The organism is Rhodococcus rhodnii NBRC 100604, from assembly GCF_001894925.1.
GTDB lineage: Bacteria > Actinomycetota > Actinomycetes > Mycobacteriales > Mycobacteriaceae > Rhodococcus_F > Rhodococcus_F rhodnii.
The window spans coordinates 1-55,328 of record NZ_BCXD01000026.1 but is presented as its reverse complement, the minus strand read 5'-3'; the positions used below and the strand labels follow the sequence as shown (position 1 = coordinate 55,328).

Below are 55,328 nucleotides of genomic sequence, written 5' to 3'. Positions count from 1 at the left end.
CCACTGATCCTGCGCAGACGAGCATGACGTCCGGGTTCGGGGAGCGGTGGGGCACGCAGCATCAGGGCAACGACTACGCGGGTCCGGAAGGGACCGCGATCCATGCGTTCACCGACGGCCGTGTGGTCGACGCCGGTCCGGCCTCCGGGTTCGGGAACTGGATCGTGATCGATCACGAGATCGACGGGCAGATCTACTCGACGGTGTACGGGCACATGTGGGACGACGGAGTGTCCGTCGCGACCGGTGATCAGGTCTCCGCCGGCCAGCGGATCGGCGCGATCGGCAACAACGGCGAGTCCACCGGCGCGCACCTGCATTTCGAAATCTGGCAGGGCCCGCGTCTGGGCGGCGGAACCGCACTCGACCCGACGTCGTGGGTCGAGGACGCCGCCGCGCCGGGCGAAGCGCTCTCCCCGCCGCCGGTCTCCGGCGGTGAGCTCGCCCCGGTGGGCGGTCTGAACGAACGTCAGCTCGCGCTCGCCGAGCACACCGTCGCCGTCGGTGAGGCGATGGGAGTGCCCGAGCAGGGGATCGTCGTCGCGCTGGCGACCACCGGCCAGGAATCGACGTATCGGCTGCTCGCGAACTCGAACGTGCCGGACTCGCTGAACTACCCGCACGACGGTGTCGGCTCGGACCACGACTCGGTCAACCAGTTTCAGCAGCGTGTCGGAATGTGGGGGACCGCCGAGGAACTGATGAACGCGACCACCTCGAACGTGAAGTTCTACAACGCCCTGCTCGCCGTCCCGGGGTGGGAGGCGATGGCGGTGACGGTCGCGGCGCAGACCGTGCAGCGCTCGGCCTACCCCGATGCGTACGCCGACGACGAACCGCTCGCGCGCACCCTCGCCGCCCGGTTCGCCGGGGCGAGCGCCGAGCTCGATCCGGTCGAGCTCGACGCGATCCGCTCCGGAACGGCGGTGGCGGTCTCGGTCGCCGCCGGCGGTCAGCTCGCCGGGTGCACGAGCGCGCCGTCGAACCCCGAGGCTCCCGGCTACGTCGAGGGCGGCCCGTTCGGGATGAACGTGATCGCGGCGGCCGCGCGCTGGATCGGTACGCCGTACGCGTGGGGCGGAGGTGATGCGAACGGCCCGACCCGCGGTATCAGCGACGGCGGCGGATTCGCCGATGCCAACGGCGACAGCGGCAAAACCGGGTTCGACTGCTCCGGTCTGACGCTGCACGCGATCTATCAGGCGTCCGGTGGGCAGATCGAACTGCCGCACTTCACCGGTTCTCGCGCCAATCCCGGCCAGCTCTACGACCCGCGGGGCACCGACATCGCGTTCGAGCAGAAGCAGCCCGGTGACCTGATCTTCTTCGGTTCGGACGGCGACACGCACCACGTGGGCATCTACTACGGCGTCGAAGGCGGCCAGGAGATGTTGCTCAACGCCCCGCAGTCCGGCGACGTCGTCTCGATCCAGCCGCTGTCGAACTGGTCCGGGGACCAGATGTACGTCCGGCGGTTCGGATGACCGGCCGCGGGCGCGGGCGCGCCGATTGTGGGCGCACCCCACCACCGACCATTTACTATGAACTAGTTAATAGTTGTTCCGTGTGTGGTGCATGCGGGCCGAGAAGGGGAGCGAGTTCATGACCGATCGCACACGCGGCGCGCTGATCGCGATCGTGGCCACGGCCGCGCTCGTGCTGGCGGGCTGCGGGTCGAACGACCACGACCACGACCATCCGATGGATCAGGGCGGACCGGCCGCGGCGTCGACCACCCCGCCGCCACCGCCGCTACCTGCGCCGTTCACCGATGTGGACCAGGACGACGCCGAAGCGGTGCTCGTCGCGGCCGCCGAGTCGCTGTTCTCCTACCGGCCCGCCGAGCAGAGCTCGCAGGTCGACGCGGCCGCGGCGACCCGCCCGCTGCTCGACGACCGGTTCTTCGCCGCCAACGAGGCCGGCTTCGGTGTGCTGGCACCGATCACCGGCGCGATGTGGGAGCGCTGGCGCAGCCAGGGCGCGGCCGTCACCGCCACCGCGCAGGTCACCAGCGACGCTCATCCCGCCGATCAGCCCGCCCGGATCTCGCGTGTGCTCGCGGTGACCGTGACCGCTCACGCCCCCGACGGCACCGAGCTCGACCGAATGCAGTGGCCGGTCTACATGAGCGCGACCAAGCTCGGCGTCTGGCGTGTGAGCGCGGTGGCAGTGCGATGACCGCCGCCGTCTCGATCGACGAGTTCGACGACCTGCCCCGACGTGCACGCATCGTCGGCGCGCAGATCCCGCCCGCACAGCGCTGCGCACCGATCTGGGACGGGCCGGTGCGCCGCGGCGAGCACACCCCGCACAACCCGATGGTGTGGCTGCTCGGTGCCAGTGGGGGAGTGGGCGTCTCCTCGCTGACCCGCTCGATCGCCTACGCCGGCGACTGCGGCCGCGCCTGGCCCTCGCGTATCGGGCCACGCGAGGACTCGCCGCTGATCGTGATCGTCGCGCGCACCACGATGCACAGCCTTCGCCACGCCCACGACCTGCTGCTCCAGCACGGGGCAGGAGCGACGCCGGAAGGCACCACCGTGCTCGGCGTCGCCGCCGTCGCCGACTCCGACCGGCCGCTCTCGACCCCGATCCGCTCCCAGCTGCACGTGTTGTCCTCGCTCGCCGGGGCCCTGTGGCATGTGCCGTGGATCGAGCCGTGGCGCGTTCTCGAACCCCACGCCCTGCCCGAATGGGGACCGAACTCGGTGCCCGCGGCCGCCAAGAAGCGGTGGCGCGGCGGCGAGGACGTCGCCCATACACCCCCGCCCCCGGTGATCGAGCTCTACCACCGGATTCAGACCGCCGCCCACGAGCGGATCACCGCAATGACCCACGGAAAGGACACCACCCGATGATCACCGACACCATGCTGAGCGTTCATCAGCTACTGCTCGCCCAGGAAGGCAGCTTCAGCGACATCACGGTCGTCACCCCGCCCGGCGATATGGAAGGCAAGACCAAGCTGATCCTCGGCCTGGGCCTGTGGCTGGCCACCGCTGCGCTGATCGGCCTTGCCATGTACTGCGGATTCACCTTCGCCAAGTCCTTCGCCGACGGGCAGGCGTCACGCGGAGAGAAGTTCGCGTTCATCGGCTGCGGTATCGGAGCGGTCCTGGTGGCCGGCGCGAGTTCCTTCGTCACGTTCTTCATGTGATCCGGCGATGACCGTGTACCTCGCGCAGCCCGACCTCCCGGCCCGTCCGGGCGGGATCGTGTGGCCCGAACCCGAGGTGTTCGCCGGAATCACGGAGCTCCTCGGATACGGCCTGTACTTCGTCACCGCCGCGATGATCGCAGCCGCGTTCGTCGCGGGCGTCGAGACCGCTGCGGCGCGCGAGCGCGGCGAAGACAACCCCGGTGTCCGCCGGTACCTACTGGTCGGCTGCTGCACGATCGGCGCTTTCTCGGCCGGCTCACTGGGCACCTGGCTGCTGATCTGACCCCGGCCTTCCCCCTTCACTCGAAAGGCACTTCCGATGCACACCGACCGCACCCGCCCCCGCCGCCGCCTCGTCGTCGCCGCCGCTGTGGCGGCCGCCACTGCGCTGCTGCTCGGCGGCTGCGGCTCCGACGACAGCGCCCCCGCCCCGTCGAATCCGGCTGCGGCAGCCGACACCACATCCGCCCCGGGCAAGGTCACCTGGAGCGACTACCGCGGCGTCACCGTCCCGAAATCCACTGTCGACGGCCCGTTCTCGATGACCGCCGCGATGGTCCCCACCGGGTACGCCCGCACCCCGCAGGGCGCGGTGCTGGCCGCGATGCAGGGACAGACACGCCTCGCGCTCACACCCGACGAGAGCTGGTCCGACGTCGCGCAGACCGTACTGACCTTCGGCCCCGGCCGCGACGCCTACGCCGTCGCCCGCACCCTGACCTCGATCACCGAACCCGCCGATCCCGCCTCGACCGCACAGTTCGCGGGATTCCGCGTCGAGCACTTCGACGGCGACACCGCCCGCATCCAGCTCGCCACCGCACTGCCCGACGCCACGCTCGTCGCCCAGCCGACGGAGCTGACCTGGTACCGCGACGACTGGCGCATCACCCTGCCGGATCCCGCGACGAACCTCGAGGACCCGGACACCGGCGCGGTGGCCACCGATCCCGTTCCGCTCGACTCGCTCGACGGATACACCCGATTCGCCGCCCAGGAGCAGTGACCATGACCGAGACCTCGCCCCCCGACACCGACCGCCGTAGCGAATCGAGCCCGGGCCGGTTGCGCAGCGCAGGCCACTGGTGGATGAACAGTCCACTGACCCTGTGGGTTTCGATCACCGTCCTGGTGCTCATCGTGATCGCCGCCGCCCTCGTCGTCGTTTCCACGAGCGGCGACGACCGCCCCGGGGCGCGGCCGGCTGCCCCCACACCCGCCCCGGCCACCGAGCACCCCGGCGGGGAAGGTTTCGGTCCGCCGACCGCCGACGCCCTCGGCCGACCGGTGACCACCCCGCACAACCCGGACGGGCAGGCGCTGCCCCAGCAGCCCGTCGCGCGCGGCCCCTACACCGCCGGCGAGCAGCTTCCCGCCCCCGAAGGACTCGAGTGGCAGCGCACCTCCGGTGCGGTGCTGCCGTTCTCCACCAGCGACGGCCCCGGCCGCATCACCGGTGAGCTGCCCTACGACTTCGCCCGCACTCCGCAGGGCGCGGCGTTGGCCGGATACCAGCTGCCCATGCGTGGCCTCGTCGACGACCGCACCTACCGCAACATCACCGAGAACCTCGCCGTGCGCACCCCGGAGGTCGATGCCGCGCTCGCCGACCTCGAACCGTTCGACGCCCGCGAGATCGCCGTCGCCGCACCGCGCCCGGCCGCCTTCCGGATCACCGGCTGGATCGAGGGCGAGTTCGCGGCGATCCAGTACGCACTGCCCGCAGGCCGACACGGCCCCTACCGCGTGACCAACAGCGAGGTGGTCTGGCAGGACGGGCAGTGGAAGATCCGCGACGCCGCGGCGATGGCGGTGGGGGAGAAGAACATCACGACTCTGGCCGGGTGGACGTTGTGGTGAAACGTCTGCTGCTGCTCGTGCTCGCGCTGGCCGCCGTCATGGTCGCCGCCCCGCCGACCGCGCTCGCGCAGGAAGACCCTGCCGCCGAAGAGCAGAGCCCCTGGTACCTCGGGCACTGCAACCTCGCCGACGACCTGCTCGGCGATATTCCCTGGATCGGTGAGCATGCTCGCGGCACTTGTGAAATGGGCACGCAGCTCGCCATTCCCGGCGCGGCCCCGGCCGCGGCGGCAGGTGCAGCGGTCGAGTTCGTCGGCGGCTATTGGGATTCCCAGCTCGGCGAGGCCACCGAGGCACTCGTCGACGGCTGGAAAGACAGCATCACCTTCATGATGTCGTGGTGGATGACCAGCGGTGTCGCCGGACCGCTCCAGGACAACGGCGGTGTCGCCGGACCGCTCCAGGACAACGGCGTCGAACCGTTGACCTACCAGATCCACCAGTACCTGCGGGTGATCCAGATCGGGGTGTTCCTCGCCTCGGTGATGGTCTCCCTGGTCGTGCTGGCCTGGTCGAAACCGCGCATGGTTGCGGCCAATGCTGGTGAAACCGCGAAGATCCTGACCCGATCGGTGTTCGCGACCTGGGCCCTGACCCCGATCATCATGCTCGCCGACGCGGTGTGCCGCGGCCTCGGCTCGTGGTTGATCGAACGCGTCGTCGGCGACAACATCGACGGCGCGCTCGACCGGATGCTCGGCGCCGCCCAGTACGGCACCCTCGGCGCCGGTCTGGTCCTCGTGCTCGCTCTGTTCGGGATCGCCGGCACCCTCGTGCAGGCGGTGTTCATCATCGTGCAGGTATCGCTCGCCAGGCTGGTCCTCGGTTTCGCGCCGATCGCCGCGGCCGCATCCGGGCTCGGGCAGGCCGGCAAGCAGGTGTGGGCCAAGTCGATCTCGTGGCTCGTGGTCCTGGTGCTGTTCCCGCTGGTGACCTCTGTCGTCTACGCCATCGCGTTCACCGCGTTCTCCGCCGACGATCCCACCGGGCAAGGCGTGATCACCGGGATGATCTTGCTGACTCTCTCGTTCGTGACACTCCCGGTCCTCGCGCGGCTGATCGTGCCGACGATGACCGGCATGGCCGGCGGCTCGGCCGCCCCAGCCCTGACCGGTGCCGCACTTGCGACCGGTGCCGTCGCCGGCGCCGCGATGAAGTCGATGGGCGGGGCATCCGGCGGCGCCAAAGCGTCATCGAGCGGGGCCGCGGCCGGTGGCCGCAGCGAAGCACCGACCGGCGCGACGCCGATGCCTGGCGGCTCGATGGGTCCCGGCCAGAACGGCAGCGCCGGACGCAGCGGCGGCGCTGCCGGTGGGGGCGCGTCGGGCGCGGCGAGCACCGCCGCGATGGCGCATCCCGCCGCCGGAGTCGCTGTCGCCGCGGGCAAAGCCGTCGGTGGCGCTGTGCGCGCCGCCGGCGAACAGACCTCGAACATCGCCGACGGCGGGCAGCCCCCGTCCGGCTCCGTGAGTGGAGGGAAGTCGTCGTGACCACTCAGCCCCACCGCATCGACCAGAAGGGAAGCCCCGATGAGTGAGCCCGTCGAGCGCCCCACCTACGGCAACATCCACACCCCGAACACGAACTACCTGGGCGGAGTCGGGAAAAAGACCTTCTACCTGCTCGTCGTCGCTATCGCCTCGGGTCTGCTGATGCTGATGCTCGGGATCTGGATTCTCGGGATCGTGATCCTGACGGTCGTCGCGATCGGGTGGGCACTGATGAGGATGCGGTTCAACAATCGCTCCGGTTTCGAGCTGCTGTCGATCGGGTGGCGCTCGGGAACCGAGCACCGCACCGGCGCGAACATTCTGCGCGCCGGTGCCCTGTCGAACCAGGCCGGGGGCCGTACCCGGCTGCCAGGGATCGCCGCAGCCACCGAAATGTGGTGGGGCATCGACACGCTCGGCCGCCGCTTCGCGATGATCTACATGCCCTCGACCGCGCAATACACCGTCGTGCTGCGGTGCACCGCTCCCGGATTCGCCGGGGCCGAACAGGACCGCATCAACCTCGACGTCGCCAGCTGGGGCGAATTCATCAACGTCAACGGACAGGCCGGGGACGTCGCGGGCATCGCCACCGTCACCGAGACACTGCCCGAAACCGGGGCCCGCGCCGCGGCGAACATCGCCGAGATGTGCGCCCCCGGGGGCAGTCCCCTCGCCCAGCAAGCGGTCCGGGAAACCCAGACCGCCGCGGACAGCGACGGCATGCAGATCTACACGCGGATGGCCATCACCTGGAAGGCGAAAACCTCCCAGCAGAAGAAGAACCCGATGATCATGATCGGCGATCTCGCCGAACGCATCCCCACGATCTGCGAGAACCTCTCCCACCTTCGGGTCGTCGCTGTCCCGATGAGCGATCACCTCCTGGCGGCGACCGTTCGCCGCAGCTACGACCCGCGTCCGTCCGTCGAGGCGGCGGTCGAGCGGATTCTGCGCACCGACGAACCTGTCGTCGCCTGGTCCGACGCCGGCCCGCTGACCACCGAGGGCACCAAAGCCAGCTACTTCCACGACGGCGCGGTCTCACGGACCTGGGAGATGAGCGTGGCCCCCCGCGGCGCCCTGCACGAGGGCATCCTCGCGGTTCTGCTCGCACCGAACCCGCGAGTGCCCCGCAAGCGAGTCACGTTGATCCATCGCCCACTCTCGCCCGCGGACGCCGCCACCGCCGTCGAGCAGGGATTCGTCAACGCGGTCAACGAATCCGGAACCCAGAAGGGGGTGAGCACCGCCCGCGGCGAACTCGCGCTGCGCGCAGCCCGGCAGACCCGCGACGAGGAAGCCGCCGGGTCCGGAGTCACCGACTTCGCGCTGCTGGTGACCGTCACCGCCGACACCGAGGCCGAGCTCGACCGCATCGCCGAAGACGTCGTCGAAATCGGTGTGCAGGCCCGGCTCGGCCTGCGCCCGTGCTGGCGATTCCAGCCCGCCGCATTCCTCGCCTCCCTCGGCGTCGGGGTGCTGCTCCCCGACCACGCCACTACCCCCAAGAGCCTTCAGGCATAGGAGCACCGATGCCCTCGACGATGATCGCGCGACTACGCCGCCGCGCCGCCGACCTCACGCACAGCTACGAACCGCGACACCAGCGCTCACGGCGAGCACTGGCCGATCCGATGGCCGCCGCCCGCGCCCGCCGCCGCGAGGAAGAGAAGGCTGCCCGCGAACGCGAAGAAGCCGACCGCAAGCAGCGCGCCCTCGACCGCGACCCGTCCCGCGGTGAGCCGACCTGGCGGCGCGCCCGCAAACTCACCACACGCGGCTTCGCCGGCTACGGCGGCGGCGCGATGCACGCCGTCGACATCCCACCGATGTTCCGCGCCACCACCGTGCAGGCCGCCGGAATCAACCCGTGGGTGATCGGCGACGCCTACCCCAAGCGCGGGGCACCGCTCGGAGTCGACATGTCCGGCCGCACGTTCAACTACGACCCGATCTCCGCGACCTACCTCACCCGCCAGCAGAACACCCCCTCGACGTTCATCCTCGGCCTGCCCTCGCTCGGAAAGTCCACCGTCGCCCGCAAACTCGTGTCCTCGTCGATGGCCCGCGGGCACATCCCGTTCGTGTTCGCCGACACCAAACCCGACTTCGCCAAGGAGATCGAGATCCTCGGCGGGCAGGTCATCAAACTCGGCCACGGCGAGGGCTACCTCAACCCGCTCGCCGTCGGCGCACTCGGCTCGATCATCCCGCTCCTGAGCGAGCACCCCGACGTCCAGAGCAAGGTGATCAAACAGGTCCATCAACGCCGCAAGCGTCTCGTGCGGGCACTGTGCGAGATGGAACGCGAGGAAAAACTCACCATCGTCGAGAAGAACATCCTCGACGGGGCGTTGATCGCGCTCGCCGACGATCCGAGATTCGATCACCGCACCCCACCGCTGCTCTCCGATCTCGTCGAGATCATCGAATCCCGCAGCCCGGTCGTGATGCGCCGCGCCCGCACCAAGACCGAGGACGCCTACGACGATCGGGTCGACGGGCTGTTGCAGACACTCTCGGCGCTCCTCGACGGCGACCTGGGAGAAGTGTTCTCGCAGCAGACCACCACCCCCATCGACCTCGTCGACAACCCTCCCTCGGGGATCTGCGTCGACATCTCCGGGGTCAACACCTCCGACACCAAACTCGAAGCCGCCGTGATGCTCGCGTGCTGGGAAGACGGCTTCGGCGCCATCGAGGCCGCGCACATCCTCGCCGACTGCGGACTGCGCCCGCAGCGGCTGTTCCTCGCCGTCCTCGACGAGCTCTGGCGAGTCCTGGGCTCCGGTCCCGGCATGGTCGCGCGCATCAACGAGCTCACCCGCCTGACCCGCACCCTGGGCACCGCTCTGGTGATGATCACCCACACCGTCAAGGACCTCGAATCGCTCGAGCACGACTTCGACATCGCCAAGGCGAAAGGATTCATCGAACGCGCCGGCGCCCTGATCGTCGGGGCACTCCCGCGCTCGGAGATGGACAAGCTCGACGCGATCGTGCCGTTCACCAGCGCCGACCGCCAATGGGTGGCCTCGCTGGCCACCCCGGCGGTCTTCGATCCGATCACCGAACAGGAACTGCCCCCACCCGGCCGCGGGCACTTCCTGCTGCGGCTGGGCACCGAACGCGTTCCCGGATACCGCTTCCGCACCACGCTCACCCCCACCGAGCTGCACTACGACTGGCACGACACGAACGCCCGCTTCACCGCCGGAACCGCCCCCCGTTCCCTCACCGCCGAGGTCGCCGCATGAGCCGTCTCCGATACCCCGCCGCCGTCCGAGCCGCCGCCGTGGCCGCGGTCCGCGAGCTCGAAACCGCCACCACCTCGCAGTGGGCCGCGATCGAGACCGTCGCCGCCGACACCGGCGTCCACCCCTCGACGATCCGCACCTGGCTGCGCACCGACACCGGGCCGATCCCCGCCCGCCCGCGTCACCCCGACGCCGAGCTCGCCGAACTGCGCGCCGAGGTCCGCGCCCTCTCGAGCGCCCTGCAAACCCTCATCGGCGACCAGCGCACCGCCCCCAGCGCCCAGCTCTGACCCACCCCACCGATCGAAGGAGAACCCATGCCCGCCAAGACCACCACGACCGCTTCGTCCGCCGAGTGGGACACGGTCGAAAACCTCGTCAAGAACAACGTCGACGAGCTCACCGCCGCGACCGACCATCTCGCACTGCGCACGTGGGCCGCCGACAACGGCCTGGCCACCAAGACGCTGTTCCCGAAGTTCAAGACCGTGCTGCTCAAGCGGTGCGGTATCGACTACACCGCGCTGCGCGAGCAGGCACGCGCGACCGAACGCGACGAGATCGCCGCAGCGGCCGCCGACGCCCCGACGGTGCTCCTTTCCTGCGCGGGCGACGACGAAGCACGCAGCTACGCCGTGTGCGGTCCCGACGGCGCGCCCGCCTGGTACGGCGAGTTCTTCGCCGACGACAAGACCTGGACCGAAGGCGACCAGAGCTCCGCCGACCTCTCGGCCGCCAAAAAGGCCCTCTTCCTGGCCGGCAAGACCCGCGAAGAACTCAAGCTGGGTGCGATCAACGTCGAGCTGCACGTGGTCAATCACGACGTCACCATCGACTCGCTCGCGTTCGACGCCATCCGCGCCCGCGCCATCGTGACCGTGCACATCGACGACGACGGCAACGACGCTCTCGAATGGTGCCGCGAGAACGGCTACCGGAACTGGCGCGAACAGAACCTGAGCGAGCTGCTCGCCCCCGGTGAGAACGCCGAAGACGACGCCGAGGAGGTGGCGTGATGGTGCGTGAGCTGCGCGACCCCTCCGGTCGCGATCCCGGCATGGAATTCGCGCTGTTCGTCGCCGCGATCGTCGTCGTGGTCGGCACCGGACTGTGGCTCGCGCTGCTGATCGGTGCCGACCCCGCCGCCCCGGGAAACCCGTTCGCCGCGATCGCCGCCCTGATCACCGGAGAGATCACCTGGACGACCCTCTCGACGATGGTCGCGGTCGGCTACGGCGTGCTGCTTCTCGCCGTTGCGGGCGCCATCCTGACCCGCAAGATCCGTTCCGCCCGCTCCCGCAGCCGCATCGACGACCGCGCCGAGCACATGGGCACCCTCCGCGACGTCACCTCACTCACCGAGAAGTCGGTGCGCGCGGCCGCCTCCCGCCTGCAGGTGGACATGCCCGACCGGCGGGTGCCCGGCGTCCCGCTCGGCCGGCACCTGCCCAGCAAGAAGATGCTGTACTCGTCCTACGAAGACCTCCACGTGTGGATCTGCGGGCCCCGCGTAGGCAAGTCCACCGCGATCGTCATTCCCGCCGTCGTCAGCGCTCCCGGCGCGGTCCTGACCACCTCGAACAAACGGGACGTCGTCGACGCCACCCGCGGGGTCCGCGACAACTACGGCACGGCCTGGGTGTTCGACCCCCAGCAGGTCGCCACCGAACCCGCCAGCTGGTGGTGGAACCCGCTGTCGTGGCTGCGCCGCGAGATCGACGGCGAACAGATCGCCGACGAGGTCCGCGCCGCCGACCTCGCCGAACACTTCGCCTCCGGCAGTGCCGCGGCCGACGCCAAGACCGACTCGTTCTTCGACCCGTCCGCGAAGAACCTGCTCACCGGCCTGTTCCTCGCCGCCACCCTCGCCGACCGGCCGATCACCGACGTCTACACCTGGGCGACCGACGAAACCAGCCAGGAACCGGTCCGGATCCTCGAACACGCCGGGCCGCGCTACCGGCTGCAAGCCGAAGGACTCGCCGGCCAGTACAACGCCCCCGACAAGCAGCGCGGCGGCGTGTTCGGCACCGCCCGCAAGATGATCCACTGCCTGACCATCCAGTCGATCCGGCCGTGGGTCACCGGCAAGAGCACCGGGCACCGCGCCCGCCCGCACTTCGACCCGGCCGCGTTCGTCCGCAGCACCGACACCCTCTACCCCCTCTCGAGGGAAGGAGCCGGATCGGCCGGCCCGCTCGTGACCGCCCTGACCGTCGCCGTGTGCGAAGCGGCAGAACAGTACGCCACCGTCTCCCCGGGCGGACGGATGCCGATTCCGCTGCTCGCCCCGCTCGACGAAGCCGCCAACGTCGTGCGCTGGTCGAACCTGCCCAAGCTCTACTCCCACTACGGCTCGCGCGGCGTCGTCATCCAGACGATCCTGCAGTCCTACGAACAAGGCGTGAGCGTGTGGGGCCGCGACGGCATGGCCATGCTCACCTCCGCTGCCAACGTCCTCGCCTACGGCGGCGGCGTCAAAGTCGGCGGCGACGGCTTCCTGCGCTCGATGTCCGAAGCCATCGGCGACCACTACGAGATGACCGGATCCGTGTCCACCAGCGGCAACGGCACCGGCAACCGCTCCATCTCCCGGCAACGCTCCCGCGTACGCACCTTCACCGAGAAGGACCTCGAAGCACTCCCACGCGGCCGCGCGATCATCCGCTCCTCCGGCAACCCCGCCGTCCTGATCGCCACCGTCCCGTTCTGGGAAGGCCCCTACGCCGACGCGATCGCCGACTCCACCCGCACGTACGCGCCCAGCACCGGCAACGGCACACCCGCCGAAGCGAACGACCCGGTACCGGTGAGCGCCGGCCCCCCGACCGGGACCCTCGTCCTCGACGGCGCCGTCGTCGACCGAAAGGAACTGTCATGACCGACATCGACTGGGACGACATCGAGGCCCTCGACAACCTCGACGAGAGCGAGGACGCCCCAGCAGAACCCGAACTCGTCTACGGCTCGGCGGGCGAGTTCTTCACCATCAAGCTCGCCGGCCTCTACCGTCGCGAAGTCTCCGGCACCGTCACCGGCCGCCGCTGGTGTCCGCAGTGGTGGACACACTCCGAAGCCCTCTCCCGCATCGAATCACTCTGGCGCGCGTGGGAACACCTGCGCCTCGACGGCGCCACCGGCATGAGCGTGTGGTGGCGCGACCACGCCGACCACCACATGAACGCGCTGCTGAGCCCCGACGGCACCTTCGCGCACTGCTCGGTGAAAAACGGCCACCACGACGAGAGCTCCGCCATCGCCCCGCTCCCACAGCACGACCCGCCGCCGGAGCTGTTCCCCGACGCTCGCACCGCCTGACCCCACCACCTGCCCCCGACCGAGAGGTGCCCGCCATGTCCGACAACGAGATCCCCGAAATCAACCGCGAGTTCGGCACCATCATGCGCGTGGGAGTCCAAGCCGCGACCCGGCTGGCCGAACGCGCTGCCCGCTCGCGTGAAGTGCAACGCCGTCACGCCCAGGACGCCAGCGAGGCGAACCGACGCAGCCTCGAAGCAGCGTTCACCGCCGAACGCGCTCACGCCGAAACCACCTTGTCCCGCATCCACCACGACCAGTGGTGGGACCGCACCGGGCCGGGCGCGATCGCCGACCACTACCACCTCGCCCGCTCCTGGGAGAACGAGTCCTCCGCCGCTCACGCCGCCGCCCGCGAGATGGAACAACGACTTCGCCAGCGGTACGGCATCGACGCCACCGAACGCGATCACCGCGAGATCAACGCCCTCCTGCGCTCCGCACAGGACGACATCGCCCAGGCCGCCCAGGAAGACCAACAAGCCGCCCGCAACAACCTCACCGCCTCCCAGCTCATGGAACATGCCGAGCGCGCAGACCGCGGCGAGGCGCCGGCCGAAGCCGAACAGCACCGTGAACGTGCCGACTCCGAATGGGACAGCGCCGAACGACGCGAAGCATTCGCCCGCGAGATGCGCGCCGCCGGCATCGACGACCAGACCACCGCAGCGCGGCTGCAAGCCGACCTCGACCAGGCAACCCACCCCGCGGCCGCCGTCGCCGGCGGCGGACCACGCCGAGCACCGAAAGCCCGCAAGGGATCGAGCAGCCCCAGCCAGACCCCCGAACGCGCCATCAGCAGCCGCTGACTTCCGCACGCCACCACGACGGGGCCGCCGACCACCACGGTTCGGCGGCCCCGACGCATTTCCCGGTCGTTGACGACGCGGCGGCCGGTGGTGCCGGCGGCGGTGCCGCTGTACGCCCGCGGCCGTGCCCGGGTGATCGCGCTGGATTTCGATGCCAAGCACCACGGCAGCGATGCGGTGTGCGCCGATGTGGGCCGGGTGTTGGGGTGGCTGGCCGAGTGCGGCGGCCGCGCTGTGGTGGATTCGTCGACCAGCGGCGGGCGGCATGTCCTGGTGCCGCTGGCCCCGGGCCAGTCCGCCGGCGTCGACGAGCTCCGCCCGTTGCTCACTTTGCTGGCCGCGCGGTTGCCGACGTTGGACATCGTCCCGATGACCAACCCGGCGACGGGGTGCATCACGGTTCCGGGGTCGGCGTGCAAGGAGGGCAGCCACCGGATCCTGCACGGCGACCTGGACACCGCCGTCGACGCCCTCATCGTCGGGTCGCACCCGGCGCTGTTGACCCGGCTGGGTGCGTTGCTCGGCGGCACCGCCGCAGCCGCCCTCACCGGCGGCGACACGGCGTCGACGGTGGCCACCCGGTCGCGCGGCCACGCGGCGGCGGTGGCCACGGAAATCGAGGCGATCACCGCGGCCGACCGCATCGTCGGTGTCGGCGCCGCGGCGCGGCTGCATCCACGGTGGTGCCGGTCCACTCCCCTGCCCGCCCCGGTCGCGGCTTTCGCCGCCACCGGGCGGCTGGACACGGCCCGGTGGCCGTCCCGGTCGGAGGCCCGCCAGTCCGTCGTCACGCACTTCGTCCTCGCCGGCGGCACCGCCGCCGACATCACCGCCCGCGTCCTCGGCGCCGACGAGGCGTACGCGGGCCTGCGCGCCGCTTACCAGCACTACCGCACCCCGGCCGCCGCGATCGCCCGCGACACCGCCCGCGCCCTCACCTGGGCCGCGTCGTCACTTCCCGACCCAGTCCGGGATACCGGGCACGAGTACAAGCTCACAGGGGGGCGCGGGGATGCCCCGGAAATTGTTCGCTCGTGGCTGGTGTCGGCTCAGCGGTGGGTGCAGTCGCGCTACGCAGGTCGTCGTGACAGGTGGACCACCCACGCGGTGATCCAGGCCCTCGCGTGGGGTGCGGCGGTCGCGGGTGAGGTGGTCGAAGGTGTGCCGGTGGTGGCGCTCGGTGGCCGGTCCCTGTCCACGGCGGCGGGCCTGCTGCCGGAGACGACGGTGCGGGACACCCTGACCCGGTTGCGGGACGCTCCCGGGTCACCGGTGCTGCTGATCGAGCGCGGAGCGGGCCAGAACGCCGACCGGTACGCCCTCGTACCGGCGAAGGGGGTCGATGCGTCAGCGGGCGACTCAGGCCCAGAAACGGGCACTCAGCTATTTGCTGGGGTGGGCACGGTGCACCCGGTGTGGAGTGTCCTCGGGTATCGGCACCGCATGATGTACGACGCGGTCGCGGCCGCCGACACCCCCATGAGCGTCGAGACACTGCTCCAACTGGTGCGGATCGGCCGCAGCAGCGGCTACGAAACCCTGCTCGACCTGCGCATCACCGGTCTGCTCACCGTCGCCGACGGCCTGGTGCAGCTCGGCACCGCGGACCTGGACACCCTCGCCCACCGGCACGGCCTCGGCGCGGCCGTCCGCGCCCGCATCGTCCGCCACCGCGCCGAACGGGTCATCTGGCGCGACTGGCTCGCCGCCCACGAAGCCGCCCGTACCGCTCCCCCACCACCAGGCCCGATCCTCGTCGACGACGGCACCGGACCACCCGACGAAGGACTCTGGGACGCAATCATGGCCGACGAAGGACTCTGGGACAGACGGCAGTTCGATCCATACGCACGCGTGCGGAGGTTTCATACGCCCCACGCGCCCGTAGCGGGTTCACCGCGGCATCACTGAGACGGCCGAATCGCCGTAAGTACAGTAAGCTGTATTGCCGTATACAGCAGACCGTAAACACAGGTACCCGGTAGTGCGGCAAACCAGCAACATGGCTTTACAGGCTTCCGGCTAACTGTATACTTTTATACAGTTAGCCAGGTTGATGTACGCCTGCAAAACCGTGCACCTGTCAAACCAGCATTCCGTATACAGCTTTACGGCGACCCGTCAACACAGCAGGGAAGGCTCCGAGTGATTATCAGTTTGGTGAACACCAAGGGCGGAACGGCCAAGACCACCAGCGCGATCTACCTCGCCGCGGCCTACCGCCGCCGAGGTAGCGACGTAGTAATGCTCGACCTCGATAAACAGGGCTCGGCGACAGACTGGGCCGACCGCGCAGCCGAAAGCGGGGACCCCCTCCCGTTCAAGGTCGAGGTTGCCAACATGAAGAGGCTGGCGAAGTACACGGCACGGGCGGGAACAATCGTCATCATCGACACGCCACCTGGTGACGGCCAGGTCATCGACGCGGCGATCGCCGCATCGGACTTCGTCATCCTGCCTACCCAGGCAACTGGCCTCGACACAGCCCGAGTGTGGGAGACCCTGCCGTCCATACAGGGTCGGCTACCGTTCGGTGTCCTGATCACCGCGGCTCGGTTGGGCACCAAGCTTCTCTACGAGGCGAAAGAAGTGTTCGACGCGAACGACGTTCCGCGTTTCGACACCGTGATACCGATGAAGGAGCGGGTGCGCTCGACGTTCGGCACGACACCACACCATGACGAGGGCTACTCGGACGTGGTACGCGAGATCGAGGAGTCCCTGGCATGAGTCTCAGCAAATCCAGTGCGCTGGGTCCCCGTTCACGTCCGGCCACCACAGTTCCGGCAGCTCAGTCCGTGGAATCAAGTTTCGCGCACCCGGACGACGATCGAACAAAGATGACAACCTGGATCGCGAGCACCGTCCACAGGCGGTTCAAGGCAACGGCCGCCGCCGAGGGAGTGAAGATGCGCGACGTTGTGGAAGAGCTCGTCGAAGAGTGGATCGAGCGCCATCAGCCCGACACCAGGGACGGTGCCCGATGACCGACCGGCACCCCGGAGGTGAGCACGCACCGCCCCCCGCCACGCGGTAGCCGACTCGGTGTTCCACCGGATCGACCATCTCGTCGACAACCAGCCGGTCATCGTCCCGGCCGCCGTACCGCCGACCGGACCGGCGTGGCGGGAACTTTTCTGCTTCGTCTTCCCGACCGTGCTGTATCCGGTGAACACGGACACCGACACGACGTACCTGATCGCGGTGCACGGGGAGAACCTCTGGACACTGGTCGGGCTCGACTACCTGGCCTGCCGGATGTGCGAGGACCCCGTCTGTGACGACATCCGTTCCTGGGCTGCGATCGAACTCGCAGCGATCCCGGCGGCCGGGAGCTTGTTCACCGTGACCGAGGTGGTGCCGGGCGTTGCGTGGTTACCCGACCCGTTGCCGTATCTGATCCACATCGGTGACGCCGCCGACGTCGGCGGCGCCGCGTCCCGACCGATCGAAGTGCAATTCGGCGACCACGAGCACTGACAGAGACCGCGCCACAAACGACCGTTTCTGGCACACCCCGCCGGGCCGAATCGGGGCAGTGGGCGACCAGCGGCGATCCTGTGCCAGAAACGTGTGCGAAACCGGCACTGCCACAACCAGCGCTGTCGGTGAGTTGTGGCACCCTTCGGGGCTGTGGGACACACATACGGCTACGCCAGGGTCTCGACCACCGAACAGACCCCCGCCCTGCAGAGCGACGCCCTGACAGCGTTCGGGTGCGAACGCATCTTCACCGACACCGCCAGCGGCGCGACCACCAGCCGCCCGGCTCTGTCGGATCTGCTCGACACCTTGCTGCCCGGGGACACGCTGTGCGTGTGGCGGCTGGACCGACTCGGCCGCAACCTGCCCCACCTGATCGAGCTCGTCACCGACCTCAAGAGCAGGGGAGTGGCGTTCGCATCGGTGACCGAGCAGATCGAGACCAGCACCGCCGGCGGCGAGCTGGTCTTCCACATCTTCGGCGCGCTCGCCGCCTTCGAACGCCGACTACTGCGCGAACGCACCGCGGCCGGCCTCGCCGCCGCCCGCGAACGCGGCAACATCGGCGGCCGACCCCCTGTGATGAGCCCGGCCAAGAAACGCGCCGCCACCCGCATGCGCAACCAAGGCGCCACCGTCGGCGACATCGCCGAAATCCTCGGCGTCAGCAGACGAACGCTCTACCGCCACTTCGAGAAGAGCGCAACCCGAAACAGCTGAGACGCGAATATGGTCACCGCTGTGACGCTGCCCGCCCAAGCCCCACGCAGACTCGACACTGCCCCGGGTGCCGGCGGACACCGTCCGGCCCAGCTTGATCGACTGACCCGAACCCCGATCGACTCTAGAACGACCTGGTCCGACAATCGGGGGTCTGCCACCTCGCCGATGCCCCATTCGTAGGTGATGCGGGCATCGGCAATCTATACTACCGTGAGGTTTGTAACGATCGGTAGTAAGCAACATCAACACTCAGGAGACCGCATGAACGGCAGAAGACACCGGGCGCTGGCCACCATCGCAGCTGCCACCATTGCTCTATCGGCAGCTACCGGCGCGGTTGCGTCGGCTTCCCCCGCCGAGGTAGATGGTCCCTCGACACCCGATTCGTCGCTTCAGATTGTTGACCGGCCTCTGACCGACGAGGAGCTGCGGGTCGCCGAGAAACAAGCGGAGCATATATTCACCGACTTGATCGTCCAGGACAACTACGAGTGGGTCGTCAACGAACAGCTCGCCCATGCCGAGGGGGTCGACGTCGACGCGTTGGCTGCCGTGACACAGGTGCTGAATCAGCCATCTCCCGAGCATTCGGTCAGCTCACCTGGGTACCGACAGTGCGTTCTCAACGCTGTCGGACTCGGTGGGCTCACAGGCGGTGCAGCGGGAGGAGGCAGTCAACTGGCGTACCTGATCGCAACCAAGAATTTCAAAGAAGTTGCCTGGGTACTAGCGAGGCTGGTCGGTGTCAATGCACTCAAGGGCGGCGTGGCGGGAGCAACCGCCGCGCTCGTCGGCGCCGGGGCCTGGTGCGCTACACCGTTCGCAAAGTGATACTGGCACGGGTGTTCCGCCCACCTCATGCCGCACGCGACGCGGCGGAGTTCGCGAACACGTACCTGCGTGAGCAATCGGTGAGCGAATTCCTCCAGCAACCCCAGTTCGCTCACATACTGGCCGCGATACCCGAGGACTCGTGGGACGTCACAGCACAGAAATTCCGTGCAGCGGTCGGGTGGGACCTCAAGACCAGCGTCATCGCCGCCTCGATCGCGCGGGAGCACTCGAAGACCGACCACAACGGGAAAGCCTGACCACTGTCGCTGAGGGACACGATCCGCTCCGGAGGCAGGCTGCGGGGGTCGACGACGACAAGTTCGACCCCCGCAGCCGGCATTCGATCCGCCAGTCGGGTGAGTGCCCGGCATGCAGACCAGCTGCCCAGCGACGCCCCCGTTCAACCAGGAAGCCAACGATGTCGAACTCAGGACGGTTCGCCCACAGAGTTTGGGCAGCAACGCTTCTCGCCCTGTCACTGATCACCGTCGGAACGACAGCACATGCCGCCCCACCGCAGAACCTGCCCATCGACCCGGTCGGTTACCGAATCGTCGACGACACGATGGACATCTCGAACCCGCTGCCCGGCGACGGGCTCAGCGACGATGTCGGATACTCGCGTACCGATTCCTCGAACGGTTCCGCGCGCAGTCCACGGTCAATCATCGGACCCGACGACCGGACCAGCGTGACGGACACCCGCTTCGCTCCCTACCGCCGCACCGGAGAAATCACGTTCTCTTTCGGCACTCCAGCGCAGACAGCGACATGCACCGGATGGCTGATCTCGCCGTCCACCGTGGTGACAGCCGGTCACTGCCTCACCGACGGAACAGATCTCAGTTCGCACATAACCTTCACACCTGCCCGAAACGGAACGCAAACCGGTCCGTACGGAACCTACCGCGCATCTACTGTCTGGTTTGACTCCAAATACGGTGCCCCGGGGCGAGACTGGGGTGTGATCGAACTCGACGGACCTGCCGGCAACGACGTCGGCTGGTACGGCCTCGAGCCTGTCACCGCCGCTGATCTCGTCGGACAACCCGCCCGAATCATCGGATACCCCACCGATCAGGCACCCGGCACAATGTGGCAGGACAACGCCCCCATCGTTCGCCAAACCGACCGCACGCTGCGGTACACAACCGACACATACAGCGGACAGAGCGGGGCATCCGTCACCATCACCGACGAAGACACTGCGAACGCCATACACAACGGTGGCGGGCTCGCCAACAGTGGGACCATTCTGACGGCCGAGCTGTTCAACACCCTCGCCCGTCTACGCTCCTGAACGTGTTTCGTCTCGAATAGGTCGAACCAGCGCCAGCGATCCGCGGAGGCTGCATGCCCGGCACGGGTTCGTCGACGCCGACCGCAACGCGCGCGGCTCGGGCTGCTGCGGCGGCGTCGAGCGCCTGGTCGTAGGTGGTCCAGTAGGTGTCGTTGATGCTCATGGCAGGTGGCCTCTCTCATCGGTGGCGGGTTGCGGACTGTGCCTGTCCCTTCCCCTCGTTCTTTCGCCGTCATCGGGCGCTGCCTCATCTCCGCCACGCCCGATGACGGCGAAAGAACGCACCGGGAGAAGGGGACCGCACACCATGAGCACACACCGCACCACCACCAAGTCGGCCGAAGACAAAGCAACCGCCCGCCGCGAGCTGTCCGAACGCCTGCAAGCCTCGATCACCGATCAAGTTGCCGCGCTGGTGGACTCGGACGCCTGGACCGCCTACCTCGACCACATGACCGCGTTCCACTCCTACAGTTTCAACAACCTGCTGCGGGCGTGAAGCAGGAACTGGTGTCAACTGATCGTTAGTGCCGGGAGGCGCTGACGGGGAGGATGTCATCATGCCCGGTCCTTATCCCCAGGAGTTCCGCGAAGACGTTGTCGCGGTCGCGAGGCGCCGTGAGATCGGCGTGACCATCAAACAGATCGCCACCGATTTCGGTATCAGCGAAGCGACGCTGCAGAACTGGCTCCGCCAGGCCGATGTCGAGGAGGGCAACCGTCCTGGCCAAACTGTTGCTGATGCCGCGGAGGCTCGGGAGTTGAAGAAGCGGATCCGGTTGCTCGAGCAGGAGAACGAGGTCCTTCGGCGTGCGGCGGCGTATCTGTCGCAGGCGAACCTGAAGCTCGGTGGCTCCCCAAAATGACGTACCCGCTCGTATCTGAGCTCGCCGATGCGGGGATTCCCGTAACGGTGTCGTGCCGGGTTCTCAAGCTCGCGAGACAGCCCTACTACCGGTGGCGCAACGACCCGGTCCGTGACGCGGACGTGCTCCGGGCGTATCGGATCAACGCGCTGCATGATGCGCACCACGACGACCCGCTTGAGCAATGTCGAGCGCGGCGAGGCGCCTCTCGGTGAGGACTTGAAGCACCGACTGGCGTCCGCGGTTGGTGTCGATCCGGTCGTCGTCCAGGATGCTTATGATCGCGTCAGAGCGCGCCCACCTGGCACTTCCCCGTAGCTCGTTTCGCACGTCTCTAACACTCCCGACGGACAAGCTACACTCCCCGGCGAAGTGCGCCTTGAGTAGCTGCTGCAAACTGCTACTAGACGCAGCGTAACACGCACGCTAAAGCATTTCTGTGCAGCAAGTGCAGGCAACCTGTCGCGGGCGGCAAATCGGCGTGTCGCCTCGGCTTGCTAGGTCGTCACGGCCTGCTTCTGTCGGCAGTTGCGCGGATTGCGTCCTCGATGTCCGCCAGGCGGTTGCGGGCGAGTCCGGCGGTGCGGCTGGTTGCGCTCTCCGACCAGATTTCGCGGTCGCTCGGTGCGAGGACTTTCAAGGCTCCCTCAATGCGCATCCGCTGCGACCATTCGGACACGTACCACCGAAGCCTGCGAAAGCGGTTGAGCCGACCGTGCACCTTTTCCCAGTTGTAGGACAGGATAGCGTCGGCGAGTAGTGCGACGCCGCCTGTGAGAAGGATTTCGCGGAGCGCAGCGGTCGCTTCGACGTCGATCAGCTCGGCTTGTTTGGCCACGATCAGAGCCAACGTCGCCACCTCGGCAACTGCGCCCGCGCTGACCAGTCCGAAGGTCACGGCGAGTGGGCCGCGCTGTATGGCGCTGAGTCCGATCACGCCTGCTGCGAGAATGCGGCCGAGTGATAGCAGGAAGAACCCGTAGAACAGGCTGAGATAGACGGTGTTTCCTACGGTGTCGAATGACAGTTCGCTGACGATCCCGTATGACTTCTCGTGCACGATTTCAGTGCCCACGTAGGCGCCGGCGGTGGCGATGATGCCCGCGATCCCTAGGCCGTCGATCACTCGCGCTTTGGTGGTGTCGGTGGTCAGTGTTTCGGCTATGCGAGCGCAGAACAGTGCCGACGCTTGATACCCGATTACAGCTGCCCAAGACGAGAAGTTGTGAAATCCGGTCGCGGCGGCGAGTCGATCATCTACCCAGTCGTCCATGACGACGGGTACCGAAACAAGGCTCGCGAACGCTACGGACCCGCCGGCGCCGGTGGCGGCGCCGGGGAGACCGCGAGTTCTACCGGTGCGAATACGACGAATCGTGATTCCGCACAGTGCAATTCCGACCACGCTACGTGCCGCGATCTGGACTATCAGCCCGGTATCCATCAGCGTCCCTCCAAGTGCTGGACATAGCGCCGAACGATTGCGGGCTGGCGGGGCGACATCGCACGACCGTGCCCGACGATGCTGTCATGCCGCGCGAGAAACAGATGACCAAAGGCGGTCGCCTCTTCCTCGCTCTCCCGGTCCAGGGCCGCGCACGAGTCGTGGCCCAGCAGGAGGTGTCCCACCTCGTGCCCGAGGTCGAGAATGTCGACCCCCCGCTCGGGAGTTCACGCAGGGCGATGACGACTCGCTGAGGGGTGGTTGTCGTGAAGCCTGCAACTCCGCCGACCGCTGGCATCGTCCTCATCACGACGGCCTTGCCGAGTCGATCGCTCAGCATCGCAGCAAAACCGTTGGTGTCCCATGGAACTGGCATTTCCAGGGTCGAGAGCAGGTCGCGCAGTCGATCGCGGTGCTCGCTGCGCGTCACGCTGAGGGACGCTCCACTCCCGCGCTGAATGCGTCAAGCACCGCGCGGAGCTGCGGCGGAGTCAACCGCCCCGTATATCGGCGGAACCGAGTTCCTGTCGACTTTGCGGCTTCGCGGACGATATGCGCGAGCTCCGCCGGGCTGTAGTGCAACGCCTCGATGACTGTCACATCGAGGGGCTGATGAACGAACTCCGACAAACACCGGAACCGCAGTCCGCGCCACCACCGCGCGCCAACCAATTCGAGTCCGTCGCAGCGACATGGGGAGCCTGCGGGCCGAACTCGCCCACCGACAAAGTCGTTCGCACCTTCGACCGCGCCGGACTCATCGACGGCGACCATCGACTCGTCGAAGGCCGCACCGTTATGTACTGCGGTACCGAGAACGGCGGCTTCCGTCATGTGCAGGTGAAACACTGGAACGATTGGGGCCGACTAACTCCAAACGCGAACTGGCGACTGATCGCGGACGAAGGGATGGAAGCGGCGCTGCGCAATCCCGAGGTGGTCTGTTACCGCGAAGACAACAACACCTTCACGGTCGGACGCTTGATGTACGAGTACAACAAGAAGAACGGGTTGCCGACAGGCAGGATTAAGTGGGCGAACGTGACGGTCGACGCCAACACCGGCCGCGTTGTTACGTCGTTCCCTACGTCTGGAAAGCCGAGATGCAAACAGTGAGATCCGGCCAGCCCGCCCGCACCTTCGCATTCGCGGCCGTTGCGGTCGTGCTCGGTGTTTCCCTGAGTGCCTGCGCCACGTCGGTGCAGGCGACGTCCCCAGCCGCCAACGAGGAATCGGCATCTATGACGACGGACCGACGCCCGTGGACCTGTGAGCGGATCGCGGAGCTGATTCCGGACTACCTGACCGGGCTCATGGAGCAACGATTCGAGCCCTATCCCGGCGACGACCCGGGTGCCGTGATGTGCAAGTGGACGACATCGAACGATGAGACGTCGGTCGTGGTCGGCGTCACTCCTGAAGCGGTCGGCGAGTCGGGGGTTGTCGAGGTTCGTGAAGGCCGTCGGTACGACGACGGCCTTGAGCCCTTTTTCCTAGTAGTCGATACAGAACGCCTGCGGACCGCTGGCGCTGCCGCCGTCTCGCGCGACGACAGCGACCCTGTCGCCACACCGTGGGGTCTTGCTTCAGTAATCGTCAATACCCCATTCACACGATTCAACGTGTCCACCATCGGACTCGACTGGGCAATCGAGATCGGAACACGACTCGCCGAGAACGACTGACCGAATCGTTCGCAAGCGCAAGCACTCGGCCTGCGGAAGTCCCCACCCACGTGGGCTCGGCGAACGAGTATGGCGGCGTGCTCACCGGCCTCGCTCGTCACCTCCCCGGCCCGTCGTGTGCGCTGTGCGCGCCGGAGGGTCGAGCCGTGTCGGGATGGGGGAGCCCGGTGTGCTGGTCTTCGGTGCGGTGGGGAAGTCGCTTTCGCGTTGACGCTGCGCTTCCGCGAGCTCGGGGTCGAGTGTCGTCGTCGCTGCACGCGCCGCGGCCGGAGCGGGCCCGTCCGGTGTGTGGTCGAGGCGGGCGTGCACAGCGTCGAGGCGAGAGTGCACAGCGTCGAGGCGGGTGCGTGCGAGGGCCTCGAGTTCGCGTGCCCGGTTCGCGTCACCGGCGGCGCGGTGCGCGGCCGCGATCGCTTCGGTGGTCTTGATCAGCTGCCGCATCAGCAGCGCGTACGCGACCGACTGGGACAGGTTCGGGCTCGCCTGCATCACGATCAGTGCGGTGCCGCCGGCCGAGAGTGTCCCTTGCTTGCGGCGGAACTGCTGGTGCGCGGGGACCTGCGCACTGCGGGAGAATTGACGTGCTGCGTCGGCGAGCGGTCCCGGTGTCGTCTCCAACCGGTGCGACCATGCAGCGAACACGCCCGCGGTCCGTCCCGCGGCACGCGCCCACTGCGCGCGGTCACTGACCGGGACCGACGCGAGATAGCCGTTCCATGCAGTCAGGTCCTTCACCGCGCGATCGAGCATCCGAGGATCGGCGACCTGCTTGCGTTCGCGGCCCGGGGCGACCGGCTTCTGCCCGCGCCGGGCTGCGTTCCACTCCGCGACCGCAGCATCGGCCTGCTCCGGAGTGTCCGCCCACTCGCCGCGCAACCGCGGCAGTGTCAGGTCCTTCGCGAGATGCCCCCCGCCGTAGAACACCGGCGCGGTGCTTCGCTCACGCGGCCGCAGCGCGACCTTGTATCCCGTCACGACGTCGGCGCGGCCCGCAGCCATCCGGGGTCGCACGATCAGCCCCTGCCCGCGCATCCGGCGCACGAACTCCGCTTCGTCACGTGAGGCCGTCGCGCACGCACGCACCCGCCGCGCGAGCAGATCACGGTCGAGCTCGACCGCGCCCTCGCGCTCGGCTCGATGCTTCTCGGCGCGGTGGAAACCAGGTTCGCCGATCTGCGCGCTGCGCGAGTCGATCACCGTCAACCCGTGCTCGACTTCGAGTGCATGGGCGGCTTCCGACGCCCGCTTGTAGTCGCGGTAGAGATCGACCTTCGTGCCGTCCTCACGGACCGCCGACGCCGCGATGTGGATGTGATCGTTGCCGGCCGCGGACATGCCGTGGTGCACCGCAACCCACCGAGCCGGCGAACGTCCCGACGCCTCGGTGAACCCCATCCGGTCCATGAACGACTGCGCGATCTGCCCCCACTTCTCGTCCGTCAGCCGGCCCTCGTCCGCACGCAACGCCAGCGAACAGTGCCACACGTTCGCATCGCGGTCCGGGTCGATCGGATCGCGCACCTTCTTGCCCGCGCGGTCACGCATCTCGCGGCCCTGTGCGTCCCGCAGATAGTTCGGGATCGTCACCTTCGTTCCGAAATGCCGGTACGGCTTGTCGACCGCACGCGCCACCTCGAGTGCCGCCGTGTGCGAGAGCTCGTCCTCGCCGTGCCACGCCATGATCGCCGGATCACCGGTGATCAGATGCGGGTCGGTGTGCTCGTTCGCCTTCCCCGGCCCCTGCAGATACGACAGCAGCCCGGTCATCTTCTCCCCGCGCACGATCTTCACGATCACGACAGCGGCTCCATCGCGTCGATCGCCCCGTCGATCCGTATCGCACACCGCCGCACCTGAGCCAACGTCACCGCCAGCTCCTCGGCGACCTCACCGGTCGCGTTCGTCGCCTTCGCCATCTGATTGACGTTGTTCGACAACGCGGCCAGTAACCGGAACGCGCGGAACAACTCTTCGAGCTGGGTACGGCGGTCGGTCGCCGTCTCTCCGTGATCGGCGAGCGCCGCCTCGACCATCAACCGCGGCACCGACACCCGCGCCTGCTGGGCGCGCGCGAGTAGCGCCGACTCCTCCTCGGGGGTCACCTTCACCAGATGTGCCTTCGTGCGGCCCCCGGTCGCGTTCGCGCGCCGTTCGCGGCGCAAACGGAAAGGACGCGGAGTGTCGGAATCACTCATCGTCTCGCCCTTTCTCGTCAGGCCCAGCGCAGCGCCCCCACCGCTGTGGGGCTACACGCAGTGTCCCAGGTGCTTGCGCGATCAGCAAGCACCTGACCAACGTAGATAATCTAAGTTGCTATCTTGCTCCGCCGGGGCTCCATCGGGTTGCACGAAGCGCCTGCGTCTCGTGCCCGCTCTTTCAGCGAGGGACGAGCGCGAGCGCAGCGAGCTCCACGCTCTTGCCGCGTCCGTCCACAGCTGGGGGCTGGTCCCGATTGTGGGTGCCCGAGATCAGCGAAGCGGCCGAGAAATCTCGGGCATCCACATGAGGGCCAGAGCAGTCCCCAACTGTGGACGGACGCCGCGAGAAAAGAACAGCCCGGCGAAGCCGGCCGATGTCCGCGCGCAGCGCGGACCACACGCTCGATCAGCGTGGCGTTGCCCCCAACTGGGCACCGGCCTTCACGGCGATGGGCACACCCGACATTCCTGTCCGCTCCGCGATGTCGGGTGCACCCAACGCCTAGCCGGAACCCAGCCGGGACAACCGAGAACACGTCCCCTCGGTCTGGATGCGCTCACCGACAACCGCCCTAGGATCAACGCATGACGAACCCGACAGCACTCAAAACCACGACGCCCGGCAACAGCAACGCCGACACGCAAGCGGCGGACACCTCGCCGCTCGACCGCGAGATCGCCACCCACGTCGAGCAGATCCGAAAGCAAGCCGAAGCGAAGATCGAAGCGATCCACGTCGTCGCGAAAGCACACCGTGCGCTCACCGACGCACGCGAGGAGTTCGCGCGCATCGACAAGCAGAACGCCGACCGGCTCGCCGCCGCGACCGCCGCCGCGCGGCGCGCAGGATTCACCGACAAAGAACTCGCACAGTGGGCGATCAGCGAACCCACCAAGCGCGCACCCCGCCGCTCCGCATCGCGCGGCAAGCGCACCCGCGTCGCCGACACCGACGCCGCCGAGCAGACGCACTGACGAGCGCTCCGGGGAGTTCCCAGCCAACACATCGCCGCGCACCTCGTGCCCGAATGCGGCGCTGCGCCCCGCCCGGTTCCGGGTGGGGCGCAGTGCTGTCGACGGTGGCGATCAGTCGTCGAGGTCGACGCTGTCCGCGTCGATCTCACGGGAGATCACCTTCTCGACGTCGGTCATGCGGTGACCGTTCGCGGCGAGCATCTCGAAGTAGATCGGTGCCAGACGCGGGCGAGTGCGCCAGGCGTCTTTGGGCAGGTGCGATTCGAATGCGGAGACGACCATCGCGAACGTGATCATCCAGCCGCGCTGTTCGCTCACTCCGACGGCGTGGTCCGCCAGCTCCTTCCCGGCGGCGTGCCCGCCGCTGAGGAGAGTCGGCAGGAGATCCCCTGCGTGGAATCCGCTCAGCAGCGACGCATCGTGCGCGAGCATCCGCGCCGTGAACACCGAGGCGGTGCGCGGCGGTGTCTTACCCGCGAGCATCCGGGCGAGGAACTCGTGCCGCAACGTGCGCGCTGCTTCGCTCTTCTTGTTGAGGATGCGCACCCGCGCACGCTCCCGCCGCTCGGTCTCGCGCCGTTCCGCGAGGGCGGCTTCGCGCGCGTCCTCGTCGGCGGGGAGCGGGTTGTCCGTGTCGACCCCGGCCCTACGCAACGCGCGGTCCACGTACCACTTGCCGCGTTCGGAGGCGACGAGCCCGGCCTCGTCCATGCGGGTGATGTCGCGGAAGAAGAACACCGGGACGGCGGTCTCTTCCTCGCGCACATCGTCGGCGTGCAGCGTTCCTTCGGCTGCCTCGAGGTCGCGCTCTTCGATGGTGGCCTCGTCGATGTCGTCGTAGTCGACCGGCTCGCCGGTCTTCGCGTGGAAGTGCGCGTACTCGAAGTCGATCCACACCGCCCACAGATGCGGTGCGGCGCACAGGGTCGCCTCGTCGAGCGGCTGCTCCGGATCGTCGGCGCGGCGGAACATCGCGGCCTCGACCAGCGCGCTGTAGAGCGGCCGCGCGTCGAGGGCGGTGAACCCGGCAGCGACGAGCGGTGCGAAGTGCTCGCGGCGCACTCGCAGCTCTTCGCGCTTCTGGAGCAGTCGCTGCGCCGTGTAGTCGAAGTAGCCGGGGCTCACGGTGGTGAGCTCGCGCACCGCCTCGTCGTCGCCGTCGGCCTCGAACTGTGCGAGCACCGCTGCCTGTTCGAGAGTGAGCGATCCGTCGAGGGCGTCGGCCGCGTGCGCGCGGCGACCGACCGCGCCGTAGAGGGCGACCGATTTCTGCGGCACCGACAGGGTGCGCGCGACCGTGGCGACCGGGACACCGAGATCGAGCATCTCGGTGACCGCGCGCGCGTTCTGCGCGGCGGTGAGCGCGCTGCGGTGGTTGTTGGACACGACCTGCTCGCCGATGCGCGCGATCGCGTGCTCGGCAGCGGTATCGGCGTCGTCCGGCCGCACGATCACCGGGACGGTGGATTGTGCAGCGATGCGGGCGGCGAGCACGCGGCGCTGCCCGTCGATCAGGACGAGGACGCCGTCGTCGCGGCGGTGCGCCGTCACCGGGTGCAGGACGCCGTGTTCACGGATCGAGTCGACGAACTCGGGCGTCACGTCGAGGTCGACGTGATCGCGCACGTTGGTGCCGATCTCGATGTCGTGGGGGTCGGCAGCGACCAGTTCGGCGCGACGGTCCTGGGTGGGTGTGCTCATCGGGGTTCTCTCTTCCGGTAGTTTCGCGGGAAGAACACCGGGCAGGTTGCTGCTGCCCGGTGTTCTCGTGTCCGGGGGTGTCGGTCAGACCGGGTCGGCGAGCACGGTCGCGGCCGTCGCGGCTGCGAGCGCGAGCGTCGCGTGGACCTGAGCCATGTCGGCGAGTGCCCGAGCGCGGGAGTCCGCCGAGACCATCGCGGTCTGCTCGAGCAGTTCCAGCGCGGCCGTGGCGTGCCGCTGATAGGCGACGAGGTCCGGATGGGTCGTGTCGATCACTGTGGTGTCCCTTCGGTCGGCGGTCGGTCCCGGTGTCGGTCCCGCCCGCGTTTTTTGCCCTTCTGGCGCTGTAGATGACGACCGGCATGAGGGGGCCGGCCCGCAACTTGCGAGCGGGACAGTTTCCGGGGGAGCGCAGCGGAGGAGGAAAGTGTCCCGACCCCGCAGGGGCAAGCGCAGCGCCGTCGTCTGGTTGCGGGACGGGCACCGCCGGTCACAATCGAAAGGCCGGAAGGGAAAAGGAAAAGCTCTTCTCAGCGCGGAGCGAAGCGACGCTCCCTATGGAGGACACCGAAGGTGGCCCGCGACGGCGCGTGCGCCGTCGCCGACCGAACCGAGCCTGCCGCCGAGATCACCGGGCACCGCGTCTGCCGGGCCCGGTTCGCGGTGACAGCAAGCTGTCATGCGGGTGCTGTCATGGCCGCGGAAACGCCGAAGGACCACCCCGTCGCGGGGTGGTCCTTCGTGCCCTCTCCAGTGGCCCGCCCTGTGCACTGGAGAAGATCATGGGTGGTGCCGGGGTCTGGGGGTCAGCGGGCGGGGCCGCGTTCGGGTCCGGTGTCGCGGCCACGCTGCTGGGGTGGCCGCTCGTCCGGTGGTCGATGCCCCGCCCCGCCGGGCCGATGCCCGGGTGGAGTGGGGAAGTCGTTCTCGCGTTGGGCGATCGCGTCCCGCAGCGCCTGTCGTTCGGTCTCACCGGCCCGCCCGTGGTCCCCGCCGGGCGCCGGCGTCTCGTCGCCGCCGGCCAGGCCGGTCGGCTCGGTGTGCTCGGCCGCGGGCGCGGCGATCTCCTCGGCTGCAGCCGGCGGCGGTGCGGCGCCGGCCGCCTCGCCTGCGGGTTCGATGTCGTCGACGGCGGGCTCGGCTTCGGCGAGCTCGACCGGGCCGATGTCCGGCTGCTCTGTCACCGGCTCGGTGTCGGCGCGGGCGCGGGCGGCGGCGAACTCGCGGTCGGCCATGATCGCTCGTAGCTGGTCGGCGGAATCGAGTCCGAGTTCGGCGAGGACCTTGGGGGTGGGGTTCAGTTGCAGTGACCAGCCCGGGTCGCGTCCTTTGGCGTCCATGCGTTCCTTGGCGGCGGCGCGTTCTGCCTGCGCGGCGGCACTGTTGGCTTCCTGACTGAGCTCGACGGTCAGCGCGCGCAGTTCGGTCTTCTTCTCGGTGAGCTCGTCGGCACGGTCGAACGACCCGTGCCCGACCGCGCGCAGCTCGTCGAGGTCGCGTCGCGTGGAGGCGAGGTCACCGCGCAGGATGTCGAGATGCTCGGGCAGCGAGTGGTAGATGTTCTCGACTCGTTGGAGCAGTCCGCGCGCGACGGCGGCGGGGTCGCGGTGCTCGCGGTTGTTGCCGACGGACGCGAACAGCTCGCTTTCCTCGATCACGCGGGTCTTCGACGGCACGGACAAGGCGACGTGCATCGTGGCGTCGGAGGCCGAGCGCGCCGCGAGGACCTCGATTCCGCCGATCGTCGCGATCTGACGTGCCTTGGCGAGACCGTCGTTGCGACCGAGAACGTATGCCGAGCGCACGGATTCGGTGAACGCGGCCGCGGCCTTCTTCGGTTCCGTGTAGGACGTGCCCGCCACGACGATCACCGGGGCCGTGCGCTCGTCGCCGTCGCGTCGTGCCCGGATCTCTGCGGCGGGACGCTCGAGGGTGCTGATCTGACGTTCGAGTTCGCCGATGCGGGCTTCGGCCTTGGTCTGCAGCCACGAGTTGCGGGCGATCGACTCGGTGTGGGCCTTCTGCAGGGCGGTGAGCCGTTTGACGTCGTCGTCGAGTTCGACCTGACGCAGATATCGGGGATCTCCGGTGGCCATCGCCTTCGTGGCGGCCGCGGCGTTGCCGATGTCGCCGCCGGAGAGGTCTTCGATCTCGCGGACGTCGACCTCGCCGCGTTTGGTCTGGTGGATGAACGTGGCCTTGCGTCGCACCGTCTGCCACATGACCGTGTCGGCGGTGTTCTCGGTGACGTACTGCCAGATCTCGATCGTGTCGTTCTGGTTTCCCTGCCGGATGCCGCGCCCTTCACGTTGTTCGAGGTCGGCGGGCCGCCAGGGAACGTCCATGTGGTGGATCGCGATGGCGCGGTCCTGCACGTTGGTGCCGGTGCCCATCTTCTCGGTCGAGCCGATCAGCACGTGCACTTCGCCGCTGCGGCACGCTGCCGACAGCGCGAGTTTCTGTGAGGGGGTGCGGGCCTCGTGGATGTAGCGGATCTTGTCCGCCGGCATTCCGCGGGCGATCAGTTCGTCGCGCAACGCGTCGTACACGCTGAACTCGCTGTGGCCCGGTTTCGGGGTGCCGCGGTCGCAGAACACGATCTGCAGTGCACCCCGAGTCGGTGAGGGCTGCCCGGTCTCGTCGAGATAGACGGTGTCCTTGCTGTATTCGTGGATGCTCGTGATCTTCTCGGCGACGTCGGCGGCGCGGCCACCGTTCTCGGGTGCCGGCAGGTGCGCCAGCCGGGGGTCGAGCGAGGCGTTGCGGCCGTCGCTCGCGATCTTGAGGTTGTTGTCGCGTGCGGGATCGCGCGGGTCGAGGTGATCGACCCGGTAGGCGAGGTCGGTCATGAAGTCGCGGGTCTCCTGGTCGGGGACCAGCGTGCTGATCTGGCGTTCACCGCTGGTGAGCGTCGGCAACCGGACCGGGACCTGATCGCGGGTGACGACGTCGGAGTACACCGACGACAGCTGCAGCAGCTCGGGCAGGTTGACGAACTTGCCGACCCGGGTGACCGGCCGCAGTTTCGTTCCGGTCGAGTTCATCTCGGTGTCGGTGACGGTGGCGGTGAACACCGCCCCCCAGTCGTCGATCCTCGCGACGCCGGCCTCGCGCAGCAGGTCCGGTCGCAGGTAGTTCTGCATCACCCACAGCTCGCCGAGACTGTTCGCGATCGGCGTGCCGGTGGCGAACGTCGCGACCCGTTCGACGACCTGATCGGCGTGCACGCCCGCGGCGATCGCCTCGTCGCGGCGCCGTTGGCGCAGCAGATCGAGTTTCATCGCGAGATCTTCGGCCTGCTGCGAGCCGCGGGGGCAGGCGAGTTCGGTGACGTTCGAGGCGCGGGTCTTGTTCTTGTACATGTGCGCTTCGTCGACGAACAGGTAGTCGCATCCGGACTGCTCGAACGTCAGACCGGTGTCCTTGCGGTCCTGGGCGAGCAGTTTGTCGAGCTTCTCGGTGGCGACCTTGATCGCGAGCTCGATCTGCTTTTTGCTCTTGTCGCTGGTGACGGTGGACGCGACCTCACGCAGCTCGGCGAGATTGGCTTCGATGTAGCCGCGTTTGAGTTCGTCGTCGACGCCGATCAGGGTGAACGCCGACTGCGGCACGATCACCATGTCCCAATCGCTGGTGGCCGACTGCGCCACCAGCCGCCGACGGCCCTCCGCGGTGGTCGCCGCCGTCCCCATCAGGATGTTCGCGGCCGGATACCACTGCTTGGCTTCGCGGCCGACCTGCTCGAGGATGTGGTTCGGCACGACGATCCAGGGCTGTTTGACCAGGCCGAGGCGTTTGAGTTCCATCGCGCCCATGAACATCGTGCCGGTCTTGCCGGCCCCGACGACGTGATCGAGGAGCACCGTCGGCTCGGCGATGATGCGCGCGACCGCGTCACGCTGATACGGGTGCGGGACGAAATGATCGGCGAGACCGGGAAACGTCAGATAGCTCCCGTCGTGACGAGGGGCGCGTCGCGAGTTGAAGCGGGTGTTGTACTCGCGGGCGAGCCGGTCTGCGCGTTCGGGATCGGACCAGATCCACTGCTTGAACTCCGCGGTGATCTTCTCGGCCTTGGCCTGCGCCGCGAACGTCGCCTGACCGTCGAGCGCGGGGCCGCCGTCGCGGGCGATGTCCTCGGCCGAGCGGTTGACCTCGATCGCCTTCGAGTTGCACAGCTTCTCGAACAGCTCCACACCGTCGAGCGACGGCGTGCCCCAGTCCTCGGTCAGCCGAGGGTTCTTGCGGTGCCAGCTGGGGACGTCCACCGTCCACCGGTCGGGCAGCTTCTCGATGGTGACGTGGTCGGGTTCGATCCCGAAGGTCTGCGTCACGAATCGGGTCATGTCGTTCGGGGTCACCCACGTCACGCCGGGCCGGACCCGGATCTCGTGCGGTTCGAGCTCGGGTGGGATGAGCGCCTCGAGAGCGGCGACGTTCTCGCGGTAGATCGGGTTCTGGCCGGCGGCCGCGACGGCGGCGTAGTACTTCGCGCGCACGTTGCCCGAGAGGTAGTCGGTGGCCGGCACCAGCGTGTCCGGGTTCGACAGCGACGGGTACACGAGCCCGCTCAGCTGTTCGCGGGCGTCGGCGACGTCGGTACGCAGCAGGGCCGCGATCCGCTCGACGTCGACGGTGCGGGAGACTTCCATGCTCAGGGCGAGCGCTTGCTGCGGGCTGTCGGCGTGCTCGCGGGGCACCGGCGGGCTCAGGACGTCCTTGGAGAACAGCGGTGCCTTGCTCGCCTTCTGGCTGTTCTCGTCGAAATGCTCGAGCGCGGCGATCACCGCCCACCCCGGGTCGTTGCGGATCCCGCCCTCGAGGTGGGGGCGCCGCTTGACCGGGTCCGTGCTCTTCCACGCCTTCTCGTCCCAGCGTGCCGCGAGCTCGTCGGGAACCCGGCCGGCGTAGGGGCCGATCTCGTCGCCCTCGGCCTCTCGCCAGGCCGCTTCGAGCTTCGCGTACCGCTCGTCGTGCTTGGCCGCGGTGGTCTCTTTCGGTCTGGTCATGGTGAACCGGTTGATCGGCCCGTGCACCCGCACGTAGTCGTCGTAGCGGCGGTTGAGCTCGCCGCGCAGTGCCTCCTTGTCGGCGGTGGGGCGGCCGTCGCGCTGGGCCAGGACCAGCGACGTCGCGACGTCACGCAGCTCGAGCAGCTTGCGGGTCTCGGCGATCTTCGAGCTCGCGGTGTTGTTGTCGACCCACGCGGTCCCGGTCCACCGGTCGATGCGGTGCTCGTCGGCGTTGTAGCGCAGCGTGTCCAACGGCGTCGCGGGCCCGCGGTCGGCGGCGGTGATCAGTCCGGGGTCGAACCGTTCGTGCTCGACGGTGACCAGCGAGTCCGCCGTCGCGGTCAGCCCGTAGCCGAGTTCGCGGGATCGGTCGATCACCGGGCCGAGCTCTGCACGGATCTCGTCGGAGACCGACAGATCGTCGAGAGCATCGACGACCATCGTCTGCGCGCCGTACTGGCCGTGACCGATCCGGACCGTACCCAGGATCCGGTTCGGGTTCTCGACGAAATACGTGTTCACCGCCACCGATTCGGGTGCCTGCGCGTCGAGGTCGATGTCGTCGTCGGTCCGGCCTCGGCGGCCGAGGAGCTCCCCGCCGGGGGAGACGGCGACGTCGACGGTGCGCACCCAGTCGGGCATCGGACCATCGCGTTCGCTCTCGCGATTGCGCAGCACCAGCAGGTCGGTGGTCACGTCGGTGCCGGCGACGCGCGCGAACGCTGCCGTCGGCAATCGGACCGCGCCGATCAGATCGGCGTGCCGAGCCATCTCTTCGCGTGCCCGCGATCGTTGCGCGTCCATCGTGAACCGGCTGGTGATCACCGCGACGTAGCCGCCGGGCGCGGTCAGTGCGATCGACTTGAGGATGAAGTGGTTGTGGATCGAATGCCGGTCCGGGTTGTGGACCGGGTCGGGGACGGCGAACCTGCCGAACGGGACGTTGCCGACCGTCGCGGCGAACGAGCCCTCCGGGACGCGGGTCTGCTCGAATCCCTCATTGCGGACCTGCGCCGACGGATACAGTGCCGCCGCCATTTTCGAGGTCATCGGATCGAGTTCGACGCCGACCATCACCGCTTCGCTCGGGGCGTGACCGAGGAAGTTGCCCGACCCGCAGCCCGGTTCGAGAACGCGGCCACCGGAGAACCCGGCGCGCTCGAGCAACTGCCACACCTGCTGCGAGATCGCCGGATCGGTGTAGTGCGCGTTGAGGATCGACGCCTCGGCCTCGCGGTACTCGTTCGCGGTCAGCAGCTCCTTGAGCCGGGCGCGTTCGGGCTCGAACGTAGCGTTGCGCGGGTCGAAGACCTGCGGGACCGCGCCCCACCCCGACCAGGCCGCGATCGTCGTCTGCTCACTGCCGGTGGCCGGACGCGACTCGCGGGCGAGCTGCTGCACCAGCTCGATCGCCGCGATGTTCGCGCGTGCCCGCGCCTTCCCGCCCGAGGGCACCGTCACCCGAGACCCCAGCACGAAATCCGCCACCACCGCCGCACTCTCGGTGCGTCCGGCATCGCCGGGACCGCTCACCGGCTGCTGCTCCGCCACGGGCTGCGCCTCGGGCGACGGCGCAGTGGGTGCCGTCGCGGTGGGCGGCGGCGGTGCGGGGGAGCGGGTCGGTGCCGGCAACGGCGCACCGCCCGGGTCGATCACCCGCGGGTCGGTCGGGATGTTGCCGAACTCGTCGAACAGCGAGAACTGCTCGGCCTCTATCCGTCGAGCGGCAGCCCGTCCGCGCGCAGATCCTCGATCACCAGTGCGGCGAGCTCGTCCGCGAGCGGATCGCTCGGACCGCTCGGCAGCGGCTGCAGGTCCTCGGCGCGGGTCTGGAGCAGATACTGCGCCTTGATCCGGAAGTACCCCGTCCGCTCCGGCCAGATCGCCGCGACCGCGGCGTCGATCTCCGGCGTCGGTTCGCTGCGATACACCGTCCGCCACCGGTCCGGATTCGTGCGCGCCGCGTCGAGCGCCTCCGCCGGCGGCCGGTACGCCATCAGGTCCGCCGTCGTCGCCGACACCTGCGGATCGAGTAGATCGAGAGTCTCGGTCTCCTCCGATGCGATCAGGCGGTAGAGCTCGCTCGTCAGCACCGTCTCGCGCGCGATCTCCTTCGCCTGGTTCACCAGGTCCACGTGCACCGTGAAGTCCGGCTGCCGATCGTGATCGCGCACGTACGTCGCGATCGTCTCGTCCTGAATCTGTTCGGCCAGCAGCGTGATTCGCTGATTCAGCCGCGCCGTCTCCTGATCGACGAACACCCTGGTCTGTTCGTCCGTCCAGCTCGGGTCCACCCCGATGCTCGTCCGGTACGTCTCGTCCACGATCCGGCGTAGTTGCTCGTTCATCGGCAGATTCCTCCCAAGAGCTGAACAGATCCGGCTTCGAGGGCTCGGATTCCTTGCGGGCCATACGGTTCTCCCCTGCGTACGCCACAGCCGCCCCTGCAGAAACTCTGCAGCAGCAGCATTCACGTAACGCCCTGGCGCCGCCCCGCGCTCAGCGTGCGAGCGATTGCCGCTTCGCCCGGCCATCGTCACCGACCCCCTCGACCGAACGCAACCGCAGTGACGCAGAACACAGCCGCGTTCTGGACTGTGCCCACCGGCTGTGGGGTATCAGCGGGCCGGATCAGTCCGGGTGGTAGCTGATCGCGTTGCGGGAGCGATTCGGGGTGGGAAACGGCGTGCCGACCATGTCGTGGCCGGCCAGCAGCTCTCCCTCGATCGCACGGCGATCGCCGGCCTTCGACACTGCGGTCACGGTCGCGACCGCCCGCACGATCCAGTCCGGATCCACGACGACCGCCAGCTCCTGCTCGAGGGTTCGGCCCTCCTTGAGCTTCCAGACCCCGCGGCCGCGCTCCCAGACCTCGGACTCGGTCAGCCCCGGGCGATACCCGACGTGGGTGCGGCCGAGAGGATCGCCGGCCAGCGCCTGTTCCTCCGGGCCCATCCGCACCACGATCACGCCGCCACCTCCATCCGTACTCGGTACTTGAACCAAGTATGGACGACGCGCGGATCGCCGCGCCCAGTCGCCACCGGAGTGGCCGCCGTTCATGCGTTCACCTGCGCCATCTCCTCGACGGCGAGACGCCGGCGCTGGGTGCGGATCGCCTCCATGAGCACCCCACCCCAGATCCCGTACCGCTCGCCGCGCTCGATCGCCCAGCTCAGACACTCGCCGCGCACCGGGCACGACCGGCAGATCTCCTGCGCCGCACGCACCTGCGGACGGCGAGACGCCGCGCCGCTGTGCCGCGGCGCCTCGGGAAAGAACAGGTCGGGATCGATCTGCGCACACACCGCGCGCTCACGCCAGGTCGGTAGCGGATTCCCCATCACCACTCCTCGAATCTTAACTAGTAACAAGTTAATAGTTAACGCGTGCGGTGTGGATCTGTCAACGGAATCGAGCCGAGAACAGACGAAAGCCCCGGAAATCCGGTCGCGCCTCGGGGGGATGAGGGCTGTGGACCGGGTCCGGGGCTTTCTGACCTTGCGCCTACAGGGGGGGTTGAGGCACAAGGTCGTCTCGGTGCACTCCACCTGGGCAGCGGCTGGCTGCTACTCGGGTGCGGCGTCGAACAGACTGTACTGGTCCGCGGCGGCCGCAGCATCGGTGCGTCGCCGGTAGGCGTCGGCGGCGAGCCGGGCGAGCGGCGCGGTGCAGCCGAGCTCGCGGCCGATCTGCGCCCAACCCAGCCCCTGCTCGTGCAGCTCGAAGGCCACGCGCAGGTCGTCGTCGTTCATCGGTCCTGCCCACGTCCGGTGGCAGTCGACAAGGTGGCGTAGCGGTGGTGATGATCGCGCTGTGCCCGCCCGAGCTCGCACATATAGGCGTAGAGGTCGTCGGTGGCGATCGCCCCGGCGGCGGCCTCGGTGAGCGCGTTGCCGGCGATCGCGGTCGAACGCCGCAGCGATTGCGCGACGACGGCTTTCGCGTAGTGCGCGCCCCGTTCCGGGTACGCCGTCGCGTCGACGATCCGCACCAGCCGGCGGCGCAGCGGCACCCGGTGATGGGCGTCGGTGTCGGGCCGGGCGTCGATCTCGTGGGCGACCATCGGGAAATCCGCCGGGAGGCCGCGGCCGAGCATGCCCGCCACGATCCGGTACAGCGCCCCGTGGACGGCGTCGTCGAAGTCCGCGGGCACGACGTTCGCGAGGATCACCGCGATCTGCTCCCGCTCGCGCAGCTGCATCAGCGCCGACAGCAGGCACGCTTCCGCGTCGGCGGCGGGACGGTCGACGGGATCGCCGCCGGGGTGACCGGGTTCGCTCGGATCGGCGACGTCGGGCGCCAACTGCAGTGCTGGTGCACTCATCTCGTCTCGCTTCGGGTCGGAGGCGGTCATGGCAGAGGCCCTCATGCGGCCAGGGCCGCGATGCGATCGGGCCGGAAACCTGACCAGTGCTCGCCGCCGGCGGCGACGACGACCGGTGCCTGCCGGTGGCCGAGGTTCGCCGCGAGCTCGCGCGCAGCATCGTCGGCGAGAATGTCGACGACGTCGTAGCCGATCCCGAGCCGCTCGAGCGCGCGGTACGTCGCAGCGCACTGAACACATCCCGGCTTCGTGCACACGGTCACTTTCTGCATTTCCCTCACCCCTCGATATCGCGACCTCGAACGTTGCTTTTATTCTATCGCAAACAGCCTCGCCATTCGAGATATCGAACCCTTTTTGTTCAATTCTTTTCGACTGAACTCTCTACACGACACAGCCTGTCTGTAACGCTGCTGGCCTGCGCTTACGTTCGGTTCGTTCCCTTTTCGGAATATCGGCCGATGCTGCGTCGATCGGCGATCGTGTCCACTGCGAATCGAGAAATTCTCGCGCGAAACAAGAGAGCGCAGCGAGCGCGTGCGGGAAATTGTCGACCGAGTAGTTGACGCGGTCGTCGTGAGATCAGATCATCGCGGATCATCCGGGAAGGAAGAACCTCCACACTCGGCCCGGCCGGGCCCGACACAGAGGTTGTATCGGCATCCGGGGTGCCACTACGGTCACTCGGAGCGGTCGGGGAGGACCGCGCTGACGAGGGGGAGCCAGATGACACGCGACATCGACATCCGGGTCGAGCAATGGCGCGAGCAGGCGCTCTGCGCCGACAGCACGAGCCCGGATCTGTGGTTTCCCGAGCGAGACGGGCAGCGGCCCCACCGCGAACGAGTGCGCCCCGCCGTCGACGTGTGCCACCGGTGCCCGGTTCGACGCCCCTGCCTGCAATGGGCACTGACCCAGATGCCGCCGTACGGGATCTACGGCGGGTTCGACTTCGGCTGGAAACGAGACCGCGACGAGCTCGACAAGATCGCCGACCGACTCGCCAGCTGACCGGCGCGCCGCCGCGCGGTCGTAGAGTTCCGGGCATGGCGTTCCCTCCCGACGACGATCGCGGCCAGGTCGGGCTCGTGCTCACCACTCCCGGCATACCGGCCGATGCCGAGCAGGATGCGGGCGGTCCGGCGGTGCCGTGACCTCGTGCGGGACCGTTCACCTCTCGTCGGCGCGCTCGATCGCGCCGGCGGGGATCAGCTGCCGGAGCGGGAGCCGGCCGAGCCGGTTGCTGGTGTGCAGTTCGATGTCGACGACTCCGAGCCAGTCGCCGCGATTGCTGCGGCACCACCCGAGCAGCTCGCCGTCGACGATCTCGTCGAGCACGAGCCCTTCCGCCCGCACTCGCAGCGCGATCTCGTTCGCCTTGGCCGGGGCGTCGCGGGCGATCGCGGCCGCCAGGCGCACCCTCACCCGCATCGGCGGGTCGACGATCCGCCGGCACTGCGGCTCCAGCCCCTCGGGCCACTGCTCGAACACCCCACCACCATAATCGAACGCTAGTTCGAGTCGTGCGGTAGTGTGGCGCTCGCGGGCCGGGAGTGTGGCCATCGAACTCGGCCAGGGAAGCGGCCCGGCCCGCAGAAACCATTTCGGTGTATCGCATTGTTCCGTCGAGCGCGGTGACCGCCTGTCCGGGTCAGGCCTCACGTCACAGCTGCTCGGGCCCGGGGACTGTTACTGCACCAGTAGAGCTCCCGTGAACAGCACCGCGGTGGATACCACGAACTCCTGTGCCGTCGGCCAGTCACGGCGGGCTCCCCACGCATAGATCAGGGAGGTTGCGGTCGCGAAGACCAGGGTCAGGATGAGCAGGCCGATCAGTCCGGCAAAAGTGGTCATAGGCCGATTGAATGACGAAACCCGATTTTTCCGCAACGGACCCCCTGCGCGGGTCAGGATCGAGTGCGTTCGACGGCTTCGGTGAGTGCTTCCTCGGCCCACTCGGTGAACGACGGGTACTGCTCCTGCTCGGTCCACCATGCCGCGCGGGCGCGGTCCCACACCTCGCGTCGGCACGTGAAGCTCCGCCGTGTCCTGTCCGGTGTGCTGCTGGTCCGCTCGCGGCGGCCCGGCGGAAGCTTGGCCGGTGCGGGCTCGAGCCCGCCGGGATGCCGCGCCGCGGTCTCGTCGGCTTTCGCTGCCAGCGCGGTTTCGAGCCACCACGCCCATGCCGGGAAGTCGTGCGCACACGCGCTCCACGCCGATTTCGCGGTGTCCCACACCTCGTCCGAGCACGAGAAGCTGCGCTGCACACGCACGGTCGCTCCGGTGAGCTCTCGGTCGGTCACGGGACTCCTCACGCCACGGTGCGCCACGCCGAGAGCCCGGCATGGCGCACCGATTGTATCGACAGCATCGATACATGCAGGGAGGGCTCGCACGGTCGCGAGCACGCACGCGCCGCCGCCGCTCACACGGCGATCGCGACGGCCGTCGCGGCCGGGGCCGGCCGCCGCGGCCACGGCGCCGGATCGAGGCAGGCAATCGGGAGACGGACCTGCACGAAATCGCTGTACCACCGGCCCGGGGCGTGCAGGAACACGTGCGCCTCGCAGATGCCCTCGCGCTCGTTGGCGCGGTATTCGACGATGTCGGTGACGATCCCGGGATAGGCGGGATCGGTGGAGACGAGATGCATGAAGACTCCTGGAAAGACGTGTCGGCAGCGGCGGATCGGCCGCTGGTTCAGTCGGGAATGCTGTGGTCGCCGTGGACGAAACGCGGGTGCGGGGCGGGTGCCGGCGCGGCAAGACGTCCGCCGTCGAGGTAGGCACGGAACATCGCGGACGTGATGCGGCCGTTTCGGCCGATCGAGGTCACTTCGAGTGCCCCGTGCAGTGGCAGGAGCTGCGCGAGCTGCCGGTTGGTCGTGTGAGTCAGCGTCACGGCGAGCTGAACGTGCACTGCGCCCACACCGCCGAGCTCCGGCGGCAGCATGACCTGCGCGGGGACACTCGCCCCGCCGAACCTCATGCGCGCGCCCCGACCGCACCGGCCGCGGCATGCTGCAACCGAATCTCGAGCGCGACCCACTGATCCTCGGTGATCGCTCCGGATCGGCGGGCTTCGCTCAGATCGCGCTCGTACTGCCCGGCGATCTCGCCGGGATCGCCGCCGCGGGCAGCCCGCCGCTCGAAGGCGCGCTCGAGATCCCACTCGGTCGTGCGGGCGGTGAACCTCACCTCAGCTCACCACCATCAACCCGAGGCGCATCACGGCCAGCCCGGCCAGATAGACCCCGGCCACCGCGCCGGCGCTTGCGCACCACACACGCGCGGTCTGCGCCTGCTTCGCAGTGATTCGTACACTCGTTCCGTGGGACATGACGGCTCCGATCCGTTGTCGTTCCACAGGTCCCGGTCGTGTTGCAGCACGGCCGGGACCATCTATTTTCAGTTCGCGTCGAGCTTCGATAGATTCGATAGCGTCGATATTTTCAATCTAGCGGGTCCATCGACTGGTGTCTAGAGATCGCCGCAATTGCATCGAGGATCCCTCGATCGCGCCGTATGGGTTCGTATCTCTCACGCTTGCAGGAGGATTCGACAGTTGTCGATAGATGGGCGAAGACCCCGGCTCACGTGCGGACCGGGGGGTCGTCGACACGTTCGGGCCGGGGCCTTCTTCCTGCCCGGCGATCACAGGGGGGTGGATCGGCCGGACGGCGAGGCCGAGTATTGCACGGCGACGTATGCACATCGCAATGTCGGTGCCGTAGTGGATAATCCCGGCCACACCGAGATGGACGAACGAGCAGTGAGGTGAGAGAGATGGAAGGCATCGCCGCCGGCGTCGTCCTCGTCGCCCTTGCGGCGTGGGTGTTCGGATCCGGCATCGCACGGGCCGCCGGCGGTCTCCTCGCGATCATCGCGCTGGTTCGCATCGCCGCAGGTCACGAGAGCCCGCGGATGTGGATGTTCCTGGCCGTCGGCGCGGGGCTGTGGCTGTTCGGGCACTGGCTCTGGGCCGCCAAACACAAGCTCTGGCGCAGCCGTCTCGCGCTGAGCATCTTCAGCACACCACTGCTCGACCGCCTCGCACCGATTCCGACCAACCGGATACGACGCCAGCCACGACCCGGACGCCGCTGGGTACAGCCCCGCAGCGGCACCCTCTGACGCCCACCGGGCCGCCAGCCCCCGTGGCGACCGACGGCCGCGCGGTCGAGATCGGTGAGTGGCCGCCGCCGGGGTTCCGAATCACGTCAGCATCAGAGATGTCAGGATGACGACCCCTGCAATCGTGCCGAACTCCTTGCGCGTCGGGACCAACCTGTCCCGTGAGGCGATCGCATAGGCGACAGCGAAAGCCGTCGTGGCGAGGAAGAGCAGGATGAGCTTGCCGAGCAGGTATTCGAGTGAGTTCATGGGCACAGTAGATGCGGAGACCCCCACTTCCACCAACTGGGTGTCACCGGAGGACTCACGTCGAGTGCCGGATCCGGCCGCACGCGGGTGACCGGATCCAGCCCGAAGATGTTCAGACCTCGTGTCCATGATGAACAGCGCGCGACCCGTGCCGTCGTTGCCGAGACCCGGCCGCGGCGAGCCCGATCGTAGTGCGCTCCCTGACCAGGTTCCTCTTGAGTTCTGCGATGCACCAGGTATCGAAACGCTGAGTATACCAACGGAATTGGAGGTATAGAGCGCTCCAGCGAGGACCGGGAACGTCACTCTTCTGTCACCGAGGATCTCGACGACGTCGAGCAATACTTGCCTGCATCGGGACTCCCGGCCCCAACCGGGTACGACGTCGGCGTCGCCCCGACCTCACGACTGGTTTCTCATGACGAATCCTCGTGCGACCCATCAGGAGGCTGGTCGGCGGCGGATGAAGTCAGCCATACCTGGGACCGTGAAGGCGATTCGGCCGTGTTCGGGCGCCCAGACCAAGCCCTTGCGGATTGCCGAGTCTCGGACGTCGCTGACCCCGCTCACGGTCACCCCCATGAGTGCGGCGACCTTTCCCGAGCGTGGGGTCTCCTCCCCGGTGTCGGCGATGGCGGTGAGGTACCGCCGTTCACGATCGGTGGCGCGGTCCCAACGTGACGGGAAGAATCCTTCGTCGAGATGCTCGCGGCCGACCTCGACAGCCAGCTCGGCATCTTCCAGCTGAAAGGGAGTCTCCGGCGCGAGATTCCAGATCGCCTTCCCGAACTCCTGAAGGAAGTACGGATACCCGCCGCTTGCTGTGACCAGAAGAGTGAGCGCGTCGTCCGTGAAGTCGCCGCCGTGCTTCCGGACAGGCTGCCGGAGCGCATCCGCCGCCGCATCGCGTCCGAGTGGACCGATCGTGCTGTAAAGGAACTGCCTCTCGGCGTACGAGCGGCAGTCCGCGAGAGTAGCCGGAAGGTTCGGCAAGCCAGCGCCGATCACGAAGAACGGCCATTCGCGCTGGCTGGCACGATGCTGCACCGCGAGTAGCGCCGCGAGGAGGTCCCCGTCGAGATCCTGCATCTCGTCGATGAACAAACCGAACGCGCTCCCGCGCGGCTTGAGCTCCTCGGCGATCGCCTCCACAAGCTCCTCGACGTCCAGATCGATGTCACCGCTCGCAGCCGGTTGCCCCGACGAAACATTGACCGTGGCCGGCCCCAGACCCACAGCAAGGGAGAACCCCCGAACAATCTCCAGAATCGGGTCGAACGCTCGCTGAACCCTGTGCTTTCGACTGTAGCGACGAAGCCCGAGGTCCAACTGCTGCCCGAGCTTGCGCCGCATCGCTGCCGCACCGTCGGCATTCGGCCGAGCTTCAATCTCGATCGTCAGCCACCCATGCCGATCGGCATGGTCGGCAAGAGAACTGAGCAGAGTGGTCTTACCGACACCACGGAGCCCCGACAAGATCAGCCCACGGTCGTAGATGCGGCGCTTACTGCGCGCCACAAGAAGATCGAACGCCTCGACCTGTTCGCCTCGACCCTCGAGGACCGGCGGACGCAGGCCGGAACCGGGCTTGAACGGATTCAGTTCACGATCCATATGGACGATTATAGTTATATATGGCATCGAGTCAATACTCGACCATAGTCACCCAGAATGCACCTCCACGCACCCAGCGCGACGAGTGGACTCACCAGCCCGTCCACCGGCCGCACGGTCGCCGACTGGCGAGCCCGAAACGACCATTATCGGCCGAGGCACCTTCGACGAGCACTCTGAGCACAGTCCGATCTCGAAACGCGGACGCTGCACCGCTGCACCGCTGCACCGCTGCACCGCTGCAACCGGGGAAGTGTCAGGGCTCCCTGACAGACTGGGTTCACTGACTGCGACCGACTGAAGGAGATCCCAATGGGGTGGATGACCGAACGAGGCGACCACGCGGGCTGGGCGGCAGCGGTCACCCCCGATGGACGGGGGTCGGTGGGGTCGACGCAGGGGCACATGCTCTTGCCGGATGGCGAGCAGATCGCCGACAACCTCGTCGTGGGCTGGCGGGCTCAGTGCGAGTGCGGCTGGGTGGGCCCGCTATGGACCCGCGCCACGGACTCCAGGGCGACGGACGTGCGCGAGCACCAGGTGTTCGACACCGAGGGCGGTGATCCGACCGTTGAGGTCGAGGATCTGATTCACGCAGAGTGGAAGGTGCACGTCGCGCCGTTGGAGTCTCTTTCGGCGGTGGCGACCGCCGCGGCCGACGCGCGGCAGTCAAGGAGCCGGCTCGACGGTGTCGTCGCCGAAGCGCGAGCACTCGGTGCATCGTGGGCCGATATCGGACGAGCTGCGGGGATCAGCCGTCAATCTGCCCACGAACGGTGGGGGTGAAGGCTGGCCTGGCCTTCGCGAGCGGCAGACGACCGCTACCTTCGCTGGTGAACCGAACAGAGTCTCCGATGAGCTAGACGACCCCCGTGATACCGAGCGCGACACCGACGATGAGGACGGGTGTCGCCTTGCCTGCTCCCTCAGTCCGTTCGATCGGGATGCTCGCGAGCGCGATGACGAGTCCGGCGAGAATCAGCAGGATCGCGGTATCCGTTCATGGGACGTATCCAATGAGCGAGCAGCGAAGTATCACGACCGCGTCTACCACTGCCGATAACTTATACTATGACGTTTATAGACGGCCGAGTCCGCTTATCGAGAGGCCCGCATGCCCGTCCAGGCGACAACACTATTTTCGAGAATCGCCTACGGTTCGTACGCTCTCGCGTCAACGAGCAGGCATGATGGTTGCCGATGATGACCAGCACCAGCCCTCGTCCCGACGACGACCACTGGCGCGAACTAACAATGCAGCGGATGAACAGGGCCTCCAGCGTGTTGCATCGGATCGAGTCGAACGATCCTTACCCCGTCGAACCGAACAGCGACCTCGACGGCGATCGCAAGCAGGTGCCCGAACTTTTTGTCGACACTCTCGCGTCACGAAGGCTGAAGGTCGCGGTCGACTATCTCGCCGGGCTCCGTGACATCCTCAACGCCGGAACCCATTACTACACTCCATTCGCCCTCCTGCGCGCTGCTTTAGAGTCCAGCGCCACCGCCGTGTGGCTACTTGAGCCAGAGGACCGAATAACCCGTCTGCAGCGGCTCGTTGGCCTGCACATCGACGACACGAACAACAAGAAGGCTTTCCAGTCCATGCTCCCCGAGGAGTATCGAGATCCTTTCGATCACGAACCAGGAATAGAGAAGATGGTGGCCGATTCGGGCTCATCACGCGACAAATGTAAGTTCCCTGGCTACACATCCGTGCTCAAGAAGATCGACGACCTCCCGGACGAAGGCGGGTCGATGCTGCTCACGTGGCGCATCTGTTCCGGCTTCTCGCACGGCTTGAGCTGGGCCACCACCGGACTGATTCCTCAGTCGAACAAGGAACAAATCGGCCCCACATTGCACCGTGCCGAAACGGCACCGAACTACGAACTGGTTTCCAGTCTCACAACGACCGTGGTTCGGACCATCGAACGCGCCGACTGCCTGTTCGCGGTCCGCCGTACGAGCAGGCCCCACAACGTCAAACTCACATTCAGCCGCGACTGAGCTGCTGGAATTCGATAATAACTCGCAGAAAGATGAGGGCTTGTTGCGGTGCTCGTTCGCGTCAGCTCACCGGTGAGGGTCGACCGGTGCCGGGTGCAGTCGGGCACGTGAGACTCGATGGCGCTACGCGTCGAATCTGCTCCGTTTCAGCATCTTCCTTTTGGTGCTCGTACGGTTCGGCTTGCAGTCGGTAGTAGTGGCGGTATAGCCCGCCGCGTTGCATTAGTTCTGTGTGCGTGCCCCGATCCACCATTCGCCCACCGTCAAGCACGACGATCTGGTCGGCCAGGCTCACACCGGAGAGCCGGTGAGTAATGAGCACGACCGTCCTCCCACCGGCCTGGGCCCGGATCATGTCGAAAATCATCCGTTCGGCGGGTGCATCGAGCGCAGCCGTTGGCTCGTCGACAATGAGTAGTCCTGGGTTGCTGTACAGGCCGCGAGCGATGGCGAGGCGCTGCCACTGACCGCCAGAAAGGTCGGTACCCCCGACGTAGGACGGATCGAGCATCGTGTCCGGCCCGTCGGGCAATCGGGCGAGCACCTCCTGGACGCCTGAGGCCGTGCAGGCCTGGCGGAATCCGGCGTCCGGCGCACTCGTCGGCACTCGGCCGACCGTAATGTTGTCTCGCGCGGAGAATGGCCAGCGCGTGAAGTCCTGAGCGACTACGGCGATCCGGTCACGTAGCCACCTCCTATGCACATCCTCGATTGGCACGCCCGAGTACCAAACCTGTCCACTCTCGGGCCGATACAGTCCTGCGATGACCCTGGCGAGCGTTGACTTGCCCGCACCGTTGCCGCCGACGACGGCGATCACCTGCCCCGGAGCGATATCCAGGTCGATTCCTCGAAGCGCAGGCATCGCCGCCGACGGATAAGTGAATGACACATTGCGCAACGTGACGCCGACAGCGTTGGAGTACAGTATCGAGGTTCCGGAACGTTCTCGGCGGTGCTCGGCCTCCCGCACGAAGTCGAGGTAATCCTGGTAGAACAGCGCGTTCTCGTAGGCAACATTCGTAGAAGCGCTGAAACCGGTCATTGCCGATAGCGCTGTCCTGATCGCGACCGCTGCAGTGCCGGCGACGGCCAAAGGCATCGCGCCGACATTAAGCAGGATCAGCAACACCGTATAGACCAGCCCGACACCCGCTCCGGACAACACCATTCCGAAGGCTCGGGACCTGGCCTGGGTGTTCTCTGACTCCAGTTGCTTATCTCGCACATATCTTGCGAGCCCACCAAACTGGGCCAGGAGATAGGACCCCATTGCGAATGCCCGGATCTCGGCCGCGGCCCGTCGACCCGACATCAGTTCGGCCAACGTGTCCATTCTCCGTTGTGAACCGCTGGTCTCTGCATACACGTTGTAGACCACCCGAGCAGCCAACACCGACGCGAACCAGGTCGGCACCACAGCCACGATCATGAGCGGCAGAAGGACTGGGTGCAGCACGGTCAAGACCCCGCCTACGGTGAGGAGTCCGACCACACCGGAGGCCGTTTCGAGCCCGCTGAAGAGCAACCCGGTCACGGCATCCGCAGATCGCTCGTTCACGCGATGAAGCACGTCGCGAAAACGGCGATCGTCGAAGGCGACGAGTTCGATCTCGGTGGTCAGGGTGAGAAGTCGCGTACGAACCGCCAATCGAAGTCGCGGAACAAGTCGGCTGCGTTGCCATTCGACGATTTCCCGCAGTCCCGCACGCACGACGAGCGCGATCAGCATCAGAGCCAGCCCAGGAGCGGCGGCACGCACCCGGTCCGGGGTAGGCCCAGCTGTGAGGAGACTCGACAGGACATCTGTCGTGCTGAGCAGGCCGACTGCAGTCGAGATCTCTGCGCCCAGGATGCCCCCGATGATCGTGACCGTGCTGGCGGGGGCAACTTGGAAGCATTCGCGAAGCAATCGTCCGTAGACCTTGGGCATCTTCTTGGCTACGGTCCAGAATCCAGCGGTGCGGACAACCTCGTCGTGGGCAGTCCACGATTCCACTCCGGGTGCAATTCTCGGAGTTTCAAAGGTATCTCGTGACCGTGGGTGCACGGTCACTCTTCCTCGACTTGGTCGATGACAAACGCGTCACCGTCGTACAAGTCAGCGATCACTGCGGCGACCATTCCGCGATCAACGGTGTCGAGGAGGCGACGGTAGTCATCGATAACGTCGACGCGACCGTACCGGGCGACGAAGCCGCATATTGCGTCCACGAATTGCGGCAATCCGGATACGTTGATATCCAGCAGACTCTGCGCGCAGGATTTTGCTCGGGCGAGAGTGTAGTCGCTGAAATCCATCCGTCCCACATGCGCAATCGCAGCGCGGGTCCGGTCCGTGATCTCCACCGGGGCGCACGCCGTATTCGCCCGGTATTCGATCAGCATGACGTTGCGGCCCCCTATGGAATCGATCGTGGAGTGTGCAGAAGTAGCCGAGATTCCCTCCACGGCGAGGTGTTCCTCCAGCATCGATCCGCTGGGGTGGTTCACCATCATCGCAGCCACGCGCGCGGCGATGTGCCTATGGTCGCCCTCGTCGTAGTAGGGCCTGGCGGCAAGGACGATTCGGTTAGTTCCCATGGTCATCAGTTCCGATCGTTCGTCATCCGGGCATTGCCGACGACACGAAGCCCATGAGGATCGTCGTCAGGGACAGCGCTCCGGTCCCGAACGCTGCGGACAGCGCGTAGCCGACGAGCAGCTCTTCCGTGGTCGGGATGGGTGGCTCGATGGTTTTGTGCAGCACCTTCTTCGGCAGCGTCCAGAACACGTCGACGGTGCCGTCAGCACGTAGGGTGAACTCGCCGAACTCCTTTTCGATCTCGTGCGGTCGTCCGTTCAGGTAGGTGGTCGACTCGATGTCCTTGGGACGCAGACTCACGCATCTGCCGTCGAACTCGGCCACGATGCGATAGGTGCGTTTGAGCAGTCCGCCGCTGCCGATTGTCAATGCCAGTTCGCGCCCGTTCACCTGGGCACGAACTGCGGCGGAATCACGGGTGCCGAGGGGACATTTGTCGGTTCGTGGACCGATCCGCTCGACAGTGACGGATGTGCTGTCGTCGGACTCGAGGAACGTCCTGATCGTGTTCTCGGATCGTTCGATCACCATCGGTCCGCAGATTAGCGTGTCGACCGCGGTGGATTCAGATTCAGTACTGGCCATTGCGTCCTCACATATTCCCGCCGATGACGGCGAAGGTTGATGGTGCTGTGGTGAAACGGGGTTCGGCTTCTTGGGCAATCCGGTCGAGAGCGCGTCCCGATACAGCCAATGCTCGGGACATCACCGACCGGCGAATCTGGGCATAGTCCGATTCAGGTTGCATTGCGGTGTGCTGAGCGGCTGGATCCGCTTCCTCGGTGCTCGGGACGACGCCCTCAGCTGCTGCTGTCACCTCGAACACCGCGAGTGCGAGTGTGCGGGTGTCCTCCCATTCGCTTTCGATGCAGCTGGCCGAAACGATGATGGTCAGTTCGTCGTGGGAGACCGAGAGGGAGGAGCCACGTGCCCAGCCGCGCGATAGCTCGCTTCCCGTCTTCGTCGCAGAGGTGAGGGCGTCTACGGCGCGTAGGTAGGCCGCTCGAACCTGGCAGGGCGGCCATGTCGCGGTCATCCGCACGAACCGCGCCTCCACAAGCGGGTTTCCAGGGTCAGTGATGGTTATGGTCCCGATGTCGGTTGACGGTGGTGCGGCGCGGCAGTCGGTACTCATCGTTGCTCCGCTCTCACAGGGGCTATCTCGGGATCTGTCACGAGCATCTGCTCGACCAGCTGCGACAGCCGCTTCATCAGAAGGTGGTTTTCGGCGGCAGTGCGGTTCGACATCCTGAGGTCCGGATGGTCGGGGTTGCCGTGGACTTTCGCACGGGTATGGACGATTGCGCGCTGGGGAAGAGCCTGATTCAGTCGCGCGCGCCGGAATGATTGATAGCGGTCCACCGCGGCCATAAGGCCAGTGTTGGCGAATTGGATCTCGGTAAGCAGTATCTGGTGGACGTGTTCAAGAAGTCGCTGGGCGAGGTTGCGGTAGTCCCCTGTCCGGACTTCTCGATCCGCGAATATCCCGATCCCCAGGTACTCGGTGCCGCGGGTCACGTATCGCTCACCGAACTGGCTCACTCGGATTTCCCATCGGTAGTGGGTCATGTCGCGGGTCAGCTTCTCGTTGACTGCGATGCGCATGAGCATTGTCAAGTCGTCGAGATCCGCCGATGAGCGCCAGTCGTCGTACCGGAAGAGCCAGCCGCAGTATGCAGCCCGGCTGGCCTCGGAGTCGACGCGGTATGTGTGGTCCGCTCCAGTGGGTACCGTTTCCAGCCCGGTCATGTCGTTACTACGGCCCTCCTCGTTCATTGAGGGCCGCCACTGTGCAGCCTCGGGGGTTGTTGTCGAGAAGATGGCGGGTTGTCGGCCCCAGGTCCGATGCACGGCCGCTGCGAGGCTGTCGACCGTCCATTCGCCAAGGAGGTCGCGGTCGCCGTACCCCCAGTCAGCCCCCGTGCTGTAAGCCTCGAGGCGTTGCGGCAGCTGGCGGTCGAATGCACAACCGACGGCATCCGATTCTGCAGCAACGATCTCTTCGCCGATCCTGGCAACCTCGTGGGCGAGATCCGCCTCCGACCACTGCCACCAGTCGATCGTCCCTAGGGGTGCTACTTCGGAGTCGGTGAAGAGCAGTAGCTCGGTCTGGTACTGGAGGGTCTTCGCGCTGCACATGACGAGGTGATCTCCGTACATGCGATGGAGAGAAGCCAGCGCCCAATGCTCGCGAAGGTGTGCGAATCCATGACCGTAGATCGTGTCGTCCTGGGCACCGCCGTCGATGATCACGGAGATCATGGGATTTCGCCGCGCTCCGCGGATCAGCGCGGAGGAGAAGTCGATCTCGTGGGCGGTATCTGTCGTCAGCATGACGCCCCAATCGGAAGATTCGCCGAGTAGTCGTGTGGGTGGACACCGAAGTCGAAGGCACTTTTCTCCAGTGCAGCGGCCAATACCCCTCCAGTGAGGGCAAACTCGATCACTGCATCGGCGATCATCAAGCTTCGGTGTTGGCCGAAGCTCAGGTTACGAAGCGTGGGATCGTCCGGGTTCACCCGAGGTTCCTGCGCTGTCGAGATGCCAGGGTGACGCTCTCGTGTCAGCAGAGAGCCGCTCACGAAGTGAGGCTGATAGGCGGTGCTCCACGCCTGAACTGAGTCGCAGATCTCTTCCGGGTCGCAATTGACGTAGAGAACTATGGAGTCACTACGTGGGTACTCAGTTGGGCAAGTCAGCACCTTCATGTCGAAGTCGAGGTCCTCGGCGTCAAGCCGTCGAACGAGGTCGACGAATAGTGGTCCCGCGGCTTCCGGGTTGCCGATGGACAGGTAGACGCGGGTTTCCTTCTCGCGGTACTGCCCCTCGTCGAGCGACGACGGTCCATAGACATAGAAGAAGCCTGGTGAGACGGCGCTCGAATGGTGTTGAAGCGTGATTCCGACCTCGGCGCCACGGACACCGACCACTCTGTCTCGCGTTGTCTCCATGCGAACTCCGTTCTGCATGTAGACGACGGAATTTGCTCGCTCCTCCACCAGTGCGCGGCGGGCAACGAACCTGCGATCCGCGAACGCCTGCAGGAGAGCGACCTCCATGAGGGAACCGCCTGCGGGTTTGGGCGCGAGTGTTGGGTTTTGTCCCTGCGTCCGCTTCCGGACGGTGGCATCCACAGAGCGGCGCGCATGCAAGATCTCGTACAGCACCGCGGCCAACTTGTGTCGAACGATGCCCGCGGGTCCGGTCAGCTCATCGCCTGCCAGAGCGACCATGATGTTGTCCCCACGACGTCCGGTGCGCTCGAGAATTCCCTGCAGTACCTCTGCGACCGCGGCGCTGCTGTTCGTCGTCATGCCATGATCCGATCTAGCTCGAACTCTTCAATGAAGGCATCGGGATCGAGGAGCAGTACTCGTCCCACGCCGGCGAGTGCACGAGATTGCGCAGTGAGCGTGACGGCGCCGGCGGCGTTGGCCAGTAACCGGTCGAACTGGTGCCAGCCGGCGAATCGCGAGACCTCCGAGGCCCACGCGCGGTCAAGAAGCCGATTCGGTCGTCGGCGGCACCACGCCTCGTGGTAACCCACGCAAAGTTCGGCGACCAACTTCTTCGCGTTCGTCAGCCCGGATTGGACGGCGGTCTCGTGGACCTCTCTGCTGGCTGTCGTGCTGTCGACGCATAGCGAAGCGATGACCGACGAATTGACGATGTCACCGATCAGAGAGCCGAGATCCCGGGCAGTGGGCCCGATGCCGAACTCCTCCCAGTCGACGATCCAGTGGTGCTCGTTATCGGAGATCAGAATTTGGTCAAGTCGTAGGTCTCCGTGCAGGAGTCCGGAGGGCGAGGAAGGCATATCCGACAGCAAGCGGGTCGCCGCAACGTAGAGCGCATGATCGCCGTGCAGCAAACGGAGCGCCACCAGCTGGGCTGCGGACAGTCCCGGTACAATCGCGTCGTCGACTTCGCCGACCGCGTAGCCCGAGGGCATGACACCGGCAGGATGAACCGCTGGGGCCGTCATGGTGTCGGCGCTATGGAGTGCTCCCACCGATTGTCCGATCTGATACATCGTCAGCGGATGCAAAGTCTGTTCGATCAGTCTTTGCTGTGCAGTCGGCGACCGCGGGACAACGTCGTAGACTTGGACACGGCCGTCCTCCGACATCGCGCGCAGTGTTGGTGTCGAGATGCTCTGTCGCAGTGTGTCGTCGAGTTCAAGCAGGGTATGGAAAGTCTTTGTGCGCGAGTGCGTCCGATGTGTGGGAAGCGGGTTCGCCTCGTACTTGACGAAGACGGAATGCCCTCTCGTGGTCCTGCTGACCCAGTTCGGGTTTCGGCCACCGAGCTGGATCGGATCGACCATGGCGCCAACAGACGCTCCAGTTAATACTTCACGCACCTCCTGGTAGTCGTTCAGATCCTCAGGGGCGTAGCGTAGCGGCGCTTCAGCCAGACCGGTCAAGGCAGTATCTGGTCCCATTGAATGCTCCTTAGTAGTGCGAACCACTCATCCGTCATGTCGTCGATGGTCGAGATGAACGAGTCCGCGTAGTCCAGGATGTGGAGCACCGTGCGGTGTTGGGCGAAGGCCATAATCGACCTGCGATCCATTCCGGGCGTGTACGTGTCCACGATCGAGTTCAGAACTTGGCAGTGGCGGGCGATCGGATACGAACCCAGCAGCGCGATCTCTGCGATTTCCCCAACCAGGAATCCCCAGTCCATCTCGGGCGGACCGGTCGAGATGTCCTCTCCGGCTAGGACCAGCGCACGTTGCTCAGTCAGATAGGTCAATGCCAGGGAGGGCGCGCCATGCAGCAGACAAGGGCGGGACGAGGATGTCGGCACCAAGGGTGCGTCGAAATACTCGGCTGGAATCTCACGCCCGAGGAACGCAGCCACATCGTTTGCGCTACAACGAATTGCACGTAGATGTCCCTTGAGTCTTCGAATCCACGAAGGAGTGGCGTGAGCACCTGTTGCCACGCTGTCGTCGCCCCATCCATGCAGTTCGGCGAGCACATCTGCGATCGCAGTGACTGCGGCTCGTGCATCCGCGGCCTTATCTACCTCCAGTGCGATGGATGAATCTGCTGGTAGCCGGTACTCGAATCCCCCGGCGTCCGCAGTGGGCAGTGCTACTCGGCGTTCGTGGCGCAATTGGGCAAGATCGGGCACCTCCTGCTCGCCTTGGTCGTATCGAAATCGCACGATCCTCAGCGATTCAGAGGTGCGATGTTGGAAAGAAACGAGATTCCGGCTAGCCGAGACCGACACGGGGATGGTTGCCTTCATGGTTTCCTACCTGGTCCAGCAGCTCTATGACGTCAGTGAATGGGACGGGCGCACCGCGAACATCGGTCCCGAGCGCTACGCTCGGCGCGACGATGGTTTGAAGCAACTGGACCCGCGCGTGCTCGCCGAGTCGCGTCTTGGCCTGCCCGAACGAGAACGACTCGGCACCGCCTGGCGGAAGCGCCGGGGCGATGACGATGGGGGCCGCGGAGCACTGGATCGACAACATGGCTGGTGTATCCACTGCGCCCAGCGAGAATCGCGTGACGAAGTTCAGGCTCGCCGGATAGACGATGATCGCGTCCGGCCATCGGCTGAGCTCAACATGTTCCCCACTGCCCATCTGATTCCAGTCGTCGAGAACAACGCGGTCAGCATGCATCGCGCAGGCGTCTGGTGTGACGAATCGGCGTGATGCGGCGGATAGGGCCACCCACACCTCATCGGCTGGCCGTGTTGCGCGGAGCATCTGTAGACAGAGTGGAGTCAGCGGCGCCATGGCTGTTCCGGTGACATAAAGGAGAATTCTCATCGTGGATGTTTGGTTGGCGCGCACGTAGTGCGCGCCAACCAAACCCCTTTCTACCGCCGAGTCAGATCTTTAGCAGACAGACTGGATTGTCTTCTTGACGTTCGGCGTTCCGCCGGCAAGCGAGATTGCGCACTGCTGCGACGACTTTTGAGCGATGAGAGTCGCGCGAAGGAGCAGCGGGACCAGGACGGGCGTCGTTGCTGGAGCAGCTACTCCAGAGACGTTCCCTGCTGCCAGTTCGTCGTCGGTGGTGTACATCCGGTATCCATCAGAGAGAGCCATGGTGTTCCCTTTCGGTCCTGAGTTCTGACGACCGTTGTGCCGTCCTAGAATTGGACGCTCGAAACCGCGGCATGGTTCCCAATCGGGATTGTTATGCCAGTCACACTGGCGGCACCCCGAATCCCACACTCCGTCCTTCGTAACTGACACCGAACGGTGTTGTAACACAACATTAATTGTCCGATAACAAATATTACCGGCATTTTGCCTGCTAAAATCC

63 protein-coding genes (1 of these 63 running past the window's edge) are annotated in these 55,328 nt (G+C 67.0%); 33 read left to right on the top strand and 30 right to left on the bottom strand.

The annotated features are described in order from the left end of the window. The 25 genes from RR1_RS17440 to RR1_RS22650 all read left to right on the top strand — a co-directional run. Positions 1-1,484, top strand: the 3' portion of a protein-coding gene (locus tag RR1_RS17440; RefSeq protein ID WP_072713708.1) for a peptidoglycan DD-metalloendopeptidase family protein. Its footprint begins 172 nt before the window's first position; 1,484 of the gene's 1,656 nt are visible here — the last part of the coding sequence; the start codon falls outside the window, past its left edge; the stop codon is at positions 1,482-1,484. Positions 1,485-1,602: 118 nt separating this feature from the next. After that, positions 1,603-2,178, top strand: a complete 576-nt coding sequence (locus RR1_RS17435; RefSeq protein WP_072713728.1) for a hypothetical protein — start codon at positions 1,603-1,605, stop codon at positions 2,176-2,178. Then, on the top strand, positions 2,175-2,858 hold the full coding sequence (locus RR1_RS17430; protein ID WP_083581030.1) for a hypothetical protein: 684 nt from the start codon (positions 2,175-2,177) through the stop codon (positions 2,856-2,858). The genes RR1_RS17435 and RR1_RS17430 overlap by 4 nt, the downstream gene beginning before the upstream one ends. Next, positions 2,855-3,157 (top strand): hypothetical protein, encoded by a 303-nt coding sequence (locus RR1_RS17425; RefSeq protein ID WP_072713707.1) that lies wholly within the window; start codon positions 2,855-2,857, stop codon positions 3,155-3,157. Before RR1_RS17430 ends, RR1_RS17425 begins: the two co-directional genes overlap by 4 nt. A gap of 7 nt (positions 3,158-3,164) precedes the next feature. After that, complete coding sequence (locus RR1_RS17420) at positions 3,165-3,443, top strand: hypothetical protein (protein ID WP_072713706.1); 279 nt, start codon at positions 3,165-3,167, stop codon at positions 3,441-3,443. Between the two features lie 36 nt (positions 3,444-3,479). Further along, on the top strand, positions 3,480-4,166 hold the full coding sequence (locus tag RR1_RS17415; protein WP_072713705.1) for a DUF8175 domain-containg protein: 687 nt from the start codon (positions 3,480-3,482) through the stop codon (positions 4,164-4,166). A gap of 2 nt (positions 4,167-4,168) precedes the next feature. Next, positions 4,169-5,020, top strand: a complete 852-nt coding sequence (locus RR1_RS17410) for a DUF8175 domain-containg protein (RefSeq protein WP_143153902.1) — start codon at positions 4,169-4,171, stop codon at positions 5,018-5,020. Further along, positions 4,942-6,510 (top strand): hypothetical protein, encoded by a 1,569-nt coding sequence (locus tag RR1_RS17405; RefSeq protein ID WP_143153901.1) that lies wholly within the window; start codon positions 4,942-4,944, stop codon positions 6,508-6,510. The genes RR1_RS17410 and RR1_RS17405 overlap by 79 nt, the downstream gene beginning before the upstream one ends. Before the next feature lie 39 nt (positions 6,511-6,549). Continuing rightward, complete coding sequence (locus RR1_RS17400; protein ID WP_072713702.1) at positions 6,550-8,037, top strand: SCO6880 family protein; 1,488 nt, start codon at positions 6,550-6,552, stop codon at positions 8,035-8,037. An 8-nt stretch (positions 8,038-8,045) separates the two neighbouring features. Next, entirely contained in the window at positions 8,046-9,770 is a 1,725-nt protein-coding gene (locus RR1_RS17395; RefSeq protein ID WP_143153900.1) for a putative type IV secretion/conjugal transfer ATPase, read from the top strand. Then, complete coding sequence (locus tag RR1_RS17390; protein ID WP_143153899.1) at positions 9,767-10,060, top strand: transposase; 294 nt, start codon at positions 9,767-9,769, stop codon at positions 10,058-10,060. Before RR1_RS17395 ends, RR1_RS17390 begins: the two co-directional genes overlap by 4 nt. Before the next feature lie 27 nt (positions 10,061-10,087). Next, positions 10,088-10,786 carry a hypothetical protein gene (locus tag RR1_RS17385; protein WP_072713699.1) on the top strand — a complete coding sequence of 233 codons (699 nt, stop codon included), beginning with the start codon at positions 10,088-10,090 and terminating at the stop codon, positions 10,784-10,786. Beyond that, positions 10,786-12,651, top strand: a complete 1,866-nt coding sequence (locus RR1_RS17380; protein ID WP_072713698.1) for a type IV secretory system conjugative DNA transfer family protein — start codon at positions 10,786-10,788, stop codon at positions 12,649-12,651. The genes RR1_RS17385 and RR1_RS17380 overlap by 1 nt, the downstream gene beginning before the upstream one ends. After that, positions 12,648-13,088, top strand: a complete 441-nt coding sequence (locus tag RR1_RS17375; protein WP_072713697.1) for a DUF4913 domain-containing protein — start codon at positions 12,648-12,650, stop codon at positions 13,086-13,088. Before RR1_RS17380 ends, RR1_RS17375 begins: the two co-directional genes overlap by 4 nt. A 35-nt stretch (positions 13,089-13,123) precedes the next feature. Continuing rightward, positions 13,124-13,897: a hypothetical protein gene (locus RR1_RS17370; RefSeq protein ID WP_072713696.1), complete on the top strand. Its 774-nt coding sequence runs from the start codon at positions 13,124-13,126 to the stop codon at positions 13,895-13,897. 69 nt (positions 13,898-13,966) lie between these two features. Next, on the top strand, positions 13,967-15,808 hold the full coding sequence (locus tag RR1_RS17365; RefSeq protein ID WP_143153898.1) for a hypothetical protein: 1,842 nt from the start codon (positions 13,967-13,969) through the stop codon (positions 15,806-15,808). Positions 15,809-16,042: 234 nt separating this feature from the next. After that, on the top strand, positions 16,043-16,627 hold the full coding sequence (locus RR1_RS17360; RefSeq protein WP_072713694.1) for an AAA family ATPase: 585 nt from the start codon (positions 16,043-16,045) through the stop codon (positions 16,625-16,627). Further along, positions 16,624-16,884: a plasmid partition protein ParG gene (locus tag RR1_RS17355; RefSeq protein WP_072713693.1), complete on the top strand. Its 261-nt coding sequence runs from the start codon at positions 16,624-16,626 to the stop codon at positions 16,882-16,884. Before RR1_RS17360 ends, RR1_RS17355 begins: the two co-directional genes overlap by 4 nt. Before the next feature lie 58 nt (positions 16,885-16,942). Next, positions 16,943-17,377, top strand: coding sequence for a hypothetical protein (locus tag RR1_RS17350; protein WP_072713692.1), 435 nt, complete (start codon positions 16,943-16,945; stop codon positions 17,375-17,377). A 135-nt stretch (positions 17,378-17,512) separates the two neighbouring features. After that, positions 17,513-18,100 carry a recombinase family protein gene (locus RR1_RS17345; protein ID WP_255312204.1) on the top strand — a complete coding sequence of 196 codons (588 nt, stop codon included), beginning with the start codon at positions 17,513-17,515 and terminating at the stop codon, positions 18,098-18,100. A gap of 264 nt (positions 18,101-18,364) precedes the next feature. Continuing rightward, on the top strand, positions 18,365-18,934 hold the full coding sequence (locus RR1_RS17340) for a hypothetical protein (protein WP_255312203.1): 570 nt from the start codon (positions 18,365-18,367) through the stop codon (positions 18,932-18,934). 11 nt (positions 18,935-18,945) lie between these two features. Next, entirely contained in the window at positions 18,946-19,194 is a 249-nt protein-coding gene (locus tag RR1_RS17335; RefSeq protein ID WP_083581029.1) for a hypothetical protein, read from the top strand. A 161-nt stretch (positions 19,195-19,355) separates the two neighbouring features. Beyond that, a complete protein-coding gene (locus tag RR1_RS17330; RefSeq protein WP_083581028.1) occupies positions 19,356-20,237 on the top strand; it encodes a trypsin-like serine peptidase in 882 nt (293 codons plus the stop codon). Between the two features lie 307 nt (positions 20,238-20,544). After that, positions 20,545-20,736, top strand: a complete 192-nt coding sequence (locus tag RR1_RS17325) for a hypothetical protein (protein ID WP_072713688.1) — start codon at positions 20,545-20,547, stop codon at positions 20,734-20,736. A 61-nt stretch (positions 20,737-20,797) separates the two neighbouring features. Then, positions 20,798-21,103: a transposase gene (locus RR1_RS22650; RefSeq protein WP_072713725.1), complete on the top strand. Its 306-nt coding sequence runs from the start codon at positions 20,798-20,800 to the stop codon at positions 21,101-21,103. Between the two features lie 505 nt (positions 21,104-21,608). Here the strand turns inward: RR1_RS22650 and RR1_RS17310 are convergent. Beyond that, on the bottom strand, positions 21,609-22,547 hold the full coding sequence (locus RR1_RS17310; protein ID WP_143153897.1) for a hypothetical protein: 939 nt from the start codon (positions 22,545-22,547) through the stop codon (positions 21,609-21,611). Between the two features lie 612 nt (positions 22,548-23,159). Here RR1_RS17310 and RR1_RS22030 point away from each other — a divergent pair. Then, positions 23,160-23,663, top strand: a complete 504-nt coding sequence (locus RR1_RS22030) for a hypothetical protein (protein ID WP_143153896.1) — start codon at positions 23,160-23,162, stop codon at positions 23,661-23,663. 125 nt (positions 23,664-23,788) lie between these two features. Next, complete coding sequence (locus RR1_RS17300) at positions 23,789-24,232, top strand: hypothetical protein (RefSeq protein WP_143153895.1); 444 nt, start codon at positions 23,789-23,791, stop codon at positions 24,230-24,232. Positions 24,233-24,313: 81 nt separating this feature from the next. Here RR1_RS17300 and RR1_RS17295 read toward each other — a convergent pair whose 3' ends face one another. Together RR1_RS17295 and RR1_RS17290 are read right to left on the bottom strand one after the other, a co-directional pair. Further along, the gene (locus RR1_RS17295) at positions 24,314-26,029 is read right to left on the bottom strand and encodes a relaxase/mobilization nuclease domain-containing protein (RefSeq protein ID WP_072713684.1); all 1,716 of its coding nucleotides are present in this window, start codon (positions 26,027-26,029) and stop codon (positions 24,314-24,316) included. Next, positions 26,026-26,427, bottom strand: coding sequence for a plasmid mobilization protein (locus RR1_RS17290; protein ID WP_072713683.1), 402 nt, complete (start codon positions 26,425-26,427; stop codon positions 26,026-26,028). The genes RR1_RS17295 and RR1_RS17290 overlap by 4 nt, the downstream gene beginning before the upstream one ends. Before the next feature lie 377 nt (positions 26,428-26,804). Between RR1_RS17290 and RR1_RS22960 the strand changes: the two genes are divergently transcribed. Beyond that, positions 26,805-26,936: a hypothetical protein gene (locus RR1_RS22960; RefSeq protein ID WP_255312202.1), complete on the top strand. Its 132-nt coding sequence runs from the start codon at positions 26,805-26,807 to the stop codon at positions 26,934-26,936. A gap of 79 nt (positions 26,937-27,015) precedes the next feature. Next, a complete protein-coding gene (locus RR1_RS17285; protein ID WP_083581026.1) occupies positions 27,016-27,405 on the top strand; it encodes a hypothetical protein in 390 nt (129 codons plus the stop codon). 111 nt (positions 27,406-27,516) lie between these two features. On the opposite strand, the gene RR1_RS17280 is transcribed toward RR1_RS17285, so the two are convergent. From RR1_RS17280 to nrdH, 9 genes are all read right to left on the bottom strand, one after another. Continuing rightward, a complete protein-coding gene (locus RR1_RS17280; RefSeq protein WP_072713682.1) occupies positions 27,517-29,106 on the bottom strand; it encodes a ParB/RepB/Spo0J family partition protein in 1,590 nt (529 codons plus the stop codon). An 84-nt stretch (positions 29,107-29,190) separates the two neighbouring features. Next, a complete protein-coding gene (locus RR1_RS17275) occupies positions 29,191-29,382 on the bottom strand; it encodes a hypothetical protein (RefSeq protein ID WP_072713681.1) in 192 nt (63 codons plus the stop codon). A 530-nt stretch (positions 29,383-29,912) separates the two neighbouring features. Beyond that, positions 29,913-35,774 (bottom strand): helicase-like domain-containing protein, encoded by a 5,862-nt coding sequence (locus tag RR1_RS17270; protein ID WP_072713680.1) that lies wholly within the window; start codon positions 35,772-35,774, stop codon positions 29,913-29,915. Between the two features lie 56 nt (positions 35,775-35,830). Continuing rightward, positions 35,831-36,466 (bottom strand): hypothetical protein, encoded by a 636-nt coding sequence (locus RR1_RS17265; RefSeq protein WP_143153894.1) that lies wholly within the window; start codon positions 36,464-36,466, stop codon positions 35,831-35,833. A gap of 283 nt (positions 36,467-36,749) precedes the next feature. Then, on the bottom strand, positions 36,750-37,088 hold the full coding sequence (locus tag RR1_RS17260) for a hypothetical protein (RefSeq protein ID WP_072713678.1): 339 nt from the start codon (positions 37,086-37,088) through the stop codon (positions 36,750-36,752). Between the two features lie 89 nt (positions 37,089-37,177). Next, entirely contained in the window at positions 37,178-37,462 is a 285-nt protein-coding gene (locus RR1_RS17255; RefSeq protein WP_072713724.1) for a WhiB family transcriptional regulator, read from the bottom strand. A 225-nt stretch (positions 37,463-37,687) separates the two neighbouring features. Continuing rightward, a complete protein-coding gene (locus RR1_RS17250) occupies positions 37,688-37,873 on the bottom strand; it encodes a hypothetical protein (protein ID WP_072713677.1) in 186 nt (61 codons plus the stop codon). Further along, the gene (locus RR1_RS17245) at positions 37,870-38,445 is read right to left on the bottom strand and encodes a DnaB-like helicase N-terminal domain-containing protein (RefSeq protein WP_169847063.1); all 576 of its coding nucleotides are present in this window, start codon (positions 38,443-38,445) and stop codon (positions 37,870-37,872) included. The genes RR1_RS17250 and RR1_RS17245 overlap by 4 nt, the downstream gene beginning before the upstream one ends. A 41-nt stretch (positions 38,446-38,486) precedes the next feature. Further along, the gene (gene nrdH, locus RR1_RS17240) at positions 38,487-38,717 is read right to left on the bottom strand and encodes a glutaredoxin-like protein NrdH (protein ID WP_072713675.1); all 231 of its coding nucleotides are present in this window, start codon (positions 38,715-38,717) and stop codon (positions 38,487-38,489) included. Between the two features lie 454 nt (positions 38,718-39,171). Between nrdH and RR1_RS17235 the strand changes: the two genes are divergently transcribed. Continuing rightward, positions 39,172-39,456 (top strand): WhiB family transcriptional regulator, encoded by a 285-nt coding sequence (locus tag RR1_RS17235; protein ID WP_072713674.1) that lies wholly within the window; start codon positions 39,172-39,174, stop codon positions 39,454-39,456. A 159-nt stretch (positions 39,457-39,615) separates the two neighbouring features. Here the strand turns inward: RR1_RS17235 and RR1_RS17230 are convergent, their stop codons facing one another. The 6 genes from RR1_RS17230 to RR1_RS17210 form a co-directional block, all read right to left on the bottom strand. Then, positions 39,616-39,936, bottom strand: a complete 321-nt coding sequence (locus RR1_RS17230; RefSeq protein WP_083581024.1) for a hypothetical protein — start codon at positions 39,934-39,936, stop codon at positions 39,616-39,618. Between the two features lie 198 nt (positions 39,937-40,134). Beyond that, positions 40,135-40,299, bottom strand: a complete 165-nt coding sequence (locus RR1_RS22400; RefSeq protein WP_169847062.1) for a hypothetical protein — start codon at positions 40,297-40,299, stop codon at positions 40,135-40,137. A gap of 53 nt (positions 40,300-40,352) precedes the next feature. Further along, complete coding sequence (locus tag RR1_RS17225) at positions 40,353-40,748, bottom strand: hypothetical protein (RefSeq protein ID WP_072713722.1); 396 nt, start codon at positions 40,746-40,748, stop codon at positions 40,353-40,355. A gap of 122 nt (positions 40,749-40,870) precedes the next feature. Next, positions 40,871-41,098, bottom strand: coding sequence for a hypothetical protein (locus tag RR1_RS17220; RefSeq protein WP_072713673.1), 228 nt, complete (start codon positions 41,096-41,098; stop codon positions 40,871-40,873). A gap of 47 nt (positions 41,099-41,145) precedes the next feature. Next, a complete protein-coding gene (locus tag RR1_RS17215) occupies positions 41,146-41,433 on the bottom strand; it encodes a hypothetical protein (protein WP_143153893.1) in 288 nt (95 codons plus the stop codon). Continuing rightward, positions 41,430-41,642 (bottom strand): hypothetical protein, encoded by a 213-nt coding sequence (locus RR1_RS17210; protein ID WP_072713671.1) that lies wholly within the window; start codon positions 41,640-41,642, stop codon positions 41,430-41,432. The genes RR1_RS17215 and RR1_RS17210 overlap by 4 nt, the downstream gene beginning before the upstream one ends. Positions 41,643-42,221: 579 nt before the next feature. On the opposite strand from RR1_RS17210, the gene RR1_RS17205 reads away from it, so the two are divergent. Beyond that, the gene (locus RR1_RS17205) at positions 42,222-42,578 is read left to right on the top strand and encodes a hypothetical protein (protein WP_143153892.1); all 357 of its coding nucleotides are present in this window, start codon (positions 42,222-42,224) and stop codon (positions 42,576-42,578) included. An 81-nt stretch (positions 42,579-42,659) separates the two neighbouring features. On the opposite strand, the gene RR1_RS22395 is transcribed toward RR1_RS17205, so the two are convergent. Beyond that, positions 42,660-42,827, bottom strand: a complete 168-nt coding sequence (locus RR1_RS22395; RefSeq protein WP_169847061.1) for a hypothetical protein — start codon at positions 42,825-42,827, stop codon at positions 42,660-42,662. A 441-nt stretch (positions 42,828-43,268) separates the two neighbouring features. Further along, positions 43,269-44,441 (bottom strand): ATP-binding protein, encoded by a 1,173-nt coding sequence (locus RR1_RS17195; RefSeq protein WP_072713668.1) that lies wholly within the window; start codon positions 44,439-44,441, stop codon positions 43,269-43,271. 312 nt (positions 44,442-44,753) lie between these two features. Between RR1_RS17195 and RR1_RS17190 the strand changes: the two genes are divergently transcribed. Together RR1_RS17190 and RR1_RS17185 are read left to right on the top strand one after the other, a co-directional pair. Continuing rightward, positions 44,754-45,227, top strand: a complete 474-nt coding sequence (locus RR1_RS17190) for a hypothetical protein (RefSeq protein WP_072713667.1) — start codon at positions 44,754-44,756, stop codon at positions 45,225-45,227. A gap of 414 nt (positions 45,228-45,641) precedes the next feature. Beyond that, complete coding sequence (locus RR1_RS17185) at positions 45,642-46,451, top strand: hypothetical protein (protein ID WP_072713666.1); 810 nt, start codon at positions 45,642-45,644, stop codon at positions 46,449-46,451. A gap of 61 nt (positions 46,452-46,512) precedes the next feature. On the opposite strand, the gene RR1_RS17180 is transcribed toward RR1_RS17185, so the two are convergent. The 10 genes from RR1_RS17180 to RR1_RS23155 form a co-directional block, all read right to left on the bottom strand. Then, positions 46,513-48,450, bottom strand: a complete 1,938-nt coding sequence (locus tag RR1_RS17180; protein WP_072713665.1) for an ABC transporter ATP-binding protein — start codon at positions 48,448-48,450, stop codon at positions 46,513-46,515. Between the two features lie 53 nt (positions 48,451-48,503). Continuing rightward, on the bottom strand, positions 48,504-49,040 hold the full coding sequence (locus tag RR1_RS17175) for a hypothetical protein (RefSeq protein WP_072713664.1): 537 nt from the start codon (positions 49,038-49,040) through the stop codon (positions 48,504-48,506). 16 nt (positions 49,041-49,056) lie between these two features. After that, positions 49,057-49,425 (bottom strand): hypothetical protein, encoded by a 369-nt coding sequence (locus RR1_RS17170; RefSeq protein ID WP_143153891.1) that lies wholly within the window; start codon positions 49,423-49,425, stop codon positions 49,057-49,059. A 202-nt stretch (positions 49,426-49,627) separates the two neighbouring features. Next, on the bottom strand, positions 49,628-50,170 hold the full coding sequence (locus RR1_RS22025; protein ID WP_143153890.1) for a hypothetical protein: 543 nt from the start codon (positions 50,168-50,170) through the stop codon (positions 49,628-49,630). Next, positions 50,167-51,369, bottom strand: a complete 1,203-nt coding sequence (locus tag RR1_RS17165; RefSeq protein ID WP_072713662.1) for a hypothetical protein — start codon at positions 51,367-51,369, stop codon at positions 50,167-50,169. The genes RR1_RS22025 and RR1_RS17165 overlap by 4 nt, the downstream gene beginning before the upstream one ends. Continuing rightward, a complete protein-coding gene (locus tag RR1_RS17160) occupies positions 51,363-52,349 on the bottom strand; it encodes a T3SS effector HopA1 family protein (protein WP_072713661.1) in 987 nt (328 codons plus the stop codon). Before RR1_RS17160 ends, RR1_RS17165 begins: the two co-directional genes overlap by 7 nt. Further along, entirely contained in the window at positions 52,346-53,479 is a 1,134-nt protein-coding gene (locus RR1_RS17155) for a phosphotransferase (protein ID WP_083581023.1), read from the bottom strand. The genes RR1_RS17160 and RR1_RS17155 overlap by 4 nt, the downstream gene beginning before the upstream one ends. Then, on the bottom strand, positions 53,458-54,294 hold the full coding sequence (locus tag RR1_RS22020) for a hypothetical protein (protein WP_143153889.1): 837 nt from the start codon (positions 54,292-54,294) through the stop codon (positions 53,458-53,460). The genes RR1_RS17155 and RR1_RS22020 overlap by 22 nt, the downstream gene beginning before the upstream one ends. Further along, positions 54,260-54,793: a flavoprotein gene (locus tag RR1_RS23160; RefSeq protein ID WP_169847059.1), complete on the bottom strand. Its 534-nt coding sequence runs from the start codon at positions 54,791-54,793 to the stop codon at positions 54,260-54,262. The genes RR1_RS22020 and RR1_RS23160 overlap by 35 nt, the downstream gene beginning before the upstream one ends. 102 nt (positions 54,794-54,895) lie before the next feature. After that, positions 54,896-55,108: an LxmA leader domain family RiPP gene (locus tag RR1_RS23155; protein WP_371836792.1), complete on the bottom strand. Its 213-nt coding sequence runs from the start codon at positions 55,106-55,108 to the stop codon at positions 54,896-54,898. Between the last annotated feature and the right edge of the window lie 220 nt (positions 55,109-55,328).

Excerpts from the sequence above, each read along its gene's own strand:
- RR1_RS17435 (WP_072713728.1), top strand. The coding sequence starts at position 1,603 with ATGACCGATCGCACACGCGGCGCGCTGATCGCGATCGTGGCCACGGCC.
- RR1_RS17430 (WP_083581030.1), top strand. The coding sequence starts at position 2,175 with ATGACCGCCGCCGTCTCGATCGACGAGTTCGACGACCTGCCCCGACGT.
- RR1_RS17425 (WP_072713707.1), top strand. The coding sequence starts at position 2,855 with ATGATCACCGACACCATGCTGAGCGTTCATCAGCTACTGCTCGCCCAG.
- RR1_RS17420 (WP_072713706.1), top strand. The coding sequence starts at position 3,165 with ATGACCGTGTACCTCGCGCAGCCCGACCTCCCGGCCCGTCCGGGCGGG.
- RR1_RS17415 (WP_072713705.1), top strand. The coding sequence starts at position 3,480 with ATGCACACCGACCGCACCCGCCCCCGCCGCCGCCTCGTCGTCGCCGCC.
- RR1_RS17410 (WP_143153902.1), top strand. The coding sequence starts at position 4,169 with ATGACCGAGACCTCGCCCCCCGACACCGACCGCCGTAGCGAATCGAGC.
- RR1_RS17400 (WP_072713702.1), top strand. The coding sequence starts at position 6,550 with ATGAGTGAGCCCGTCGAGCGCCCCACCTACGGCAACATCCACACCCCG.
- RR1_RS17395 (WP_143153900.1), top strand. The coding sequence starts at position 8,046 with ATGCCCTCGACGATGATCGCGCGACTACGCCGCCGCGCCGCCGACCTC.
- RR1_RS17390 (WP_143153899.1), top strand. The coding sequence starts at position 9,767 with ATGAGCCGTCTCCGATACCCCGCCGCCGTCCGAGCCGCCGCCGTGGCC.
- RR1_RS17385 (WP_072713699.1), top strand. The coding sequence starts at position 10,088 with ATGCCCGCCAAGACCACCACGACCGCTTCGTCCGCCGAGTGGGACACG.
- RR1_RS17380 (WP_072713698.1), top strand. The coding sequence starts at position 10,786 with ATGGTGCGTGAGCTGCGCGACCCCTCCGGTCGCGATCCCGGCATGGAA.
- RR1_RS17375 (WP_072713697.1), top strand. The coding sequence starts at position 12,648 with ATGACCGACATCGACTGGGACGACATCGAGGCCCTCGACAACCTCGAC.
- RR1_RS17370 (WP_072713696.1), top strand. The coding sequence starts at position 13,124 with ATGTCCGACAACGAGATCCCCGAAATCAACCGCGAGTTCGGCACCATC.
- RR1_RS17355 (WP_072713693.1), top strand. The coding sequence starts at position 16,624 with ATGAGTCTCAGCAAATCCAGTGCGCTGGGTCCCCGTTCACGTCCGGCC.
- RR1_RS17340 (WP_255312203.1), top strand. The coding sequence starts at position 18,365 with ATGAACGGCAGAAGACACCGGGCGCTGGCCACCATCGCAGCTGCCACC.
- RR1_RS17330 (WP_083581028.1), top strand. The coding sequence starts at position 19,356 with ATGTCGAACTCAGGACGGTTCGCCCACAGAGTTTGGGCAGCAACGCTT.
- RR1_RS17325 (WP_072713688.1), top strand. The coding sequence starts at position 20,545 with ATGAGCACACACCGCACCACCACCAAGTCGGCCGAAGACAAAGCAACC.
- RR1_RS22650 (WP_072713725.1), top strand. The coding sequence starts at position 20,798 with ATGCCCGGTCCTTATCCCCAGGAGTTCCGCGAAGACGTTGTCGCGGTC.
- RR1_RS17310 (WP_143153897.1), bottom strand. The coding sequence starts at position 22,547 with ATGGATACCGGGCTGATAGTCCAGATCGCGGCACGTAGCGTGGTCGGA.
- RR1_RS22030 (WP_143153896.1), top strand. The coding sequence starts at position 23,160 with ATGAACGAACTCCGACAAACACCGGAACCGCAGTCCGCGCCACCACCG.
- RR1_RS17300 (WP_143153895.1), top strand. The coding sequence starts at position 23,789 with ATGACGACGGACCGACGCCCGTGGACCTGTGAGCGGATCGCGGAGCTG.
- RR1_RS17290 (WP_072713683.1), bottom strand. The coding sequence starts at position 26,427 with ATGAGTGATTCCGACACTCCGCGTCCTTTCCGTTTGCGCCGCGAACGG.
- RR1_RS22960 (WP_255312202.1), top strand. The coding sequence starts at position 26,805 with ATGTCCGCGCGCAGCGCGGACCACACGCTCGATCAGCGTGGCGTTGCC.
- RR1_RS17285 (WP_083581026.1), top strand. The coding sequence starts at position 27,016 with ATGACGAACCCGACAGCACTCAAAACCACGACGCCCGGCAACAGCAAC.
- RR1_RS17280 (WP_072713682.1), bottom strand. The coding sequence starts at position 29,106 with ATGAGCACACCCACCCAGGACCGTCGCGCCGAACTGGTCGCTGCCGAC.
- RR1_RS17265 (WP_143153894.1), bottom strand. The coding sequence starts at position 36,466 with ATGAACGAGCAACTACGCCGGATCGTGGACGAGACGTACCGGACGAGC.
- RR1_RS17255 (WP_072713724.1), bottom strand. The coding sequence starts at position 37,462 with ATGGGGAATCCGCTACCGACCTGGCGTGAGCGCGCGGTGTGTGCGCAG.
- RR1_RS17250 (WP_072713677.1), bottom strand. The coding sequence starts at position 37,873 with ATGAACGACGACGACCTGCGCGTGGCCTTCGAGCTGCACGAGCAGGGG.
- RR1_RS17245 (WP_169847063.1), bottom strand. The coding sequence starts at position 38,445 with ATGAGTGCACCAGCACTGCAGTTGGCGCCCGACGTCGCCGATCCGAGC.
- nrdH (WP_072713675.1), bottom strand. The coding sequence starts at position 38,717 with ATGCAGAAAGTGACCGTGTGCACGAAGCCGGGATGTGTTCAGTGCGCT.
- RR1_RS17235 (WP_072713674.1), top strand. The coding sequence starts at position 39,172 with ATGACACGCGACATCGACATCCGGGTCGAGCAATGGCGCGAGCAGGCG.
- RR1_RS22400 (WP_169847062.1), bottom strand. The coding sequence starts at position 40,299 with ATGACCACTTTTGCCGGACTGATCGGCCTGCTCATCCTGACCCTGGTC.
- RR1_RS17220 (WP_072713673.1), bottom strand. The coding sequence starts at position 41,098 with ATGCATCTCGTCTCCACCGATCCCGCCTATCCCGGGATCGTCACCGAC.
- RR1_RS17215 (WP_143153893.1), bottom strand. The coding sequence starts at position 41,433 with ATGAGGTTCGGCGGGGCGAGTGTCCCCGCGCAGGTCATGCTGCCGCCG.
- RR1_RS22395 (WP_169847061.1), bottom strand. The coding sequence starts at position 42,827 with ATGAACTCACTCGAATACCTGCTCGGCAAGCTCATCCTGCTCTTCCTC.
- RR1_RS17195 (WP_072713668.1), bottom strand. The coding sequence starts at position 44,441 with ATGGATCGTGAACTGAATCCGTTCAAGCCCGGTTCCGGCCTGCGTCCG.
- RR1_RS17190 (WP_072713667.1), top strand. The coding sequence starts at position 44,754 with ATGGGGTGGATGACCGAACGAGGCGACCACGCGGGCTGGGCGGCAGCG.
- RR1_RS17185 (WP_072713666.1), top strand. The coding sequence starts at position 45,642 with ATGATGACCAGCACCAGCCCTCGTCCCGACGACGACCACTGGCGCGAA.
- RR1_RS17175 (WP_072713664.1), bottom strand. The coding sequence starts at position 49,040 with ATGACCATGGGAACTAACCGAATCGTCCTTGCCGCCAGGCCCTACTAC.
- RR1_RS22025 (WP_143153890.1), bottom strand. The coding sequence starts at position 50,170 with ATGAGTACCGACTGCCGCGCCGCACCACCGTCAACCGACATCGGGACC.
- RR1_RS17165 (WP_072713662.1), bottom strand. The coding sequence starts at position 51,369 with ATGCTGACGACAGATACCGCCCACGAGATCGACTTCTCCTCCGCGCTG.
- RR1_RS17160 (WP_072713661.1), bottom strand. The coding sequence starts at position 52,349 with ATGACGACGAACAGCAGCGCCGCGGTCGCAGAGGTACTGCAGGGAATT.
- RR1_RS17155 (WP_083581023.1), bottom strand. The coding sequence starts at position 53,479 with ATGGGACCAGATACTGCCTTGACCGGTCTGGCTGAAGCGCCGCTACGC.
- RR1_RS22020 (WP_143153889.1), bottom strand. The coding sequence starts at position 54,294 with ATGAAGGCAACCATCCCCGTGTCGGTCTCGGCTAGCCGGAATCTCGTT.
- RR1_RS23160 (WP_169847059.1), bottom strand. The coding sequence starts at position 54,793 with ATGGCGCCGCTGACTCCACTCTGTCTACAGATGCTCCGCGCAACACGG.
- RR1_RS23155 (WP_371836792.1), bottom strand. The coding sequence starts at position 55,108 with ATGGCTCTCTCTGATGGATACCGGATGTACACCACCGACGACGAACTG.